Genomic DNA, 56090 nt, shown 5'->3' with positions numbered 1-56090 from the left:
CACCGCCGGCACCAGCTCCGCCACCACGATCCTCGCCTCGGCCCCTACCTCGCCCAAAGCCGCGCGCAGGGTGAAGCCCATGCCGAGCCCGCCGATCAGCAGCACCGGCGCCGGCCGCGCGCCAAGCCGGGCGCAGACCAGTGTCGCCAGCGCCTGTTCCGAGCCGCTGAGGCGGCTGTTCATCAGCTCGGTCGCCCCGGCCATGATGGAGAATTCCGCCCCCCGCCGCTTGAGGCGCAGCTCGCCGCCGTCGGGCACTTGGGCGGTATCGAGCAGGGTCCAGGGAATCATAAGGGCGTCTCGGTGCGCGGCATCCCCCGAGGTAGCGCCGAACCGGGCCACCGGGCAAGAAGATGCCGACGCGCCGACGCTTTCCTCAGATCAGCGGCGGGATGGACGGGTTGATCGGCACCTCGAACACGGTCGGCCCCGTGGCGTTGAACGCCGCCGCCACCCGCTCCTTGAGAGCGCTGAGATCGCTGATCCGCTCGGCGGCGCAGCCAAAGCCCTTGGCGAGGCTGACGAGATCGAGTCCGGGAATGTCCAGCCCCGGCACGCCGGGCGTTTCCTCCAGCACGGCGAAGGATTTGAGGATGCCATATTCCCCGTTGCGCAGCGCGATGACGACCAACGGCACCTGCTCGCGCGCCGCTGTCCACAGCCCCTGCAGCGAATATTGGAACGAACCGTCGCCGATGATCAGCATCACCGGTCGGTTGCGGCCGGTATCGCGCTCGCCGAGCGCGATACCGACGGAGGCAGGCAGGTTCCAGCCGAGCCCGCCGCTGGCGAAGGTGAAGAAGGTCGCCGGCTCGGTGATCGGCCAATGCGTGTGCAGATCGGCGAGATTGGAGGGCGATTCCTCCACCAGCACCGTGTGCGGCAGTCGCACCTCAGCCAGCGCCGCGAACACCTCGGCGGCAGTGGGTACATCGCCCCCGGACGCCGGCGCGTCGGACGCCGGGTGCGGCGCCATGCGGTGCGCCAGCTTCTCGCGGGCCGCGCCCGTGGCCGCACGGGCGCTCACCAGCCCGGCCAGCCCGCGCGTCGCCAGCACCGCATCGCCCACAATGCTGTCGCCGACAGGCGCGCGCGACGTCTCCGCCGGGTCGTCGCTGATATGCAGCAGCCGCAGCCCCTGGGGGAGATAGGCGCCGGCGACATAGGGGTAATAGCGGAACACCGGCGCGCCGATGACGAGGGCGACATCGTGCCCTTTCAGCCTCTCGCTGAGCGGGCCGATGGCGAAGGGCAGCCCACCGGCATAGAGCGGGTGGTCCTCCGGAAAGGGGCAGCGCTCGCTCGCCGGCGCCGCAAACACGGTGGCGTCCAGCGCCTCCGCCAGCGCGATCGCGTCCGGCCATCCCGCGCCCCGGTCGATCGCCGCGCCGAAGATCAGCGCCGGGTTGGTGGCGCCGGAAAGGATGCCGGCGAAGTCTTTCAGCCGCTCCGGGTCGGGCGCGATGCGGTGGCTCACCGTGCGCACCACCGCGCGGCCTTCCAGCTTCTTGTCCCAGTCATCGAGCGGCAGTGAGAGGAACACCGGCCCCGCCGGCGCCTGCGTCGCGGTGGCATAGGCGCGCATGAAGGCGGCGGGCACGTCTTCCGGCCGCGCCGGTTCATAGCTCCATTTCACCCAGGGGCGCGGCAGTTGCGTGGCGTCGACATTGGTCAACCACGGCTCCATCAGCAGCATCTCACGCGTCTGCTGACCGGCGGTGACGATGAGCGGCGTCTTGTTGAGCGCAGCGGTGATGAGGTTGCCCATCGCATTGCCGAGCCCTGCGGCGGTATGGACATTGACGATCGCCGGCTTGCCGGTCGCCTGCGCGTAGCCATCGGCGATGGCGATGGCGGAAGCCTCCTGCAAGGCGAGGTGATAGGTGAAATCGGCCGGGAAATCCTTGAGGAAGGTTTCTTCCGTCGAGCCCGGATTGCCGAAGAAGGTCGTCAGTCCAAGATCACGCAGAAGATCATACGTGACCGAACGCACGGTGGAGCCCGCCATATCGTCCTCACCCGGCCCCCGCAGGCCGCACAGCTTGCCCCGCGCGATCACCATGTCGCGGCGCCGGGCGGACAAGCTTTCCCGATTACGCAGGGGAACTCAACCCTATCATTTGCGTACGAGTGAAGACTCCCCGCTTTTGCCCGCGCCTTGCGTCTCCAGCGCGCGGCGGCGCACCTCCTCGGGCGTCACACCCTCGGCTCGCAAGGAGGCCAGACTCTGCGAGCCAATGGATTTGGAAAGCTTGCGCCCTTCCGCATCCAGCAGCAGCGCATGATGGGTATAGAGCGGCGCCGGCAGGCCCAGCAGCACCTGCAAGAGCCGATGCACCGAGGTCGCCGCCTTCAGGTCCGCTCCGCGCACCACATGGGTCACACCTTGCAGGGCATCGTCCACCACCACGGCGAGGTGATAGGCGGTCGGCATCTCCTTGCGGGCAAGGATGACATCGCCCCAGGCCAGCGGATCGGCGGCAACATTCGTCACTTCTCCCGCCGCATCCACCTCTCGCCAGGCAAGGGGGCCCGCCCTCTCCACCGCCCGCGCCATATCCAGCCGGAGCGCATAGGGCTCGCCCGCCGCCACGCGCCGTGCGCGCTCGGCGGCACTCATCGCCGCGCGGGGGAACGGGAACAGCGGCGCCCCGTCCGGGTCGCTCGGCCAACCCGACCGCCCGGCCACCGCGCGGCGGATGTCGCCACGGGTTTCGAAGCTGGGATAGATCAGGTCCAGCGCTTCCAGCCGGGCCAGGGCTGACCGATAGTCGGCAAAATGCTGGGATTGCCGACGCACTGGCTGCTCCCAGTCCAGCCCGAGCCAGGTGAGATCCTCATAAATCCCGGCCTCGAATTCCGGCCGGCAGCGCGTGGCGTCGATATCCTCGATCCGCAGCAGCAGCCGCCCCTCGCTGGCTCGCGCCAGCGCGTCATTGATCAGCGCGGAGCGCGCATGGCCGAGATGCAATGGCCCGTTCGGGCTCGGCGCGAAGCGGAAGACGGGATGGGTCACGGGTTCAGCGGACCGCCACCACCGCGACGCCCGCACCCACCATCACGCCCCCCGCGGTGCGGTTCACGCGGCGTACCACCTTGGGCGTGCGCAACAGCCGGCGCGCGCGACCCGCCAGCAGCACATGACCGCCAACCACCACCAGCTCGACGGCCAGGATAACGACGGACAGGCTGGCGAGTTGGCCAAGCGTCAGGGAAGGTCCCACCACATTCGGCAGCAGCGCGACATAGAACAACGGCATCTTCGGGTTGCCGAGATTGAGCGCGACGCCGGTGGCGAAGTCCGGCAGCAGCCCGCGCCGCGCCGCCATGGGCGCCAAATCGGGTACCACCGGCGGGGCGGTCCAGAGCCGCACGCCCATCCACACCAGCCAGGCGGCCCCGGCATAGCGCAGCACCGTCATCAGCCAGCCCATTTCCTGCGCCAGCAGAGAAAGACCGCAGGCGGCGAGACCGAGAAAGATGAGCACCCCGGCGACCGTGCCGGCGCCATAGGCCAGCCCGGAGGGCGCACCATGCGCGAGCGTGCGCGCGACAATGGTCATGTTGTCCGGGCCGGGACTCGCGGCGAAGACGAAGAAGGCCGCCGCGAAGGCAAGCAGCGTCGAGGCATCCATGGGTTCCTCCCCCGGCGCGCCAACGCGCCCCAGAGGCTCAGGATAGAGGCTTCGCCGATTGGCGTTAACCTCAGAACTGCCGCGCCACCATCATCTTCTTGATTTCGGCGATCGCCTTGGCCGGGTTCAGCCCCTTCGGGCAGGCCTTGGCACAATTCATGATGGTGTGGCAGCGGTAGAGCCGGAACGGGTCTTCCAGGTCGTCCAGCCGGTCGCCGGTGGCCTCGTCGCGCGAATCGATCAGCCAGCGATAGGCCTGCAGCAGAGCGGCGGGGCCGAGATAGCGGTCGCCGTTCCACCAATAGCTCGGGCAGGAAGTGGAGCAGCAGGCGCAGAGAATGCACTCATAGAGCCCGTCCAGCTTCTCGCGGTCGCCGCGCCCCTGTCGCCATTCCTTTTCCGGCGCCGGTGTCTCGGTGTGCAGCCAAGGCTCGACCGAGGCGTGCTGGGCGTAGAACTGGGTGAGGTCCGGCACCAGGTCCTTCACCACGGGCATGTGCGGCAGCGGGTAGATTTTCACCGCCGAGGCATCCACATCGTCCATGCTCTTCAGGCAGGCGAGCGTGTTGGTGCCGTCGATGTTCATCGAGCAGGAGCCGCAAATGCCCTCGCGGCAGGAGCGGCGGAAGGTGAGCGTCGGGTCGACCTTGTTCTTGATCCAGATCAGCCCGTCGAGCACCATCGGCCCGCAATCGTCGCGGTCGACATAATAGGTGTCGACGCTCGGATTTTTCCCGTCATCCGGGTTCCAACGGTAGATCTTGTACTCGGTCAGCCGGTTGGCGCCGGGCGGCTTCGGCCACACCTTGCCTTCGACAAGCTGCGAGTTCTTCGGAAGCGTGAGCTGGACCATGGCGAGCGATCGTTCCCCGGCTCAATACACCCGCTTGCGCGGCTCGATGTACTGGATGTCGTTCGACAGCGTGTAAGTATGCACCGGCCGGTCATCGAGCCGCACGGACTGCGTCTCGAAATCCATGAAGGCCAGCGTGTGCTTCATCCAATGGGCGTCGTCACGCTCGGGATAGTCCTCGCGCGCATGGGCGCCGCGGCTCTCGGTGCGGGCGGCGGCGCTTTCCATGGTCACGCTCGCCTGCGCGATCAGATTGTCATATTCCAGCGTCTCGATGAGATCGGAATTCCAGATCAGCGAGCGGTCGGTGACGCGGATGTCGCTGGAGCCGGCGAACACGCCGGCGATCAGCTTGCGCCCTTCCTCCAGAACCTCGCCGGTGCGGTAGACCGCGCAATTGTTCTGCATCACCTTCTGCATCGACAGACGCAGATCGGCGGTCGGCGTGCCGCCCTGGGCGTTGCGGAAATGATCGAGGCGCGCAAGCGCGAGATCGGCCGAACCGGAAGGCAGCTCGCGCTGCTTGTCGCCCGGCGTCAGCAGTTCGGCGCAGCGCAGCGCCGCCGCGCGGCCGAACACCACGAGGTCGGTCAGCGAGTTGGAGCCGAGCCGGTTGGCGCCGTGGATGGAGACGCAGGCGCATTCGCCCACCGCCATCAGCCCGGGCACCACATGGTCGGGATTGCCGTGCTTCTTGGTGACGACCTCGCCGTGGAAGTTCGTGGGAATGCCGCCCATGTTGTAATGCACGGTCGGCAGCACCGGGATCGGCTCCTTGGTCACGTCGACGCCAGCGAAGATCTTCGCGCTCTCGGAAATGCCCGGCAGGCGCTCATGCAGGATCGCCGGGTCGAGATGATCGAGGTGCAGGTAGATGTGGTCCTTGTTCTTGCCGACGCCGCGCCCCTCGCGGATTTCCATCGTCATGGAACGGGAGACCACGTCGCGCGAGGCGAGGTCCTTGGCAGAGGGGGCGTAGCGCTCCATGAAGCGCTCGCCCTCGGCATTGGTGAGGTAGCCGCCCTCGCCGCGCGCGCCCTCGGTGATCAGGCAGCCCGAGCCGTAAATGCCGGTCGGGTGGAACTGCACGAACTCCATGTCCTGCAGAGGCAGGCCGGCGCGCAGCACCATCGCGTTGCCGTCGCCGGTGCAGGTGTGGGCGGAGGTGGCGGAGAAATAGGCGCGGCCATAGCCGCCCGTGGCGAGGATCACCGTCTGCGCGCGGAAGCGGTGGATCGTGCCATCGTCCATCTTCAGCGCGATGAGGCCGCGGCAGCGCCCCTCCTCGTCCATGATCAGGTCGAGGGCGAAATACTCGATGAAGAACTCGGCCGAGTGCTTCAGCGCCGCGCCATAGAGCGTGTGCAGAATGGCGTGGCCGGTGCGGTCGGCGGCGGCGCAGGTGCGCTGCGCCGGGCTCTTGCCATAGTCCACCGTCATGCCGCCGAACGGGCGCTGGTAGATGCGGCCTTCCTCGGTGCGCGAGAACGGCACGCCCCAATGCTCCAGCTCATAGACGGCGGCAGGGGCATGGCGCACGAGATACTCAATGGCGTCCTGGTCGCCCAGCCAGTCCGACCCCTTCACCGTGTCGTACATGTGATAGCGCCAGTCGTCGGTGCCCATATTGCCGAGCGAGGCGGCGATGCCGCCCTGCGCCGCCACCGTGTGCGAGCGCGTCGGGAACACCTTGGTCACGCAGGCGGTGCGAAGCCCCGCCTCGGAACAACCGACCACGGCGCGCAGCCCCGCGCCGCCGGCGCCGACCACCACCACGTCATAGGTGTGGTCGGTGATGGGATAGGCCGCACCGAGCGGCGACGCCCCATTGGCGGCGCCATTGGCGGAAGAGTTCCCGGCCATGGTCTCAGCCTCCGAAACTGATCTTGAGGACGGCGAACGCACCGGCGCTACCGACCGCGATGGTGAAGAAGGTGTTGGCGATCAGCGCGAGCACCTTCAGCCCCTCCGTGTGGACATAGTCCTCGATCACCACCTGCATGCCGATGCGCATGTGGAAGCAGATCGAGAACAGCAGCAGCAGCAGCACGATGGCGACAAGCGGATGGCCGATGATGGCCACCACCTGCGCCTGCTCCTGACCCGCTGCCGCTATTACGATGGGCAGGGCGATCAGGATCAGCAGAAGATTGCCGATCGCGGTCACGCGCTGCAGCCAGAAATGGCCGGTGCCGGAGCGCGCCGAGCCGAGGCCGGCGACCCGCCGGCGCGGCGTGCGCATGGAGGAACCCGGGGAAACGCTCATGATCAGCCCTTCACCAGCCAGATGACGATCCACAACACCACAGTCAGTGCGACCGAGCCGATGATGGTGAGCTTGGCGAACAGTTCGCGGGGCCCGGGGCCGAAGCCCGCGCCGGTGTCCCAAACGAAATGGCGGATGCCGCCCAGCGCATGATGGATCAGCGCCCAGCTGTAGCCGATCAGAACCAGAAGCCCCAGCCAGCTGCCGTAAAGCCCGTTCACAGTGCTGAAGGCCTGGCCGGGGCTGGCGGCAGCCAGCAGCCAGATCACCAGCAGCGCCGTACCGAAATACAACGCGACGCCGGTGATGCGATGCACGATGGACATCATCATCGTCAGCATCGGGCGGTATATTTGCAGATGTGGGGAAAGGGGCCGCTCGGCCGCTCCTGCCATGTCGGTGTCCCAGATCACTCAGGAAGATGAAGTGTGCGTAGCGGAAACGATTGCAGTTCGCAATCATTCCAAAGGCAAATCCTATCGTTCAGCCACAAGCCCTCATTCAGGTTGCGCTGCAGCGTGCGCACCCTAGCGCAACCGCGCCGGCCCGCGCACCCCCCTTTTCGCCAACGCGGCGCTGGGAGGAAAGCTCCACGAAAGCTGCCGCTGACGGGCTGTTAACCATCTTTGCCTTTTAATTGACGGAAATCCGCCGTCTGTTGGGGTCCTGCGGAACCCGCCGATCCGAGGTCGCGCCGTCCATGCTTTTTGCGAAACCCAGATGCCTGCTGGGCGCAGCCCTGGCGATGTTCCTCGCCCTTGGCGGGTTCGCTTCCTCCCCGGCCAAGGCCCAGGCGGACGACGCGCCGCAGGATTCGGTGCGCAGTCTGGTCTCCGGCGGCCTCTCCCGCGAATTCATCCTGCACCGTCCGGCGAACGCCCATCCCGGCCCGCTGCCTCTGGTGATCGCGCTGCACGGCGCGCTGCAGCCGGCCGGCATGATGCAGCGCTATCTCGATCTCGACGCCATCGCCGATCGCGAGGGATTCGTTGTCGCCTATCCTAAAGGCATGAACCTCCTCTGGAATGACGGCCGCAGTTCGATCGCCGGCTTTATTCCGCTGCTGCACAAGCGCGACGATGGCCGCTTCGTGCTAGACGTGCTGGACACGCTGGTGGCGGAGGGCATCGCCGATCCCGCGCGCGCCTATCTCATGGGCTTTTCCAATGGCGGCTTTCTCACCGCCTATGTCGCCTGCAACTATGCCGACCGCTTCCAGGCCTATGCGACGATGATGATGACGGTGCCGGTCGGCTATACCGAGAGCTGCCGTCCGTCGAAGCCGGTGCCGATCCTCTTGATGAACGGCACTTATGATCCCATCGTGCCGATGTTCGGCCGTCCCACCCCCGGCGCCCGGCTGATGTCGGCGGATGCCACCGCCGCCCTGTTCGCGCGGCTCGACGGCTGCGCCGCGCCGGACATCTCCAGCGCTCCGCACGCCCGCATCACCCGCTGGACCAATTGCGCCCCCGGCGCCGCCGTCGCCTATTACGAGATCGCCGGCGGCCACCAGCCGCCCGCGCAGTCGACCGATGCGGTGGATGCGCTCGCCTCCGTGCTGCTCGGGCCGCGCCGCAGCGGGCTCGACGCGCCGGAAGAGATCTGGAGCTTCTTCAAGCGTTTCGGCGGCACCCCGGCAGCCGAAATCGCGACAGCCGCGCCCGCCGCCGCAGCGCCGGTGGCCGTCACCTCCCACACCCGTGCCGCCGCCGCCCCCGCACGGACGGCCACCGCTGCCCGGCCGATCCTGCGCGAGCCGACGACGCTCGCCAACGCCTGGCAGGGCATCGTGCCGGAAGCCGAAACGCCTGCCCCCGGCACGCCCGCCCCCACCGCTTTCGCCGCGACGGAGGCCACCCCCGCGCTCAACCGGCCGCTTGCGCCCGGCGCCCCTCTGCCTTTGCAGGCGGGTTTCGGGCAGGGTGGCTTCGTTCAGGTCGGCGCGGGTCAGGCAGCTGCGCCGGCCGTCGCGACCCGCCTCGCGCAGGTGCCGCTGCCGCCGCCCTCCCCGCTGCGCGCTCGGGCCGCCAGCGCCCAGTAGCGCTCCCGCCATCCTTTTGCCGCGAGGCCCCGCTTTAGATCGGGACTTCGCCGCTCGGCGCTCGCGTCGAATCGATGACGGGCTGGGTTGACGGGCGCGATCATGGGCGGCATCGTCCCTCCATCCGTCGCGGGGGTATCTTAAAACCTCTCGACGCATGCTTTCGTAAGCGACCGCTTGCCGGGCCGGATCACGGAGCCAGCGCCCAGCGGGTGGCGGGCTGACTGCACGAGCGCCGCCCGGCGCCGTGGGAAACATATGAGCGCTCCCCGGTCTTCGACCGCGCGGCGCGCCACGAGGGAAGGCGGGGAAGCCTGTTGGAGACGAGGCGCGGACTGGCAGGCGCGAGGCGTTCGAACCTCGCGGCGTTCGATCTCGGCGACGAGCCCCCGCTCGGCGTCGACGGCGATGCCGAAGAGCCGATCAACCGCCGCCGCATCTCCATCCGCTGGCTGATGGCGACGCTGCTCACCGGCATTTGCGGGGCGGCGCTGATGGGCGGCGCGGTCTATGCCGCGCTCGACGGCGAATACCGCTTCGCCCAGTCGCCGGAGACGGTGCGCTCGGCCTTGCGCGGCACGCTGGCGGCGGGCGAGCGCCCCTCAAACGTCGCCCGCAAGGGCGACCGCATGTCGATCCTCTCCGAGAGCTTCAGCGCCAAGCAGACGCTGCGCCTGTCGACCACCGTCAAGGACGGAGACCGCGAGGTCATCAAGGTGCGCGCCGTCACCAAGGTGGCGACCAATCTGGCCCAGTCCGTCACCTCGGCCTCGGTCGACGTGCCGCGTTTCAACCCGGCCAAGCTGATCGCCGAATCGACCAATGACGACGCCGATGCGGTGCAGGCCGAACCGACCGGCGACCTCACCATCGTTCTGCGCGACATCGCCACGCTTCCGCCCAGCACGCGCTTCGCCGCCGAGCTGCCGATGGAAGATGTGCTGATGAAGGTGCGCGAAACCGCCGAGTTCAGCCTGCCCACCGCCGACGCCCGTGCCCCGGCACTGCCGGGCCTCGGCATGATGGCCTATGCGCCGTCCGGTGCCGCCGATCCGCTGAACGCGCTGCATCAGCCCGAGAACATGTCGGCGGTCGACAAATCGGCCGAGGATGCCTCCGGCGGCAATGACTGGTCCGAGCGCACTGTCGTGGCGAAGGCGGGCGACACCGTCGCCTCCATCCTCATCGACCTCGGCGTGCCCGATGTCGCGGCCAATGGCGCGGCGCGGGCCTTCGGCACGCGTGAGCTCTCTGGCAAGCTCACCCCGGGCCTGCGGCTCAAGGTACTGCTCGACAACGCCACCGAGGGGGCGATGCCGCTGCGCGTGGCGGTGTTCGGCGAGAGTGGCCATCAGGGCACGGTGGCGCTGTCCGACAGCGGCACCTTCCTCCCCGTTCAGGAGGCGAGCGACACTCAGCTCGCCGATCTCGGCCCGGACGATGGCGACGAGGACAGCGGCGGCGGGCGCATCACCCTTTATGACAGCATCTGGGAGACGGCGCTGCGCCACGAGGTGCCGCGCCCCGTGATCGAAAGCATGATCCGCGTCTATTCCTTCGACGTGGATTTCCAGCGCCGCGTGCGCGCCGGCGATTCGCTCGAAGTGCTCTATGAGCCCGACGAGGCGGGCGGCGCCGGCGGCGTGCTCTATGCCGGCCTCACTGTCGGCGGCGAGGAACGGCGCTATTACCGCTACCAGACCCCCGATGACGGGCTGGTCGATTTCTATGACGATGCCGGCAAGAGCGCGAAGAAGTTCCTGGTGCGCAAGCCGCTCTCCGGTGGCCAGCTGCGTTCTGGCTTCGGCATGCGCCGCCACCCGATCCTCGGCTATAGCCGCCTGCATTCGGGCGTCGACTGGTCCGACCGCACCGGCACGCCGATCTACGCCGCCGGCAATGGCGTGATCAAGAAGGCCGCCTGGACCTCCGGCTATGGCCGCCGGATCGAAATTCAGCACGCCAATGGCTACGTTACCACCTATTCGCATCAGTCCGGCTTCGCCAAGGGCATCCGCGAAGGGGTGAGGGTGCGCCAGGGCCAGCTCATCGGCTATATCGGCTCCACCGGCCTCTCCACCGGCGCGCACCTGCATTACGAAGTGCTGGTGAACGGGCGCTTCGTCGATCCGATGCGCATCCGCCTGCCGCGCGGGCGGGCGCTGGACGGGCGCATTCTCGCCAGCTTCGAGAAGGAGCGTGCCAATATCGACGCTCTGCTCAACCACAGCAGCGCGCCGCGCGTAGCTTCCAGCACTGCCGGCGACGCCGAGACCAATTGATGCTTGATGGTCCCCGCCTATCGCCCCGCTCCGGCGGCCCCGCCACCTCGCTGGTCGTGCTGCTGCACGGCTATGGCGCCGACGGGCGTGACCTGATCGACCTCGGCGACTATTGGGCGCCGCTGCTCCCCAACACCGCCTTCGTCTCGCCCCATGCCCCGGAACCGCTGGCCATCGCCCCGGTCGGCCGGCAATGGTTCGGCTACACCGAACGAAACGACCGCGAGCGCTGGGTCGGCGTGCAGAGCGCGCAGAGGGCGCTCGACAGCTTTCTCGACGCCGAGTTGGCGCGGCTGAACCTGCCCGGCTCACGCCTCGCGCTGGTCGGCTTCAGCCAGGGCACGATGATGGCGCTGCATGTGGGCCTGCGCCGCAAGGTCGCGCCCGCCGGCATTGTCGGCTTCTCCGGCATCCATGTCCTGCCGCCCGAGGGCGCGACGGCGGCCTTCGCGGAGGAGATCACCGCCCGCCCGCCCGTGCTGCTCATCCATGGCGACCTCGACCAGGTGATCCCGCCCATGGCGCTGCCGCGCGCGGTGGAAAGCCTGCAGCAGCAGGGCGTCGCGGTGCGCGCGCACCTGTCCAACGGCCTCGCCCACGGCATTGACGGCACCGGCCTGTCGCTGGCCGGCACTTTCCTTACCGAGGTGCTGGCCTGAAGCCGGCCCGACGCGGCCAATTGTCGGCCGGCGCTTCACAAGACTGACACGCTCCCTATAGACTATTGCCGTGCGTCACGCGGCGCCGACTCGAGCGACCGTGCGGACGTTCCTGACAGGGAGCGAGCGTTGACGGCGACTTTGTCTCCGGGTGCCTGGCCTGCCCTCGTGCTCAATGCCGATTACCGGCCTCTGAGCTATTACCCTCTCTCGGTCTGGGCGTGGCAGGACGCCATCAAGGCGGTGTTTCTCGATCGGGTGAACATCGTCGAATATTACGAGCGGCAGGTCTCCAGCGCGACCTTCCAGATGCGCCTGCCGAGCGTCGTCTCGCTCAAGACCTTCATCCGCCCGTCGCGCCAGCCGGCCTTCACCCGTTTCAACGTCTTTCTGCGCGACCGCTTCACCTGCCAGTACTGCGATTCGCGCGAGGATCTGACCTTCGATCACGTCATCCCGCGCTCGCGCGGCGGCCAGACCACCTGGGAGAACGTGGTCGCCGCCTGCTCGCCCTGCAATCTGCGCAAGGGGAGCCTGATGCCCGAAGCTGCCCATATGGTGCCGCGGCAGAAGCCCTATCAGCCGAGCGTGTTCGACCTGCACCAGAACGGCCGCCACTTTCCGCCGAACTACCTGCACGACAGCTGGATGGACTATCTCTACTGGGACACCGAACTGGACCCGTGAGCGTCGACGGCTCAGGCCTTGGCCGTCGCGCCCCACATCGCCACCACGAGCAGCGACGCGGCGATAAAGGCATTGTAGCCGGCGAGGGAAAGGCCCAGAAGGCGCCAGGGCGCCTCGTCGCAGCGCACCACCCGCGCCGTCTGCAGCTGGCCGAGCAGGTTGCCGCCCCCCACCGCCGGGCCGGCGCCCGAACAGGTTTCCGGACCTGCCCAGAAGCCCCATTCCACCCCGGCATGGTAGACGGCGAGAAACGCCCCGAGCGCCATCAGCATGCCGGCCAGCGCCAGCGCCACCCGCGCCAACCCCTCCTTGCCGAGCCCCCCGCACAGCGCGCCGATGAGCGCCACCGGCACGCCGATATAATAGGGAATGCGCTGCTCCAGGCAGAGCGGGCACGGCGCCAGCCCGACGACGAGCTGAAAATACCAGGCCCCTCCCAGCGCTCCGGCGCCGATCGCCGCGACCAGCAGTCCGGCGGTGACCTGACGGTTGCGCACCGCGCGGCGGGCGTCGGCGGACGGCGCGGTGGCCGTAGACGGGGCGGGAGACGAGGCGGTCATGGCGCGTCACTCATGCTGGCAGCCGCTGGGCGAGCGGCCGGACATTACTAGCCGCTCCCCCTGCCGGCGCAAATGGGACGGAACATCACGTCTGACGGATGCTGCCGGCGGCCGCATCGCCGCGCGCCGAGAGCGGCGAGACGGGTCGAGCCGAGCCACCGACAACGCCACGCCTCTGTCGTTCGGACGACGTACAAGACTGGCATTCTCCCGCCCCCGAAACCGACCGCCGCCGCGACCCTCGAAATGCCTGGCGCGATTGGCTAAAGGAATGAAAGACTTCCGACGGGCGGCAGCAGCCTCCACCGTCAAACGGATTGAGAACACATATGCGCGTCGCGATGATCGGCACAGGTTATGTCGGCCTGGTCTCTGGCACCTGCTTCTCCGACTTCGGCCACGACGTCACCTGCGTCGACAACGACTCGTCCAAGATCGAGCGGCTGAAGGCCGGCATCATGCCGATCTTCGAGCCCGGCCTCGACGATCTCGTCGCCCGCAACGTGGCCGGCGGACGGCTGCACTTCACCACCGATCTGCCCGCCGCCGTGGCCCACGCCGACGTGGTGTTCATTGCCGTGGGCACGCCCTCGCGCCGTGGCGACGGCCATGCCGACCTGTCCTATGTCCACGCCGCCGCCCGCGAAATCGCCCGGGCGGCCAAGGGCTTCACCGTCGTCGTCACGAAATCGACCGTGCCGGTGGGCACCGGCGCCGATCTTGAAGCGATCATCCGCGAGGACGTGCCGGGGGCGGACATCGCTGTCGTCTCCAACCCGGAATTCCTGCGCGAAGGCGCGGCGATCGAGGACTTCAAGCGGCCGGACCGCATCGTCGTCGGTACGGACGATCCGCGTGCGCGCGAGGTGATGGCCGCGCTCTACCGCCCGCTGTCGCTGAACGCGGCACCGCTGCTCTTCACCGAACGGGCCAATGCCGAGCTGATCAAATACGCCAGCAATGCCTTCCTCGCGATGAAGATCACCTTCATCAACGAGATGGCGGATTTGTGCGAAAAGGTCGGTGGCGACGTGCAGGAAGTGGCGCGCGGGATCGGGCTCGACCGCCGTATCGGCCCGAAATTCCTGCATGCCGGCCCCGGCTATGGTGGCTCCTGCTTCCCCAAGGACACGTTGGCGCTCGCCCGTACGGCGCAGGAAGCCGGCACGCCGCTGCGCCTCATCGAAACCGTCACCACGCTGAACGAGACCCGCAAGGCGGCGATGGGCCGCCGGGTGCTGGAAGCGCTCAGCGTGCCGCCGCGCGGCGCCACCGTCGCCGTGCTCGGCCTCACCTTCAAGCCGAACACCGACGACATGCGCGACAGCCCAGCGATCAACATCGTGCAGTCGCTCATCGACCGGGGGGTGAAGATCCGCGCCTATGACCCGGTCGGCATGGAGGAGGCGCGCAAGGTCCTGCCCGAGGGAATCCATTACGCCTCCGGCGCCTATGAATGCGCCGAGGGCGCCGACGCCCTCGTCATCGTCACCGAATGGGACGCCTTCCGCGCGCTCGATCTCGACCGGCTGAAAGCGCAGCTGCGCAGCGCCATCGTGGTCGATCTGCGCAACATCTACCCGCCGGAAGACCTCCTCCGCCGCGGCTTCACCTATGTCGGCATCGGCCGGGGCGATCTCGTGACCGGCTGAGCCGGGAACGGCATCCGCCCCGTCGCGTTCTCTCCCCGATCCACACGCGGATACGGCGACCACGAGCCACCGCCGGCGGGACAGGGAGGGATGAGCGGCGTGCACAATCGGGACAAACGCGCGCTGTGGAGCGCGGCCCTTAGCGGCGCGGCGATCGGCGCCATCGTCGGAATGGCTTTTCGTCCGGGCGAACGCGCGGACTCCGACACCATTTCACCCACTTCCTGGGCGGAAGCCGGGCGCGGGCGCGCCGCCACCCGCCCCACTGAGATTCCAGCGAAAGGCTGGCGCGACATCGTGCTGCGCACGGGCAAGGCCTTCTTCGCCAACCGGGTGCTGAGCCTTGCGGCCGGCGTCACCTTTTACGCTCTCCTCGCCACCTTCCCGGCGCTTGCCGCCATCATTTCGCTCTATGGGCTGTTCCTCAATCCGGCGACGATTCAGGGCCAGCTCGAAGCCGCCGCCTGGGTGCTGCCCTCCGGCGCCATCGAGGTGATGCGCGACCAGATACTGAGGCTGACCGCGACGGAGACCGCGAGCCTCGGCTGGCGCTTCCTGTTCAGCCTCGGCGTGGCGCTGTGGAGCGCCAATGCCGCGACCAAGGCGATGATCGAAGCGCTGAACCTCGTGTATGAAGAGGAAGAGCGGCGCTCCTTTTTTCGCCTCACCCTGGTCACGCTCACCTTCACCGTCGGTGCCGTGCTGTTCGCCGTCATCGCCCTGGCGGCTGTGGTCGTGCTGCCGCTGCTGCTCAACGTGCTGCATCTTCCCCAGGGCACGGAACGGCTGATCACGCTGCTGCGCTGGCCGGCACTGGCGGTGATCGTCGCGCTACTCATCACCATCGTCTACCGCTTCGGCCCCTCGCGCGAGCGCCCGCAATGGAAATGGGTCAGCTTCGGCAGCGCGGTCGCCGCCGTGCTGTGGCTCGCCACATCGGCCGGCTTCTCCTTCTATGTCAGCCGCTACGCCTCCTATGAGCAGACCTACGGGTCGCTCGGCGCGGTGATCGGCTTCATGGTTTGGATCTGGCTGTCCATGTCAGTGCTGCTGCTGGGCGCGGAGCTGAACGCCGAGATCGAGCACCAGACCGCCCGCGACACCACCACCGGCCCGCCTCTGCCGCTGGGTCTGCGCGGCGCGCATATGGCGGACACCATCGGCGCGGCGCAGGACTGAGCCGCCTTCGCACGTAGCACTCAAAGCACGATCATGCGGTCTGGCAGTTCGTTCGCGTCGCCGGGCAGCGGCGGGACATGAAGGGCGAGGATGCGCCCGGCCACCGCAACGCCGTCGGCCAGTCCATCGGCAAGCCGCCCCTCGCGGGCGCCGGACAGCACGGCGGCGCACACGCCCTCCCAGGCGTCGTGCCCCACCTGGCCATGGATCGCCTCGTCGGCGACGACCTCGACCAGATGGTCGGCGGGCGCCACCAGGATCAGCACCCCGGTGCGCCCGCGCGTCTGATGCACGCCGAGCGTGAGGAAATGGTCGATAGCGGCCGCCCGGCCGGCTTCCTCGCGGGCGAAGCGCGGTATGGTGAAAGCGCCGAGCGGGGTGAAGATCAGCGCCGCGCCGGCGAGGATGAAGGCGCAGGCCTGCAGCGACAGCAACATCGGCGTGTCGAGCGCGGTCAGCAGCGCCAGCGGCCAGGGCAGCACGAGTGCCAGCAGCGCCGCCCACATCAACCCGTAAAAACCATGACTCACCAGCGGCCGGGTGAGCACGACGACGCGAATCTCGCCCGCCGTCTCCGCCTCTGCAGCGGCGATGGCGGCGGCAACCCGCGCATGATCCGGCTCGTTCAACCCCGCCGCCATCACCAGCTCCCCGAAGCGCCGCCGCCACCGGAGGAGCCTCCGCCGCCCGAAAATCCGCCTCCACCACTGCCGCCGGACCAGCCGCCACCGCCGCTGCGGCGGGACCAGTCCCAGCCGGCGGCGCCGCCGGTGAGCGCACCCGCGCCGCGCCGCCCGCGCGTGCGCAGATGGCCCGACTTCGCCTGGCGGTAGAACACATAGGCCCAGAAGGCGATCATCAGCACGATGAAGACGAGATGCGCCCAGTCCTCCGCGCTCATCTCCGGCTCGGCGGCGGTGCGTGCCCTTGCCTTGGCCTCTTCAGGATCGAGATTGAGCACCTCAATGACGGCGTCCGCGCCCTTTTCGATGCCACCGGCAAAATTGCCCTGGCGGAATTCGGGGAGGATCGCGGTCTGGATGATGGTGCTCGCCACGGCGTCGGGCAGCACGCCTTCCAGCCCATAGCCGGTCTCGATGCGCACCCGCCGCTCATTGGGCGCGACCAGCAGCAGCACGCCATTGTTCTTGTCGGCCTGGCCGAGCTTCCAGAAGCGGAACAGCCGGTTGGCATAGTCCTCGACCGAGGTGCCTTCAAGCGAGGGTACGGTGGCGACGACGAACTGGTCGGTGGTGTGCCCTTCCTGCGCAGCGAGCTTCGCCTCCAGCGCCGCACGGGCGTCAGGGGGCAGCACCTGCGCGGCATCGACGACACGGCCGGAGAGCGCGGGAAAAGTCAGTTCCGCGCGCGCCCTGCCCGTGCCGATAGCGAGGCCGGCAAACACCAGCCCCGCCAGCAGCCAGAGCGCGGCGGCACGGTGCTGAGGCGAAGACGGGAGGGCCCGCATGGTCAGTTGAACTTCACCTGAGGCGCCTTCATCTGCTCTTCCGAAATGGTGAAGGTCTCCATCGGCTTGCTGCTGCGGTAGAGCGTGCTCGCCCACAGAACGCCGGGGAAGGTGCGCAACTCGGTATTATAGACGCGCACCGCCTCGATATAATCGCGCCGGGCCACGGCGATACGGTTCTCCGTGCCTTCGATCTGCGCCTGCAGGGCGAGGAAATTCTGGTTTGCCTTCAGGTCGGGATAGGCCTCGGACACCGCGATCAGCCGGCCGAGCGCGCCGGAAAGCTGCGCCTGCGCCTGCTGGAACTGCTTGAACTGTTCGGGATCGGTGATGGTGGAAGCGTCCACCTTGATCGAGGTCGCCTGCGCCCGCGCCTGTGTGACCTGGGTGAGCACCTCGTTCTCGTGCTGGGCATAGCCCTTCACCGTCTCGACGAGGTTGGGGATCAGCTCGGCGCGGCGCTGGTACTGGTTCAGCACGTCGCTCCACGCCGCCTTCGCCTTCTCCTCATTGGTGGGAATGTTGTTCACACCGCAACCGGCGAGGCCGGTCGCCAGCATGACCAGCAATAGCGGCGCCAGAAGGCGGCGGGAGAGCTCGGACAGGCGGGACAGATTCAGCATGACGGGCCCTTTCACCAGCGCAGCCGCCGCAGCGGCTCACCGATTATAGAGCGGAGCGGGTGACAGTTCACCCATTCCCGCGTGGTCGGGCTGGGCCGGTAGGGCGCGAGCCCGTCACGACTTGCCGCCGCGCTCGCCCAGCACGTTGAAGGCGATCATCATGGAGACGGCGAAGCCCACGAGGAAAAGGGCCGAGGCGAAGGGAATGGGGAGAAAGCCGAGAGCGCTCATGGCGGCACGTCCGTTCAGTGAGGCGCTGTATATAGGCGCGCCGGCCCGCTTCTGGATGACGCGCATCCATGCGGGCAAGCCATTGATGAATTGCAAAAATGACCGCGTCGGGGCGGATTTTTTCGCCCGGCTGCGACCTCTTGCCGTCAGGACGGTGATGTCACCAGCTTCAGCTCCCGCAGTTCCGGCGCGGTGAAATAGAACATCTCCTGTGGCGGGGTCTCCATGGCATTGATCCAGACCCGCGGATCGACGCCCATATCGACGAGATGGCGCTGCGCCTCGGCGGAAACACGCTGCGCCTGCGCCATGCCCTCAGCGCCATCGAGCCGGGGCGTTCCCGGCGGCTGCGCCGCGAAAACCTGATGCACGCCGATCGCCGCGCCAGGCTCGGCCGTTCGCGCCACCCCCGCCGCGAAGATGAGCGGGCAGGACGAGGCGCACAGGCCCTTTCCCTCGACACGGGTATCGAGCCCGCGCGCGCGGATCATCCGCCCCATGGCCAGCGCGTCCGCCACCGCGCCGCCGGGAGAGTTCAGCACCACCGTCTTCACATAGGAGCCGCGCTTGTCGAGTTCGGCCGTCAACCGCTCGGCGGTGCCGGGGGTGATGGTGCCACGCGCTTCCAGCCGGCCATCGGCCAGCAATTCGAGGCTCATCGGCTGGCGCAGCGCGGAATCGGGCGCGCGGCCGGGGCGGTCCTTCTCCGGCGCCGCCCGGTCCGGACGGGCGGAGGGGAGATAAGGCACCGCCGGCGCCTCGGCCGGGGCTGCGGGGTTCGCGCCCGGGAGGACGGGCGGCGCCTGCTCGCGCTCATAGATGTCCCACGCCACCGCGACCACCGAGAGCACGACCAGGCCGCGGAAGATCGCCCTCAGCAGCGTCTCGTCCGGCCGGTCGCCGAGAGCACGGCGCCATCGGGCCGGCGGATGGGGAGAGGATGGCGGGGCGGCGGCGTCCACGGCTCAGTCTTTCTTGGCCCGGCCAGCAGGTAGAGGGGTCACCGTGGCGGCGGGCGACATCTCGGCCATGACCGCCTCGAAACTCTCAGCCTCCTCGGCTGATGGCCGCTCCTCGCCCACCTGACGGGCCAGCCGCAACGCGGCGATGAGCTGCGCGGCCGACATCGTCTCCGCCTCGGCCGGCTGCTCCTCGCGACGAATCGCGGCGTGGACGACGCACAGGATCAGCACCAGCACCGCCGGCAGCAGGTCGATGGAAATCGCCCCGGCCCAGCTTGGCAGAAAATCGCTGGCATAACGCACCACCGCCTCGGCGGTGGAGAGCGGTTGGAAGCGCGCCGGCTCGACCGTGCCGGTGCCGATGATCTTGTCCGCCGCCTGCGAGAGCGCGCTCGCCTGCGCCTGCACCGCCTTCTCGACGCTGCCGACGACAGTGCTCTGCCGCCCGGCGAGATCGGCGGTACGGCCATCGGCGGCCGGGGCGATGAAGCCGGTGACGAGATCGTCCGCCGCCCGTCGCACCGCCGGCGCCATCGAGGTCTGTTCCAGTGCGGCAATGGTGCCGATCAGCGCCAGCGCCTCGGCGCCAAAGGCATCCGAGCGGGCCTTGATGTCGCCCTGGCCGGAAACGAATTCGCGCATGCGGGCGATCTGCGCGCTGCCCTCGGCATAGAACGCCTTGGCCCGCTCCCCGCTCGCCGCCACTTCGCGCGCGAGATCGTCGAGCTGGCTCGACATCTGGCTCAGCAGCTGCACCACCGTGCCGGAGCCGCCCGTGCCGGTCAGCGCGCCGCCACGCTCGGCCTCCGCCAGCCGGGCGAAGCGGGTCGACGCCAATTGTATGTCGGGCAGCAGGCTCTGCGCCCCGAGCGCCCGGTTATGCGCCGTGTCGAGGTCGCGCGTGTAGTTCTGCACCGTCACCGCGAGGTGCTGCTCGATCGCCGCCGCTCCGGCGAGCGCCGCCGCGTTCAGCCAGGACGACATGGCGATGATCATCAGCGAGCCGAGCAGCATCGCCGCCGTCAGCCACAGCCGGCTCGCCACATCGCGCACATGCGGCAGGAAGCGCAGCAGGAACGACCAGAAGGCGTAGATGGCGACAGAAACCGCGCTCGAATAGATGATCGCGGCGAACACGGTCATGACGGGCGGGCCGTCAAGCAGTTCGCGCACGCCGAGATAGGTGTAGACGCCCGAGGCCAGCGCCAGCACGGCAAGCGTGAGGCGCATGGTCACGTCGAGCCCGGACACGCCTTCGCGCAGAGCCGATACCATTCAGGGGAGCCTTCGTGGAGAAACTTCCCTGATCTTGCCGGGCTTTACGCCCGCAATGTGACGCAAGAGAAAGCAGTTTGCCGCCCTGCGTCACAGCTCCGTTATCCGTGCACACGAAAAGCCTGCTGCCCGCCCGGCTGGGATGAACGGACAGCGAGTGAATCGAACCATATTTTGATACCGATGGACGTTCGACTCGTGCGCCCTCGGACGCAGTGCTGGGAGGCGTGGCGGCAAGCGAGCTGTGAAGAAGCCGGATCACCGGGAAAAGGCATGAGTTGGTATGGATTTACGTTTCTCCGACGATCAGCGGGAGCTTCCGAGCGTCTGTCCGATGTGCAAACAGCGCGGTGCGACCCCGCGCCTGTGCGTCGAGGGTACTCGCTACCTCCGCGCGCCACTGGAGATGTCCGAGTGCATTCATTGCCACACGCTCTACTACACTTCGGAAAACCCCGTGATCGGCTATGATTTTCCAGGCTTTGAAGAAAATTACTGGTTGAACTATGTCCAGTCCGGCGCCGGGATAACCGCCATGCTGGAACCTCTGCTGGCCGTTGCCACCGGGAAGACCGGCCGGCTGCTGGATATCGGCTGCGGCTTCGGTTTTGTCGGGCATTTCTGGGAACAATCCGGCCATGGCCGCGCGGTTGGCCTGGAAACGAGCCTTTATGGCAAAGTCGGCCGCGCTACGCTCGGCACCACGATCTACCATTCCTACTACGCCGACACGCCCGAGATTGCCGGCCAGACATTCGACGTCGTCTATTCCAGCGAGGTGCTGGAGCATGTGCCCGACCCGGCCGCCTTTATCGCCGAGATATCCCAAGCGCTGAGCGACGAGGGGATCCTGATCTTGACCACACCCTGCGCGGACGCCGTGCTCCCGGGAGGGTCCTATCCGGAAGTGATCGCCATCCTCTCGCCCGGGTTCCACTATTTCGTGACCCGCGAACAGGCCTTGCGCACCCTGCTGCACAATCAGGGCTTCGAGCACGTTCAGGTCGCGAACAGCGGGACGCGCCTTTTTGCCTGGGCCTCCCATGCTCCGCTGCCCGAGATTTCGTTCGGCTTCACCCAGTGGGAGGCCTATTACGACTATCTTGAGGCCCTCAGCCGCCATTCGAATCCCCATGTCGCGAACGGCGCCCTTTACCGCCTGGTCAAGGACGCCGTGAATCGCGGCGAGCTTGAGCGCGCGTCGGCCGCCCTGGACCGATGGGTACCTCTGGCCCGGTCCAGCTATGGCGTCGATTTTCTCGCGCCCGAAGCGATAGAGCAGCGTTTCCTAGCGGCGGCAGAGCCGGGCAACGACGAGTTTCCCTCCTGGCTGGGATGCGGCCTCCTGTTCTATGCGCGCACCGCCTCGATGCTGGGTGGCAATCCACGCCTGCTCGCCGGTGTGGTTCGCTCCGCCATCGCCATCATGCGGCGCGAAATCGCCATACTTGCCCAGTTCGCGCAGGAGCCGGCCCATTTTCTCTCGCTCGCCGAGGCGCTTCTGGACGAGTTGGAGCGAGCGGAAACGCCTCCTCCGGCATCAGAGGTGAGGCCCCACTTCGTGCGTGCCCCGACGGCCAGCTTGAGCGGCCGCGCCGTGGCGCTGCTCTGCGGCTACGCACCCGATGGCTTGCCCAGTCCCGCCCTGCTGGCGCTCTGCCGAGCCCTCGCGCGCAATGGCGTCGACACGCATGTCTGCCTGGCCGTGCACTCACCGATTGAGCAGCTTGTCGTCGCCGGGCTGGAGGACGCCCGGTCCATCGCCTACCGGATGAATGACAGTTATGATTTCGGCCTGTGGGCGGCGCAACTTGGCGCGCTGCCGGACATCTGGAACGCCGAACGCATCATCTTTGCCAATGACAGCGTCGTTCTCGTCAACAAGGCCGGCTTTGACGATCTCATGGGCCAGATGAGCCGGGATCGGTCTGAGTTGATCGCCCTGACCGAGAGCATGTCTCCGCTTCCCCATGCCCAGAGCTATTTTTTCCAGATGCGGGGGGACGCGCTGAACGATTGGCGAATCCGTAGCTTCTGGGCGGGCATGCCTGCGGCGATGAGCAAGCAGGAGGTGATCGACAGCTGCGAACTTCAGTTCGCGGGGCTGATCGACAGGAACGCGACCTTTCGCCGGACTATTGTGTTCGGTCTGCAGACGATATTTCCGAATTGCGCGACTGAGGACTGGCCGACCGGGAATATCTCCCACCTGCTCTGGGAGCGGCTGCTGCTGAAAGGCATGCCCTTCATCAAGGCGGAACTGCTCCACCGCAATCCGATGAAGCTGCCGATCGATCATTGGCGCCACGCCGTGCGGAGTCTGGGCGGCGACCTCGATCTGGCCGACAGGCACCTGAAGGAGATGGACCGCACGCGCGGCGTCCCGCATCCCCCGCCCCCCATTGACCTGCCGCGTCCGCGCCCTCTCAAGGACATGCGCAACTACGTCCTGGGAATCATCCTGGGGGAATCACGGCTGGCGAGGTTGCGCGCCTGGAACCGGCGCCGGCGGGCGCGTCGCCGGCAGCGGCGCTTGGCCAGACAGGCGTGAAGGCGCGGGCGGAATGAGGCGTCCGCGCCAGGAACGCTCTTTCTTCATGGCGTGGCGCACCTGTCTCGCCCCCTCCCGCTCCTTGAAGCGCGGGGCAGCCGTCCGCCGCCGTCCGAAGGCTGAAATCTCAGCGCCGGGCACTTGCTTAAGGTGGTGTCGTAAAGCGCCAGACGACGACAGGAATGCCCGGAGACTTGGTGGAGCCGAGGGGATTTGAACCCCTGACCTCTGCAGTGCGATTGCAGCGCTCTCCCAACTGAGCTACGGCCCCAAGCCTCAGGCCGCGCCTTGTACGTTCGCCGCCGGGGCTGTGTCAAGGCGGCTCGGCACGGTTGATGCGCGGGGCTGTGAATCAGGGTTGCCGCAATGCGGCGGCAGCATTAAGCATCGTGGCGGACGGCGCTTCGGGGGTCGGGTCCGGTCCGGTGGAAAACCGGGTCGCAGACCCACTCTCCCGCGTGACGAGACACGTCCGCGCCGTGCTCCCGCCCCTGCTCCGAGGCTGCCGATGTATTCGATTCTCTGGCTGTTCGACACGCTGATCACGCTTTATGTCTGGATCCTCATCGCCTCGGCCATCCTGTCCTGGCTGGTGGTGTTCAACGTGGTCAACGCGCACAACCCCATCGTCCGCAGCATCGGCGAATTCCTCTGGCGGGTGACCGAGCCGGTGCTGGCACCGCTACGGCGTGTGCTGCCCAATCTCGGCGGCATCGACGTCTCGCCGGTGATCCTGATCATCCTGCTCTATTTCATCCGCAACCTGGTGTTCGAACTCGTCGCCGGCTCGTGAGCGCGCCCCTTCCGGCGCCGCCCTGGACGCTGACGGCCGAAGGGGTGACGGTGACGGTGCGCGCCACTCCGCGCGGCGGGCGCGACGCGATTGACGGCATCGTCGAGCTCGGCGACGGGCGGCGCGCGCTGAAAGCGCGTGTCAGCGTCGCCGCCGAGGACGGCAAGGCCAATGCCGCGCTGGCGAAACTGCTGGCCAAGGCGACCGGTCTCGCGCCGTCGCGGGTGGAACTGGTGGCGGGCGTGACCGGGCGGACCAAGAGTTTCCGGCTCATCGGCGACGGGCAGGAAATCGCGGCCCGGCTGGCGCGCTTCGCCGACGCTTCCGATTGATCAACGTTGCAAGGCCGCTGGAGCCTGATCCGATCAGGTTGAAGCAACCTGATCGGATCAGGCTCCAAATTATGCATAGAGAACGTTTTACCGATCTGATTGCGCTGCAATCAGATCGGAACGTGCTCTAGGAGGCGTCAGGCGTTCCAGCCGAAGGCCAGCTTCTCCAGCGCGCGGCCGCCGAAGCTCTCGGTCGAACGCGCGACGCCCATCCCGCCCATAGCGCGGTAGAAGCCTACGGCCGGCTCATTGGCCGCCAGCGCCCACACCGCCAGACCGTCAAAGCCGGCACTGACGAGTTCCTTGCGCGCATCCTCGAACAGGCGGCGGCCGAAGCCGAGCCCCTGATATTCCGGGCGCAGATAAAGCTCGTAGATCTCGCCCTCGAAGGGCAGCCCGCGCGCGCGGTTGCGTCCGACATTGGCATAGCCGGCCACCGCATCCCCGAAGGTCAGGACAATGACGCGCGAGCCGCGCTTCAGCGCGGTGTACCACCAGGCGGGTCCCCGGCGCTGGATCATCTTCTCCAGCTCGGCGCCGGGGATGAGGCCGCGATAGGCCACCCGCCATGCCGCATCATGGATATCGGCAATGTCGCCTGCATCGGCCAGGCGCGCCCGGCGTGTCTCGACGAGAAGCGTGCTCATGGACTGATGGGAGCAAATGCGCCCCGCGGGATCAAGGGCTTTCCGCAGCGTCGGGGCGATCGTTCCACCGCACCGTGGCGCCAGGGTCACGCTTCCACGCCAATAAAAAGGGCCTGCCCGCGCAAGCGGACAGGCCCTTGATCGGTTGCCAAGGCCGGCGTCAGACGCCTTCGGCTTCCTTGCGGCGCTCCTCGCGCTTGCGCTCGTTCGGGTCGAGCAGTCGCTTGCGCAGGCGGATCGACTTCGGCGTCACCTCGACCAGCTCGTCATCCTGAATCCACGCCAGCGCGCGCTCCAGTGTCATGCGGATCGGCGGGGTCAGGCGCACGGCCTCGTCCTTGGAGGTGGTGCGGATATTGGTGAGCTTCTTGCCCTTGAGGACGTTCACCTCAAGATCATTGTCGCGGGTGTGAACGCCGATCAGCATGCCCTGATAGACCTTCCAGCCCGGCTCGATCATCATCGGGCCACGGTCTTCGAGGTTCCACAGCGCATAGGCCACAGCCTCGCCCGCCTCGTTGGCGATGAGCACGCCATTGGTGCGGCCGGCGATCTCGCCCTTATAGGGGGCGTATTCGTGGAACAGCCGGTTCATGATGGCCGTGCCGCGCGTGTCGGTCAGCAGTTCCGACTGGTAGCCGATGAGGCCGCGGGTGGGAGCATAGAAGACGAGCCGAACGCGATTGCCGCCCGAGGGCTTCATTTCCACCATTTCGGCCCGGCGCTCGGACATCTTCTGCACCACGACGCCGGAATATTCCTCATCGACGTCGATCAGCACTTCCTCGATCGGCTCCAGCGTCTCGCCGGTGGTCTCGTCCTTGGAGAACACCACGCGCGGACGCGAGACGGCGAGCTCGAAGCCTTCGCGGCGCATGGTCTCGATCAGCACCGCAAGCTGGAGTTCGCCACGGCCGGAAACGAAGAAGGAGTCCTTCTCGGTCGATTCCTCGATCTTCAGCGCGACATTGCCCTCGGCCTCGCGCAGCAGGCGGTCGCGGATGACGCGGCTAGTCACCTTGTCGCCTTCGGTGCCGGCGAGCGGCGAATCATTGACGATGAAGGTCATGGTGACGGTCGGCGGGTCGATCGGCTGCGCCTTGAGCGGCGTGTCGACCGAGAGATCGCAGAACGTGTCGGCCACCGTGCCCTTGGAGAGGCCGGCAATGGCGACGATGTCGCCGGCGACGCCCTCCTCGATCGGCTGACGTTCAATGCCGCGGAAGGCGAGAATCTTGGAGATGCGGCCCTGCTCGACCAGCGAACCGTCCTGCGCCAGCACCTTCACCGCCTGGTTCGGCTTGATCGAGCCAGAGGTGATACGTCCGGTGATCATGCGGCCGAGGAAGGGGTTGGCTTCGAGCAGCGTGCCGATCATCTTGAACGGCGCTTCCTCGACGGTCGGCTCCGGCACATGCTTCAGCACGAGGTCAAACAGCGGCGCCATGCCCTGGTCGCTCGGCCCTTCCGGCGAATGCGCCATCCAGCCATTGCGGCCGGACCCGTAGAGAATGGGGAAGTCGAGCTGGTCATCGGTGGCGTCGAGCGCGGCGAAGAGGTCGAACACCTCATTGATGACTTCCTGCGCACGCGCGTCCTGACGATCGACTTTGTTGATCGCCACGATCGGGCGCAGGCCGACCTTCAGCGCCTTGCCGACCACGAATTTGGTCTGCGGCATCGGGCCTTCGGCGGCATCGACCAGCACGATGGCGCCGTCCACCATGTTGAGGATACGCTCCACCTCGCCGCCGAAATCGGCGTGGCCGGGGGTGTCGACGATGTTGATCCGGGTGTCCTTCCAGACCACCGAGGTGGCCTTGGCGAGGATGGTGATGCCGCGCTCCTTTTCGAGATCGTTCGAATCCATCACACGCTCGGCGACGCGCTGGTTCTCACGATAGGAGCCGGACTGCTTGAGCAGTTCGTCCACCAGCGTGGTCTTGCCGTGGTCGACGTGGGCGATGATGGCGATGTTGCGCAGCTTCATATGAAAACACCAAAAAGCGGGCCCGAAGTCTTCGGACCCGCGTGAATTTTGCGGCGCACTATACTCACAAAGCCCGCAAGATCAACGACGGAAGCGGGGCGGCACACTCTCGCGGGCGAAAAAGCGATCAATGGTCGCGGCGCAATTCCCACAACCGGCGGATCTGAGCGGGCTTGAGGATTTCGCCCTCGGCCGTGCGCAGCCACGCCACCTCGCGATGGGAAGGCGACTGGGTCATGGCAAAGGCGACCGCATCTTCCACCGAGCCGAACTCATAGGAATCGGGCCATTTGTCAGGGGCATCCACGGTGTGGGAGGGCGGCCAGTATTGCAACCGGACGGGCTCGTGATCGGGGGTCATGAACCTACTCCTCGGCGCGCAGAGGGTCGGAAAGCCGCCGCGCCCGCGCGCGCTGGAACGAGGCGCGACATTGCGAACAACGCGCGCCGACCGGCAAGGTTCCGTCTCGCAGCGCGGCAGGTGGAAACCCTTGAAGCTGCGCGGCCTGGCCCCACTTTGCAGCTATCAGACACAGGAGTGGGCCATGGTTCAGGACAACGGCAAGCCCGGCGATGCGGACTATACCGAGGCCGAGATCGACGAAACCATCGAGGAGACATTCCCCGCCAGCGATCCGCCGGCACTGGGCGGCATTACCGGCGATGTACCGCCCTCCGATGGCGGCGTACCCGGCGGCACCGAGGTGATTCCCCCCGGCGGCCATGCGACGGAGGCGAAAGCCGACAAGACGGACATCGACGAGGCGCTGGACGAGAGCTTCCCCGCCAGCGACCCGCCGGCTTTCACCGGCGTGACCGGCGTGAAGGAAGCCGGCTAGGCGGACCGGCTGCCGTCAGGCAACCGGCCGCGCGGGCGGGCTGCGCTTTGCCCACGGACCGAAGCGGGCGTCCGGCTGGGCGGCGCGCAGCATCATCATCTCACCGACATTCTCCGGCGAGAGCAGGCCGACCAGCCTGCCGCCGGCATCCACCACGCCGACGACCGGAGCGCCGCGCTGGGTGATGAGCGCCAGCGCACGGTCCAGCGGGGTGCGGGTGCCGACCGTCGGCACCTCCGCCATCGCTTCCAGCACCGAAGCGCCGGGCCCCTGCGCCTGCAGCGCGCGAATCATGGCGTCGCGGGTGAGCACGCCGCGCAGATGCACTGCGCCGTCGACAATGGGAAACTCCTTCTGGGTGGTGCGGATCAACGCTTCCGCCGCATCGCCGACGCTCGCCGTCGGGCCCAGCGTCTCGAACTGGGTGATCATCGCATCTTCCACCAGCAGCCCCTGCGCCACCTGCTTCATCTGCACCTGCCCGGCCTCGCCGGACGCGGCAAGGAAGACGAAGACGGCGATGATGATCAGCATCGGGTTGCCGAAAATGCCGAGCACGCCGAGGCCGATGGCAAGGCCCTGCCCGATGGAGGCCGCCGTCTGCGTCGCCTGCGCATGGCTCATCTTCATCGCCAGCAGCGCGCGCAGCACCCGCCCGCCATCCATGGGAAAGGCGGGAATGAGATTGAACACCACGAGAAAGATGTTGGCGGCTGCGAGCTTGGCGAGCAGGCTCACCTGCGGGTTTTCGATGCTCTCGATATGCTCCACCCCGACATTGCCGCCGAGGAAGAGCAACAGCACAGCGGCGATGACCACATTCACCGCCGGCCCGGCCAGCGCCACCACCAGCTCTTCCGACGGCTTTTCCGGGATGCGCTCCAGCCGGGCGATGCCGCCGAACGGCCAGAGCGTGACCTCCGGCGTCTTCACCCCGTAGCGCCGCGCCGCGAAGATATGGCCGAACTCGTGCAACAGCACGCAGAGGAAGAGCAGCGCCACGAAGGCGACGCCGTCCCAGGCCGCGCCCGCCCCGCCCCTCTGGTAATAGGCGACCCAGATCCAGGCCAGGAACAGCAGGAAGGTCACATGAATGCGGACCGCGGTGCCATAGACATATCCGACGGTAAGCGACCAGGCCATGAGCGTCTCCTTGCGTGGGCTCGCTAGCATAGCGAGAGCGCTGCCACATGACAGCGGAACAGCACGGATGCCGCAGGCGGATCGCCGCACGACGCGAGGAACCAGCGCTGCGGCTCCGGGTTCTCCCCTCGAACCCGAGGAGGCTTTTCATGGACGACAAGACCACCGCCGAAGCCATCGACCGCGTTTGGGAGATGATGGAGGATATGCGCATCTGCATGCTCGTCACCCGCGAGGGCGAAACGTTGCGCGCCCGGCCGATGGATGCCCATCCCTCCCGCGAGGAAGGCTGCGTCTGGTTCCTTTCGGACCGCCGCGGCCACAAGGATGACGAACTGGAGCGGGACCCGCAGGCCGCGCTCACCTTCGCCAAGCCGGGCGACAACAACTACCTTTCGGTGTCCGGCCAGGCCGAAGTCTCCAGCGACCGCGCCAAGATCGACGACTTGTGGAGCGACATGAACAAGGCGTTCTGGCCGCAGGGCAAGACCGATCCGAACATCTGCGTCCTGCGCTTCATTCCCGACCAGGCGGAATATTGGGACGGCCCGTCCAATTCCGTCGGCGTGCTGTTCAAGATGATGGCGGCGCGTCTTTCCGGCTCGACCACCGATCTCGGCGAGAACCGCAAGGTGCCGCTGGACTGAGATCCCGCCTCTCGAACTTCAGGCGGCGCGCATCTGCTCCCGCGCCGCCTTCACGTCCCGCACCGGCGGCGCGCCGAAAAGGCGTCCATATTCGCGGGTGAATTGCGGCACGCTTTCATAGCCAACCGCAAAGGCAGCCATGCTGGCGGACGCCCCTTCCGCCGCCATCAGCCGCCGCGCCTCGATCAGCCGAAGCTGCTTCTGGAACTGCAGCGGCGATAGCGAGGTGACCGCGCGGAAATGCTGATGGAAGGTGGAGACGCTCATTCCCGCCACCTCCGCGAGTCGGTTCACCGGCAAGGGCTTGGCGAACTCCGCGCGCAGCAGCGCCACCGCGCGGCCGATGCGTTGGGCGTGGCTATCCGGCCAGCCGAGCCGGCGAATGGCGGCGCCGTGCCGGCCGGCCAGCAGCCAGTAATGCATCTCGCGGATCAGCGAAGCCTGCAGCACCGGCAGCGCGGCAGGACGATCGAGCAACTGCAGCAGCCGCAGCGCCGCGCCCGCCACCTCGCCATCGGTCGGGTCGACCCGCACGGGGTCGGTCACACCAGCCAGCGCCGGCCCCATTTCCCGCGCCAGCTCGGCGACGATGGCAAGGTCCAGTTCCAGCACCAGCGACACATAGGGCGCGGCAGCACTCGCCTTGGTGATCTGGCTGACGATCGGCACGTCGGCGGTGATCAGCAGCGAATCCCCCGCACCAAGGGGAAAATCGCGGCCGCCCATCGTTACCTGCTTGGCGCCCTGCACCACCAGACAGACCAGCGGCCGGGCGATGGCGTGGCTAACGCCCGACGGGGCGGTGACGCGGAAAAACATGACGCCGGGGATCGGCGTCGTGGCGATGCCGTTGGCGTCAGCGTGAAGCCGGCCGTGCCGGTCCATGATGTCGAGCAGCGTTGTCATGCGCCCATCCTACCCCCCTGACGAAGGAAGGGAAGCACCTTCGGAGAAATAGGCAAGAACCCGCGCCGATCCGGCAACCACCGCCGGGCGCCGTGCGTCATATCTGTCTCACCCCAACAGGAGACGGACCCTTGACCATCACCCTCATCACCGGCGGCAGCCGCGGGCTTGGCCGCAACACCGCTCTCAGCGTCGCCCGTCGCGGTGGCGATGTTGTCTTGACCTATCACAGCCGCGCCGAGGACGCGCAGGCGGTGGTGGCCGAGATCGAGGCGCTGGGCCGCAAGGCGGTCGCGCTTCAGCTCGACACCGGCAAGGTCGCCGATTTCCCCGCCTTCGCCGAGCGCCTGCGCGCCGTGCTTTCCGAAGTCTGGAGCCGCGAGAGCTTCGACCACCTCGTCAACAATGCCGGCCATGGCGATTATGCGTCCATCGCCGACACCACCGAGGCGCAGTTCGACCGGTTGGTGGACGTGCATGTGAAGGGCGTGTTCTTCCTCACCCAGACGCTGCTGCCGCTGATCGCGGATGGCGGGCGCATCGTCAATTTCTCTTCCGGCCTCACCCGCTTCGCCTATCCCGGCTACGCCGCCTACGCGGCGATGAAGGGCGCGGTGGAAGTGCTCACCCGCTATATGGCCAAGGAACTCGGGGCGCGCGGCATCGCCGTCAATACGGTGGCGCCGGGCGCGATCGAGACCGATTTCGGCGGCGGCGCGGTGCGCGACAATGCCGAGATCAACAAGCAGCTTGCGAACATCACCGCACTCGGCCGCGTCGGCGTGCCGGACGATATCGGCCCGATGGTGGCCAGCCTCCTGTCGCCCGACAATCGCTGGGTCACGGCCCAGCGCATCGAGGTGTCGGGCGGACAGGCGATCTGAGGACGCCTCTCACACCCCCTCATGCCCGGGCTTGACCCGGGCACCCAGGGTCAGTGCGCACTTCAAGGTCTGGATCCCCGGGTCAAGCCCGGGGATGAGGAAGGTTGCTCAGGGGGCGGGCAGAGCTTGCGGGTCAAGCGCGCGCAAACCCTCCCGCCCGTCTGTTGTCTCAGCCCCGGACCTTGCGGTCGCGATTGGCCAGCGTGCGCAGGCGCAGCGCGTTCAGCTTGATGAAGCCAGCGGCGTCGCGGTGGTCATAGGCCACCGCGCCTTCCTCGAAGGTCACGAGGTCCTGATTGTAGAGCGAATAGGGCGAGGAGCGGCCGACCACCTCGACATTGCCCTTGTAGAGCTTGAGCCGAACCTCGCCGGTGACGAATTCCTGGCTCTTGTCGATCAGCGCCTGCAGCATTTCGCGCTCCGGCGAGAACCAGAAGCCGTAATAGATCAGCTCCGCATAGCGGGGCATGATGTCGTCTTTCAGATGCGCCGCGCCACGGTCGAGCGTGATGCTCTCAATGCCACGATGCGCCTGCAGAAGGATCGTGCCGCCGGGCGTCTCGTAGACGCCGCGCGACTTCATGCCGACGAAGCGGTTCTCGACGAGGTCGAGCCGGCCGATGCCATTGGCCTTGCCGAGCTCGTTCAGCTTGGTCAGCAGCGTGGCGGGGGAGAGCTTTTCGCCATCGATGGAGACCGCGTCGCCCTTCTCGAAGCCGATGGTGATGTAGGTCGCTTTGTCCGGCGCCGCCTCGGGCGAGATGGTGCGCTGGTAGACATATTCCGGCGCTTCCTCGGCCGGGTCTTCCAGCACCTTGCCCTCGGAGGACGAGTGCAGCAGATTCGCGTCGACCGAGAACGGCGCCTCGCCGCGCTTGTCCTTGGCGATCGGGATCTGGTGGGTCTCGGCGAACTCCAGCAGGCGGGTGCGGGAGGTCAGGTCCCATTCGCGCCACGGCGCGATCACCTTGATCTCCGGCTCCAGCGCGTAATAGGAGAGCTCGAAGCGCACCTGGTCGTTGCCCTTGCCGGTGGCGCCATGGGCCACGGCGTCGGCGCCGACCTTGCGGGCGATCTCGATCTGCTTCTTGGAGATCAGCGGCCGTGCGATGGAGGTGCCGAGCAGGTACAGCCCCTCATACAGCGCATTGGCGCGGAACATCGGGAATACGTATTCGGAGACGAACTCCTCGCGCACATCCTCGATGAAGATGTTTTCCGGCTTGATGCCGAGCAGTTCGGCCTTCTTGCGCGCCGGCTCCAGTTCCTCACCCTGGCCGAGATCGGCGGTGAAGGTCACCACCTCGCAGCCATAGGTGGTCTGCAGCCATTTGAGGATCACCGAGGTGTCGAGACCGCCCGAATAGGCGAGCACCACCTTCTTCACATCGTTCGCCATATCACGTTCCGCAGGAAAGGAGCCGAGCCCGGAAGGGCGCGCGGACTATAGGCATGGCGCGCGCCGGTGCAAGCGTTGCAACAGCGCTCAGGGCGCCGTGGGGGGAGCGGGCTGGGCCGGCGGCAGCGGCGCGGCGGGCCGCGTGGGGCCCAGCGGCTTCCAGAAACCGGCGCTCCATCCCGCCACAGCCCAATAGACCAGCCCGCCAGCGAGGCCGGCGCCGAGAATGTAGAGCATGCCGTTGAACGGCACGGGCGCATCCGGATAGGGCGGGAAAATCTGTGCCGCGATCAGGGCGGAGATCGCGCCATTGGCGACATGGAAAACCCAGGAGCGCACCGCGAACGCCTCGGCGAAGAGAACGCCGATCAGCGCGAGACCGCCCATCATCACGACGATGGCCATCATCGCAAAGGCGGCGGTGGTCAGCGCATCCGCCAGCGCCACCGCCTCAATCTCGGCCGCGCCGGAGATCAGGTCGCCCAGCTGCCAGTAGCCGACCAGGATGATGGCCAGCGCGGCGATCATTCCCGCCACGCCGCCGAGCGGCACGATGAGGAGACGCAGCAGCAGCCGCAGCAGATTGTCCATTATGCGCCCCTATTCCGCCGCCGCCGCCATCGCCCGCAGGGCGAGGCGCTCGCGGGCGGAGAGCTTCTCCGTCTCGCTTTTCAGCTGGCCGCAAGCGGCGAGGATGTCGCGCCCGCGCGGCGTACGCACCGGGCTGGAATAGCCGGCGCGAAACACGATGTCGGAGAACTGCTCGATGGTTTCCCAGTCCGAGCACTCATATTTCGTGCCCGGCCAGGGGTTGAACGGGATCAAATTGATCTTGGCGGGAATGCCGGCGAGCAGCCGCACCAGCGCCTTGGCGTCGGCCGGGCTGTCGTTCACACCCTTGAGCATCACATATTCGAAGGTGATGCGCTTGGCGTTGGACGCGGCCGGATAGGTGCGGCACGCCTCCAGCAGATCCTTCAGCGGGTATTTCTTGTTGATCGGCACCAGCACGTCGCGCAGCTCGTCGCGCACCGCGTGCAGCGAGATGGCGAGCATCGGCCCGACCTCGCGGCCAAGCTTCTCGATCTCCGGCACCACGCCCGAGGTCGACACGGTGATGCGCCTCTTGCCGATGCCGAGACCTTCGCCATCGGCCAGCACCTCGATCGCCTTGGCGACGGAATCATAGGCGTAGAGCGGCTCGCCCATGCCCATGAACACGATATTGGTCACCAGCCGGTCGCCTTCGGTGGGAAGGCCGGGACCCGTCGCCCGCTCGCGGCCGGGATAGTCGCCGAGCCGGTCCCGCGCCACCATCACCTGCGCCACGATTTCGGCCGCCGTGAGGTTGCGCACCAGGCGCTGCGTGCCGGTGTGGCAGAAGGAGCAGTTGAGCGTGCAGCCGACCTGGGAGGAGACGCACAGCGTACCGCGGTCGCTCTCCGGGATATAGACCATCTCGACATCGTGCGGCTTGTCGCCGGCAATGTCGGGCGGCAGGCGCAGCAACCATTTGCGGGTGCCGTCATTCGACACCTGCTCGACCACGACCTCGGGACGGTCCAGCGAGAAGGCGGCGCTGAGCTTTTCGCGCAGACCCTTGCCGACATTGGTCATCTCGTCGAAGGACAGCGCCCCGCGCAGATAGATCCAGTGCCAGAGCTGGGCCACGCGCATGCGGCGGTCGCGCTCCGGCAGGCCGATCTCGGCCAGCGCCTCGGCCAGCCCGGCGCGGTCGAGCCCGGCCAGGGAGCGCTTCGCCTCCGCACGCGGCGTCTCGGCGGATGCGCCCTCGACGGGGAGACGCGCCCCGGCGGCGGAGGCCGCTGTGGTATCGATGAGGTTCATGTCGCTATCGAAGATGTCCGTTTGCGCGCCTCATAGCACAGCACGGCGGGCGAGGCGAATGGCCGGACGCCGGACACCCATGCGGCGGGGCGCCGATGATCACTTCAGCGGCACCCAGATATCGATGACGAGGTCGTCCTCCGGCGTGGTGCGTGGGTCGGAGCGGTATTCCTCGACATAGAGGTCCTGCGCTTCCAGATCCTTGGCGTCGAGCAGGTTGGCGATCTGCTCATAGGTCGGGTCCATGGAATCATAGGGCCCGCGATGGGTGAAGCGCAGCGCCCGCCCGGCGGGCGAAGCGGAGAACATCATGCCGTTCTGCGGCTTGTCCGCCGTGGCGCCCTCGAACGGCACCGCCGCCTCGAAATCGAAGCCGAGATCGTCGGTTGCGGTATAGATGATGAAGGAGGCGCCGTTGGGCTTGAGCTTCAGCCGCGCCATCTCGGCGTCGATCTCCTTCAGCGTTGCGACGATGGTCTTGAAGGCGTCGTCCCAGTTCGCGTGGCCGGCCTTCATCAGCACCGGCACCGGCTTCATCACTGATTCCTCGCCAAACCCGTCGGGCCGCTTCAGCGGGTCCGGCGCGGGGGCGACATTCTGCGTCTCCACCGCGCGCGGGTCGATCATCGGCGGGGCGATCATGTCGTCATCGTCGAGCGGTGCCGCGTCGGGGGTGGCAGGCGCGGGATCGGCGGGCGCGGCGTTCGCGGGCGGAGCGGCGTCCTGTGCCCGCACCGTAGCCGGCAGCGCCGGGACGGCCAGCAGCGCCAGCACGAGGAGAAGCCGGCGCGGCAGCGGGCGGGCGGAGACGTTCACCATCATGGTCGATTCACCGGAAAGGGGCGCGGCGCCGGAAACAAGACATGAACGCGACTCCTAGCATTACGCAGGCGCGCCCGCGACGGTCCGCGCGGCCCACCGCGCCGCTTCGCCGCCCCCTGTCGCCGCGCCGCGACACTCGTGCCCAGACGGACCGGCCGGCGATAAGTCTGGTCAAGCCTCGGCGCTTCGCCATATAAGGACCGCATCCTCGTCAACCCACCGGCGGCCCGTCCGCCGCTGCCGCGAAACCGGGTTCATGGCCGCGCTGGAAAACCGACCCTTCGTCAAGATGAACGGCCTCGGCAACGAGATCGTCGTGCTCGATCTGCGCGACGCCCCGCTCGCCGTGCCGCCGGAAGAAGCGCGCGCCCTCGCCCGGCCGGAGGTGCTGCCCTTCGACCAGATCATGGCGCTCTACCCGCCACAAACCGAGGGCACGCGCGCTTTCGTGCGCATCATCAATTCCGACGGTTCGGAATCCGGTGCCTGCGGCAACGGCACACGTTGCATCGCGCTTTATGAATCCGGCCGCACAGGCGCGCAGCATATGCTGTTCGAGAGCGTCGCCGGCCCGCTGGAGTGCACCCTCGCCCCCGAGGGCATCACCGTCGACATGGGTGTGCCGCGTTTCGGCTGGCACGACATCCCGCTCGCCGGCCCGGTCAGTGATACCCGCGCCATCGAATTGCAGGCAGGGCCGGCGGACGCGCCGGTGCTGCGCGCGCCGGCGGTGGTCAATGTCGGCAACCCGCACGCCATTTTCTGGGTGGAGGACATCAACGCGGTCGATCTCGCCCTTCTGGGACCGGAGCTGGAACGCCATCCGATCTTCCCGGAGCGGGCAAACATCTCCGCCGCGCAGGTGGTCTCGCCCGACCACATCGTGCTGAAGGTGTGGGAGCGTGGCGTCGGCCTCACCCGTGCCTGCGGCACCGCCGCCTGCGCCACCGCCGTGTGCGCGGCGCGCCTCGGCCTCACCGGCCGGCGCGTCACCATCAGTCTGCCCGGCGGCGATCTGGTCATCGACTGGCGCGAGAGCGACGACCACATGCTGATGACCGGCCCCGCCGAAGTCGAGTTCGACGGCCGGCTCACCGCCGTCATGCTCGGCGAAGCCGAGTGACGATGCCGCTCGCCGCCCCGGCCCCTGCGTCCGCCGTTGAGGTCGTCAGTTTCGGCTGCCGGCTGAACGCGCTCGATTCCGCCAGCGCCAAGGCGATGGCCGGCGCGGCGGGGCTGGAGAACGCGGTCATCGTCAATACCTGTGCCGTCACCGCCGCGGCGGTGAAGCAGGCGCGTCAGACCATCCGCCGGCTCAAGCGCGAGGCCCCCACCCGCCGCATCATCGTCACCGGCTGCGCCGCGCAGACCGAGCCCGCCCGCTTCGCGGCGATGGGAGAAGTCGACCGCGTGCTCGGCAATGCCGAGAAGACCGCGCCGGAGGCGTGGCAGGCGACCCGCGCCGCGCTCGATTTCGGCCTCGACCACGAGGCGAAGATCGTCGTCGGCGACATCATGGCGGTGCGCGAGACCGCGCCGCATCTGCTGGACGGGCCGGCCGACACGATCGAGGGACACACACGCGCCTTCGTGCAGGTGCAGGATGGCTGCGACCATCGCTGCACCTTCTGCGTCATCCCCTATGGGCGAGGCAATTCCCGCTCCGTGCCCATGGGCGCGGTCGTCGCGCGGGTGCGCGAGCTCGTGGAACAGGGCACGCGCGAAATCGTGCTCACCGGGGTCGACCTCACCTCCTACGGCGCCGGCCTTCCCGGCGCGCCACGGCTCGGCACGCTGGTGCGCACCCTGCTGCGCCATGTGCCGGAACTGCCCCGGCTGCGGCTCTCCTCGCTCGATTCAGTGGAGGTCGACGACGAACTGATGCGCGCACTGGCGGAAGAAGAGCGGCTGATGCCGCATCTCCACCTCTCGCTGCAGGCGGGCGACGATCTCATCCTCAAGCGGATGAAGCGCCGGCATTCGCGCGAACAGGCCATCGGCTTCTGCCGCGCCCTGCGCCGGGCCCGGCCGGAAATGGTGTTCGGCGCCGATCTCATCGCCGGCTTCCCCACGGAATCGGAAACGGCCTTCCGCGCCTCGCTCGATCTGGTGGATTCCTGCGGGCTGACGCATCTGCACGTCTTCCCCTTCTCCCCGCGCCCCGGCACCCCGGCGGCGCGCATGCCGGCGGTCGACCCCGCTCTCGTGAAGGAGCGCGCCCGCCGCCTGCGGGACAAGGGGGCGCAGGCGCTGCTGCGCCACCTCGCCGCCGAGGTCGGGGCGCGGCGCGAAGTGCTGGCCGAGCGTGGCGGCCTCGCGCGCACCAAGAGCTTCACCCCGGTGCGCCTGGCCTCGGCGCTGGCGCCCGGAACGCTGACCCATATCCGCATCGCCGGCCATGACGGCGTTCGGCTGATCGCGGCATGACCGACATGAACGACGAGACGACGAAGGCCCGCCCCGGATTCTGGAAGCGCCTGACCCAGGGGCTGACCCGGACCGCCACCGGTCTCTCCACCGGCATCACCGACCTGTTCACCAAGCGCAAGCTCGATGCCGACACGCTGGAAGACCTGGAGGACGTGCTGATCCGCGCCGATCTCGGCATGGACACGGCCGCCCGCATCGCCGCGGCCGTCGGCAAGGGGCGCTACGACAAGACCATCGAGCCCGAGGAGGTGCGCGCCCTCGTCGCCGCCGAGATCGAGGCGGTGCTGAAGCCGGTGGCGCAGCCGCTCGCCTTCGCCGGCGAGACCAAGCCGTTCATCCTGCTGATGGTCGGCGTCAACGGCTCGGGCAAGACCACGACCATCGGCAAGCTCGCCTCCACCCTGCGCGCGCAGGGCAAGAAGGTGGTGCTCGCCGCCGGCGACACGTTCCGGGCGGCGGCCATCGAGCAGTTGAAGGTGTGGGCGGAGCGCACCGGCGCCAGCCTCGTCTCCCGTCCGCCTGGCGCCGACGCCGCCGGCGTCGCCTTTGACGGGCTGCAGCAGGCCCGCGCGGAGGGCGCCGACGTGCTCATCATCGACACGGCCGGCCGGCTGCAGAACCGCGTCGAGCTGATGGACGAGCTGGAAAAGATCGTCCGCGTGATCAAGAAGCAGGACCCCACCGCGCCGCATGCGGTGGTGCTGACGCTCGATGCCACGGTGGGCCAGAACGCGCTGCAGCAGGTGGACGCGTTCAAGCGGGTGGCGGGCGTCACTGGCCTCGTCATGACCAAGCTGGACGGCACGGCGCGTGGGGGCATCCTGGTCGCCATCGCCGCCAAGCACGGCCTGCCGATCCATCTCATCGGCGTCGGCGAGGGCATTGACGACCTGCAACCCTTCGCGGCGCGCGATTTCGCCCGCGCCATCGTCGGACTGGAGGACTGACCCCATGAGCGATGCACCGTCCGGCCCCGCCACCGGCACCCGCCTGCGCACCATGCACCCGCTGCTGAAATTCGCGCTGGAAATGGGCCCGCTGGTGGTGTTCTTCATCGCCAATGGGAGGGGCGGCATTTATGTCGCCACCGGCGCCTTCATGGTCGCCACCTTCGCCGCTCTGGCGGTCATGTGGATCATTGCCCGCAAGATCGCGGTCATGCCGCTGGTCTCGGCCGGCGTGGTGCTGGTGTTCGGCACGCTCACCCTGGTGCTGCAGGACGACCATTTCATCAAGATGAAGCCGACGCTGGTGAACGCGCTGTTCGGCATCGCTCTGCTCGGCGGGCTGTGGCTGCGCAAACCGCTGCTGCCCTATGTGCTTGGCGATGTCTTCGTGCTCACCGACCAGGGCTGGCGCGAATTGACCATACGCTGGGGCGTGTTCTTCCTCGTCATGGCGGTGCTGAACGAAATCGTCTGGCGCAACGTCTCCACCGACACCTGGGTGGCGTTCAAGACCTTCGGCTATCTGCCGATCACCCTCGTCTTCGCCATGGCGCAGGTGCCGCTGATGACACGCCACGCCCCACCCGAGAGCACGGGCGAGAAATAGGCGGCGAGTGGGCCCGCCGCCTGCGCTAATCAGGGGCAGGGATTGCCGCGAAGCTGATGTACGGCGTCGATGCGCTTGAGCACCTCGGGCGAGAGCGTCACGTCGACCGCCCCGATATCGGTGACGAGCTGTTCCATCGTCGTCGCGCCGATGATGACCGAGGTCATGAACTCCCGCGTCAGGCAAAAGGCGATCGCCATCTGCGAGGGATCGAGCCCGGCGTCGCGGGCGATGGCGAGATAGTCGTCGATCGCCTCCTCTGCCCCCGGCACCTGATAGCGGAAAGCCCGCTGGAACAGCGCGGTGCGCGAGCCCTCGGGGAGCGCGCCCTTCTGGTACTTGCCGGTGAGATAGCCCTGGCCGAGCGGGGAATAGGCGAGAAGCGCCACATCCTCGCGCAGGCTCACTTCGGCGAGCGCCGTCTCATAAGTACGGTTCAGGAGATTATAGGCGTTCTGCAGCGAGGCGACGCGCGGCGCCCCAGTCCGCTCCGCCTCGGCGAGGAACTTCATCGTGCCCCAGGCGCTCTCATTGGAGAGGCCGAAATGGCGGATCTTTCCCTCCTTCACCAGTTCGGCGAAGGCGTCGAGCGTCTCGGCGATGGGGGTCTCCGGCCCGGGCGCGCTCTCCCAGCGGGTCGGGTTGGCGCCGAACAGTGCCACCGGCCGGCCCGGCCAGTGCAGCTGATAGAGGTCGATATAGTCGGTCTGCAGCCGCGCGAGGCTCTTTTCCACCGCCTCGCGAATCTGGCCACGCGTCGGGCGCGCGGGAACGCCATCGTCGCGGAACCAGTCCATCTGCGAGAGGCCGCACACTTTGGTGGCGAGGATCACCTTGTCGCGGTTGCCGCGCGCCTTGAACCAGCTGCCGATGATGCGCTCGGTGGAGCCCTGCGTCTCGGGCTTCGGCGGAATGGAATAGAGTTCGGCGGTGTCAAAGAAATTGATGCCGTGGTCGAGCGCATAGTCCATCTGCGCGTGGCCTTCGGCCTCTGTGTTCTGTTCGCCATAGGTCATGGTGCCGAGACAGATCGTGGAGACCTCGAGGCCGGTGCGGCCGAGCGGGCGATACTGCATGTGGGGAGCTTTTCGCAAAGACGGGGGGAAGGTGCGGACAAGATAGGTAGCCCCCGGCCGGCCGGCAAGCTGCCGCCCCGCTCCTTCGGCACATCTACCGGCGCCCGTTACGGCAGTGGCGGCGTGCTCCCGCTGGGCTTCAGCTCCTCCGCGATCGTGGTGAACGCCGCCGTCATCGCCGGTTCCACCAGCGCCGCGCCATAGGGGGAGAGGTGGTCGCCGTCGATATAGAAGGCCCCGTTGCGGTCGCCCCAGAGATAGCGCCCGCCATGGGCGAAGAGCTCATCGAAGGAGAGCACCCACACCTTCTCTCCGCGCAGCTTGTCCAGCTCCGCCGTGGCGAAGCCTTGCAGCTTGCCATCCGCCTCCACGGTGGTGGAACTCTCCTCCACCGCCTTCTCGAACTGTGCCGGACCGCTGCCATGATCGAGATCGAGCAGGACCGCCTGCTCGATCACCTTGCGCGGCACTACCGGGTGTTCCGGCACCTGGTCGATGAGCACCACGGCGGCGCCGAGAGCGCGATAATCCTGCACCGTCGCCGCGAGATGGCTGGAGAAGGTGGCGCGCGATGTGGCGAGCGAGGGGAAGAAGGGGTCACCCTCAGGCCCAAGCGCGAAGGAGCGGCCGCGCTCGCGGCCGGCATAGACCGACCAGCGGGCGGCCAGCACCACCACGTCGAAGTGTCCGTCGCGCGCGGCCTGCAACTGGTCGCGCGAGGCCTGCTCGCACACACCGATGTCGAAGATCGCCCGGTGCAGCGTGGTGCGGTTGATCGGCGGGCAGCTGGCCAGCGCCATCTGATAGACCGCATTGTCGCGTCCGACCCCGGCAAAGGCCGGCAGGATCGAACCGGCATGGCTGTCGCCGATGATGAGGATGCGCAGCTTCGGGTGCTCGGGCGTGAATACGGCGCAGAGCGGCGCCCGGTTCTCGCCCGGCGGCACCGGGGCGCAGTCGAGCTTGAGCGACGACCGGCGGAACGAGGCCAGAAGCGTGTCGGCATAGCTGCCGGGCGCAACGCCCGCGAGCCGGCCTGGAAAGCCGCCCGAAAAGCTCATTGCAAAGCCGACGACGGCAAACAGCCCCCCCACGACCGCGCTCGCGCGGAAGAGTTCGCGCCGGCCCGGCAGCAGCGGCACGGGGCGGCGGCGGAAGGGTTGTTCGACATAGCGCCAGCTGAGATAGGCAAGCCCTATCGAGAGCACCGCCAGCGCCATCATCAGCGCTGGCGCCGGCTCCACCAGCGAGCGGATGCGCGCAAAGGCGAAAAGCGGCTGGTGCCAGAGATAGGCGCTGTAGCTGATCAGCCCGAGGCCCACCAGCACCCGCGCCGACAGCACCCGCGCCACGAAAGTGCCCTTGTGCGCGAACAGCACCACCAGCGCCGCCCCGACCACCGGCACCAGCGCATAGAGGCTGGGAAACGGCGTCGCCTCGTCAAAGGCAAAGATGGCGAACAGGATCATCCCCAGCCCCAGCGCGCTCAGCCCGTTACTGGCGCGTGGCGCATGGCTGGTGGCGAGAAAGCCGCAGATCGAGCCGGCGAGCAGTTCCCAGATGCGGAATTGCGGCAGGTAGAAATTGGCGCGCGGCGCGTAGCGCCAGCCCCATTCGGTGGCGAGCAGGCTGAGCACCGCCACCCCGACCACCATCCAGAACAGCCGGCGCCGGCCGAAGCGCCACAGCGCCGCCAGAGTCAGTGGCGCGAACAGATAATATTGCTCCTCCACCGCCAGGCTCCAGGTGTGGAGCAGCGGCTTTAGCTCGGCGGCAGCGGCGAAATAGCTGCCTTCCTCCTTCCAGAACAGGAAATTGGAGACGAAGAACACCACGGCCGTGACGCTCTGGCCGAACTCTTTCAGCTGGTCGGGGATCATCCACAGCCAGGCGAAGGGCAGACAGGCCAGCATCACCACGCTGAGCGCCGGCAGAATGCGCCGCGCCCGCCGTTCATAGAACCGGGCGATGGAGAAGGTCCCGGCCTCGATCTCGCTGAGCAGGATGACGGTAATGAGATAGCCGCTGATGACGAAGAAGACGTCGACCCCGACATAACCGCCGGAAAAAGCCCCGAACCCGGCATGAAACAGGATGACAGGAACGACGGCGACGGCCCGAAGGCCGTCGATCTCACTTCGGTACTTCATGTGCCCCCGCACAGGCCGACTATGCACGATATGCCCCGGGCCGAGCGTTAGCTCGCCCCGCCGCCCCCGTCGAGAACTCACGGGACACACAACGTCACAATCCGGGCGTCACCGCCCCCTGCGGTGGGCGCGTGATCGCCGCGAAGGCCTTTGTCACGCTGTCGCGCAGAAACGCGCTGCCATGAACTGAGAGATGGTCGCGGTCGGAATAGAAGGCGCCGTCGCGATCCCCCCAGACATAACGCCCGTCACGCTCGAAAACCTCATCGAAGGACAGCAGCCAGACCTTCTCGCCCTTTACCTTCTGCAACTCGCCAACGCTGAAAGCCTGTCGCTCCGCATCGGTCTCGACGGTGGACGAACTCTCCCAGATCGCCTGTTCAAGCGCTTCCCCGTCGAACCCGCCGCGCAGGCCGAGTAGAGCCGCCTGTTCCAGCACCTTCTGCGGCAGCACGGCCTGTTCCGGAATCTGGTCCAGCAGCACCACCGTCACGCCCCGTTCGACATAGCGCCGCACCGTCTCGGGCAGTGCGGCGGCGAAGGCTTCCCGCGCGTCGGCCTGCGAGGGGTAGCGCCGGGCTCCCTCAAGCGAGATCAACACCTTGTTCCTGAAGCCGAAATGGTACATCGACCACCGGGCCACGAACACGACGATATCGAACGCGCCCTCCTCCGCCGCGCGCAGTTGACGCCGGGCGAGATCCTCGCACACGCCGAGCTCGAACAGGCCGCCATGCACCGACACGCCGATCAGCGGCGGACAGCTCGGCGCGCCCATCCAGTAGACGGCGTCGGTCTCGCCCACCCCGGCGAAGGCGGGCAGCGTTGCCTGGGCATGGCTGTCGCCGATGATGAGGATGCGGTGGCGCGGATTGGCCGGCTGGAAGATCGGGCAGAGCGGCCCGACCTGATTGGGGGCGCCGCCCCGATCGCAATGGGCGTCGGTTGTAGGGCGTCTGGCCGAAGCGATCAGTTGTTCCGCGTGGCTCCCCTTCTCGATGCCGGCCAATCGGGAGGGAATGCCCTTGGACACATTCGCATAGATCCCGACGACGGCAAACAGCCCCCCCACGACCGCGCTCGCGCGGAAGAGTTCGCGCCGGCCCGGCAGCAGCGGCACGGGGCGGCGGCGGAAGGGCTGCTCGACATAGCGCCAGCTGAGATAGGCAAGCCCGATCGAGAGCACCGCCAGCGCCATCATCAGCGCCGGCTCAGGCTCCACCAGCGAGCGGATGCGCGCAAAGGCAAAAAGCGGCTGATGCCAGAGATAGGCGCTGTAGCTGATCAGCCCGAGGCCCACCAGCACCCGCGCCGACAGCACCCGCGCCACAAAAGTGCCCTTGTGCGCGAACAGAACCACCAGCGCCGCCCCGACCACCGGCACCAGCGCATAGAGGCTCGGAAACGGCGTCGCCTCGTCAAAGGCAAAGATGGCGAACAGGATCATCCCCAGCCCCAGCGCGCTCAGCCCATTGCTGGCACGCGGCGCATGGCTGGTCGCGAGAAAGCCGCAGATCGAGCCGGCGAGCAGTTCCCAGATGCGGAATTGCGGCAGGTAGAAATTGGCGCGCGGCGCGTAGCGCCAGCCCCATTCGGTGGCGAGCAGGCTGAGCACCGCCACCCCGACCACCATCCAGAACAGACGGCGCCGGCCGAAGCGCCACAGCGCCGCCAGAGTCAGCGGCGCGAACAGATAATATTGCTCCTCCACCGCCAGGCTCCAGGTGTGGAGCAGCGGCTTTAGCTCGGCAGCGGCGGCGAAATAGCTGCCTTCCTCCTTCCAGAACAGGAAATTGGAGACGAAGAACACCACGGCCGTGACGCTCTGGCCGAACTCTTTCAGCTGGTCGGGGATCATCCACAGCCAGGCGAAGGGCAGGCAGGCCAGCATCACCACGCTGAGCGCCGGCAGGATGCGCCGCGCCCGCCGTTCATAGAACCGGGCGATGGAGAAGGTCCCGGCCTCGATCTCGCTGAGTAGGATGACGGTAATGAGATAGCCGCTGATGACGAAGAAAACGTCGACCCCGACATAACCGCCGGAAAAAGCCCCGAACCCGGCATGAAACAGGATGACAGGAACGACGGCGACGGCCCGAAGGCCGTCGATCTCGCTGCGATATTTCATGTGCCCCCGCACAGGCCGACCATGCACGACATGCCCCGGCCGAGCGTTAGCCCGCCCCGCCGCCCCCGTCGAGACCCCGCGGGACACACAACGTCACAATCCTGCCATTCGCGGCTTGGCGAGCGGAGGTACGTCAGTCGGGAGTGGCGGTGCCGGCAGGGGTACGGGACTTCAGCGTCGCCAGAAACGCCTCCACCACCGGCAGCGTGCGCGCGACGATGATGTCCACCCCCGCCGCCGTGGGATGCACGCCATCAGGCAGGTTGAGCCCGGGGGTCCCCGCCACGCCGTCGAGAAAGAACGGGTAGAGCGGCACATCGTATTTCCGCGCCAGCTTTTCATAGATGCCATCGAAACGCGCCTGATAGGCACTGCCGAGATTGGGCGGGGCGCGCATGCCGGCCATCAGCACCGGAATGCCGCGCGCCTTCAGTCGCGCCAGAATGGCGTCGAGCGAGCGCTCGGGGATCGCCGGGTCGAGGCCGCGCAGCGCGTCATTGGCGCCGAGCTCAAGGATGACCCCGTCCGTCCCCTCGGGGATCGACCAGTCCAGCCGGGCGAGGCCGGCACTGGTGGTGTCGCCGGACACGCCGGCATTCTCGATCACAACCTCGTGTCCCTTGGCCCGCAGCGCCGCCTGCAGCCGTACCGGAAAGGCCTGGCTGGCGGCGAGGCCATAGCCGGCGGTGAGGCTGTCGCCAAACGCCACCAGGCGCACGGGTTCGGCGGTGGCGGCGCTGGCGGCGGCCGTCGCGCCAACAAGCGCAAGGGCGCAGAGCGCAAAGAGCCGATGGAGCAATCGTGACAAAGGCCTACCCTTTCGGAAACGGTGCAGCGCAACATATGGTGCACGGGATGCCGGCCTCCAGAGGACAAGCCTCCGCCGGCCTGCAACAGACGCGAAAAGAGCCCCATGCCTTCTGACACGACACAGGCCACCGCCATTCGCCTTGAGGGCGTCGAACTCTCTCTCGGCAGCGGCGCGGCGCGCGTGCACATCCTCAAGGGCGTCTCGCTCGCCATTCGCCAGGGCGAGGCGGTGGGCCTCGTCGGGCCGTCCGGCTCGGGCAAGTCGAGCCTGCTCATGGTGCTGGCCGGGCTGGAGCGCGCGGATGCCGGCCGGGTCGAGGTGGCGGGGCAGCAACTCACCGGGCTCGACGAGGACGCGCTGGCGCGGTTTCGCGGCCGGCATGTCGGCATCGTCTTCCAGGCCTTCCACCTCATCCCGACCATGACCGCGTTGGAAAACGTGGCCGTGCCGCTGGAACTGGCCGGCCGCCCCGATGCCTTCGCCCGTGCCGCCGCTGAACTCACCGCCGTCGGCCTCGGCCATCGGCTCGACCACTACCCTTCCCAGCTCTCCGGCGGCGAGCAGCAGCGCGTGGCGGTGGCCCGTGCCCTGGCGCCGGAGCCGCGCATCCTCGTCGCCGACGAGCCGACCGGCAATCTCGACGAGGCGACCGGTAAGCAGATCATGGACCTGCTGTTCGAGGCGCAGGCGCGGCGGGGCGCCACACTGGTCATCGTCACCCATGACCCGACGCTGGCAAGCCGCTGCAACCGGACGGTGCGGCTGCGCTCCGGTGCCGTCGAGACGGCGGACGCCTTGGTCGGCGCCGGGGCCGGCGCATGAATTCGGATCAGGTTTCGGCTTCGGTGGCCGGCGAAAGCCGCACCGCCCCGCTGCGCGCGCCGAGCCGCCGCACCTTGCCGCTGCGCTTCGCCCTGCGCGAACTGCGCGGCGGCCTGCGCGGATTCGCCGTGTTCCTCGCCTGTCTCGCGCTCGGTGTCGCCGCCATCGCCGGTGTCGGCGCCTTCTCGCGCGCCCTGACCGACGGTCTGGCGCGCGAGGGCACGACGCTGCTCGGCGGCGATGCCGCCTTCACCCTGGTGCAGCGCGAGGCGAGCCCGGAGGAAGTCAGGCTCATCGAGGCGGGGGGGCGCGTTTCCACCGTCGCCACGCTGCGCGCCATGGCGCGTGCGGGCAGCGGCGAGGCGCTCGACGCCACGCTGACGGAGGTGAAGGCGGTGGACGGCGTCTACCCCATGGTCGGCACGCTCGACATCACCCCGCCGCAGCCGCTCGCCGCGGCGCTGGCCCGCGACGGCGACGCCTATGGCGCGCTGGTCGACCCCGCCCTCACTGACCGGCTGCAGCTGAAGATTGGCGATCGCTTCCAGCTCGGGGCCGCGACGCTGATCCTGCGCGGCACCTTGGAGCGCGAGCCGGACCTGCTCTCCACCGGCATCGGCTTCGGCCCACGCGTACTGGTGTCCATCGACGCGCTGCGCGCCAGCGATCTGCTGCAGCCCGGCAGCCTGGTGCGCTGGCATTACCGCGTGCGGATGGACCGGCCCACTGAGCTTTCCGCCTTTGTCGACGAGGTGCAGAAGGGCGCGCCGGAGGCCGGCTTCGAGGCCCGCACCCGCGACGCTGCCGCTCCCCGGCTGGAGAATAATGTCCGCCGCTTCACCGAATATCTCACCCTCGTCGGCCTCACCGCCCTCCTCGTCGGCGGCGTCGGCGTCGCCAATGCGGTGAAGAGCCATCTCGACGCCAAGCGCGGCGTCATCGCCACCTTCAAGAGCCTCGGCGCGCCGGGGCGGACGGTGTTCGCAATCTACCTCGCGGAAGTCGGGCTTATCGCGGCCATCGGCATCGCCATCGGCATCGCAGTGGGCTCATCCCTGCCCTTCCTCGCCAATGCCGCCTTTGGCCACTTGCTGCCGGTGGCCATCGAGCCGAGCCTGCAGCCCGGCGCGATTCTGCTGGCGCTGGCCTATGGCGCGCTCATCGCGCTGGCCTTCGCGCTGTGGCCGCTGGGCCTCGCCCATGATGTGCCGGTGTCGGCGCTGTTCCGCGAGCATGTGGAAGGTGGGCGCCGCCGGCCGCGCCTTGCCTATATCGCCCTCACCTCGCTCGCCGTGCTGGCGCTGGCGGCGCTTGCCGTCTACGCCTCGGAACAGCGCAACATCGCGATGATCTATCTCGCGGCGGCCGCGAGCGTGCTCGTGGTGCTGCGGCTGGTCGGCGCCGGCATCATGGCGATCGCCCGCCGGCTGCCGCGCCCGCGTTCCACGGCACTGCGGCTCGCGCTCGCCAATATCCACCGGCCGGCGGCGCTCACCCCCACCATCGTGCTCTCGCTCGGCCTCGGCCTCACCTTGCTGGTGACGCTGGCGCTGATCGACCGCAGCCTGACGCGCGAACTCACCTCCCGCCTGCCGACGGAAGCGCCGAGCTTCTTCTTTCTCGACATCCAGAACACAGAGACCGACGCCTTCACCCAGTTCCTCAAGCAGAAGGCGCCGGAGGGCGAGGTCGAGGTGGTGCCGATGCTGCGCGGCCGCATCCTCACTCTGGGGGGACGGGCAGCTGAAAGCCTTGACCCGCCGCCAGAATTCGCCTGGGTGCTGTCCTCCGACCGCGGCATCACCTATGCGCAGACGCTGCCGGAAGGCTCGGTGCTGGCGGGCGGCGAGTGGTGGCCGGCCGATTATGCCGGCCCGCCGCTGGTCTCCTTCGAGCGCGAGATCGCCGACGCCTTCGGCCTCAAGATCGGCGACGAGGTGACGGTGAACGTGCTCGGCCGCTCCATCACCGCCACCATCGCCAATCTGCGCGATGTGGAGTGGGAACGGCTCGCCATCAACTTCGTCATGGTGTTCTCGCCCAACACCTTCGCCGGCGCGCCGCACACCTCGCTGGCGACGCTCACCCTGCCGGAAGGCGGCGACGTCGCCACCGAACGCAGCCTGGGCCGCGCCGTGGCGGCGGATTTCCCAGCCGTCACCGCCGTGCGGGTGAAGGAGGCGCTGACCCAGATCGGCGAGATCGTCGCCAATCTGCTCATCGCCATACGCGGCGCCAGCCTCGTCACCCTGCTTTCCAGCGTGCTGGTGCTTGCCGGCGCACTCGCGGCGGGCCAGCACCACCGGGTGTATGACGCGGTGATCCTGAAGACACTCGGCGCCACGCGGGCGCGGCTCGTCGCCGCCTATGGGCTCGAATATGCCGCGCTCGGCCTCGTCACCGCCATTGTGGCGGTCGGCGCCGGCACGGCGGCGGCCTATGTCGTGGTGGTCTATGTGATGAAGCTGGGCTTCGCCTGGTCCACCGGCGCGGCGCTCGGCGCCGTCGCGGTGGCGCTGGTGCTCACCGTCGGCTTCGGCCTCATCGGCACCTGGCGGGCGCTGGGGCAGAAACCGGCACGCATCCTGCGCAATCTCTAGCGCGCCGGACACCAGGCCGGGGCCGCGCGCACCGTGCCGTAGCGTCAAACCTGTCGCAAACTTCACTTGCGGCAGGAAGGGCGCGCCCTCATATTCACGCTGATTTCCCACGCTTACCGGCATGTCGCCGGGATCGGTGGGCCACGGGATTATCGGGAGAGGATCCGACCATGTCCGACTTTAACCGCAACGTCTCCGTGCCGCGCTTCGGGGCGACGGCGGCGCGGACGCAGGCCGAGATCGACCAGGGCCTGCGCGCCTATATGCTGCGCGTCTACAACTACATGACGCTCGGCCTCGCCATCACCGGCGCGGCGGCGCTTGGCATCTACATGCTCGCCGTCTCCGACGTGGCGACGCCCTACCAGTTCGCCGGCATCTACCTCACCGAGTTCGGCGCGACGCTGTTCGGCAGCCCGCTGCGCTATGTCGTGATGTTCGCGCCGCTGGCCGCCGTGCTGTTCCTCAGCTTCCGGGTGGACCGGCTGAGCGTCGCCACCGCGCAGACCATCTTCTGGGTCTATGCCGCGCTCGTCGGCGTGTCGCTGGCCAGCATCTTCCTGGTCTACACGCATGAGAGCATCGTCCGGGTGTTCTTCATCACCGCGGCGGCGTTCGGTGGCCTCAGCCTCTACGGCTACACCACCTCGCGCAGCCTGTCGGGTCTCGGCTCGTTCCTCGTCATGGGCCTGATCGGCATTCTGGTCGCCATGGTGGTGAACATCTTCCTCGTCTCCTCGATGCTGCAGTTCATCATCTCGGTGGTGGGCGTGCTGGTGTTCGCGGGCCTCACCGCCTATGACACCCAGCGCATCAAGGAGATGTACTTCGCCGGCGACGACGATGTGGTGGCCGGCCGCAAGGCGATCATGGGCGCGCTGACGCTCTATCTCGACTTCATCAACATGTTCCTCATGCTGTTGCAGCTTTTCGGCAACCGGAACAACTGAGCGCTCTGACGACGCCAAACAGAGGAAAAGCCCCGGCCCGTGCCGGGGCTTTTTCGTTGGGCCTCCCGCCCGGCCTACCGCTCTTCCCCGGGGGAATGGACCTACTATCGCCTCCAACCCGACCAAGGGAGGAGGACGCCATGAGCTATATTGACGGTTTCGTCATCGCCGTGCCGACCGCCAAGAAGGACGCCTACCGCACCATGGCGGAGAAGACGGCGCCGATCTTCTTCGATCACGGCGCCCTGCGGCTGATGGAGACCTGGGAAGACGACGTGCCACACGGCAAGCTGACCGATTTCCATAGGGCGGTGCAGGCGACGTCCGAGGAAGCCGTGGTGTTTTCCTGGATCGAATGGCCCTCGCGCGAGGCGCGCGACGCCGGCATGAAGGCGTTCATGGACGACCCGCGCCTCAAGGAGTTCACCGACATGCCCTTCGACGGCGCCCGCATGATCTTTGGCGGCTTCACCCCGCTGGTCGACATGCGGCCGGGCTGAGGCCTTGCCCCACGCCTTCACAACGGATGTGACCGGCGAGTGATTGTCGCCCTGCCGCCCGGGCGCTACATAGCCTTGGCCGGCGCCGGCCAGAAGAGCCGCGCCCCGGGAGGCTGAGCCGGTCAGGGCGTACCGCCTGACGGGTTCTCCAGCTTCCCCCTGACGGAGAGGCGGAACCCATGAACTGGGCGGATTTCAAGCGCGACGCGAATCTCATCGACGGGCAGTGGGTCGGCGCCGATGGCGGCGGCACGATCGAGGTCACCAATCCGGCTACGGGCGAAGTGATCGGCACCGTTCCCAATGCCGGCACGGACGAGACGCGGCGCGCCATCGCCGCCGCCGAGCGGGCGTTCGAGAGCTTCTCGCGCACCACGGCGGATGAGCGCGCCAAGCTGCTGCGCCGCCTCTACACCGCCATCATGGACAATCAGCGCGCGCTCGCCGAACTGCTGACCATCGAGCAGGGCAAGCCGCTCACCGAATCCATGGGCGAGGTCGGCGCCAGCGCCGCCTATGTGCTGTGGTTCTCGGAAGAAGCCCGCCGCGTCTATGGCGACGTGATTCCCTCGCCCTGGGGCGAGCGGCGCATCCTCGCCACCAAGCAGCCTGTCGGCGTGGTCGCGGCCATCACGCCGTGGAACTTCCCCTCCTCCATGGCGGCGCGCAAGATCGGCCCGGCGCTCGCCACCGGCTGCACCTCGGTGATGAAGCCGGCGACCCAGACCCCCTATTCCGGCCTCGCCTGGGGCATACTGTGCGAACAGGCCGGCTATCCCAAGGGCGTGGTCAACATCCTCACCGGCTCGGCCTCGGCCATTGGCGGCGAGATGACCTCCAACCCCATCGTGCGCAAGATCACCTTCACCGGCTCCACCCCCATCGGCAAGCTCTTGATGAAGCAGGCCGCCGACACGGTGAAGCGCGTCTCGATGGAACTCGGTGGCAACGCCCCCTTCGTCATCTTCGACGACGCCGATCTCGACAAGGCGGTGGAAGGCGCCATCGCCTCCAAATACCGCAACTCCGGCCAGACCTGCGTCTGCGCCAATCGCTTCTATGCCCAGGCCGGCATCTATGATGCGTTCGTCGAGAAGCTCGCCACCGCCTCGGCCAAGCTGAAGGTCGGCTCCGGCCTTGAGGAAGGCGTGGTGCAGGGCCCGCTGATCGACGACAAGGCGGTGGCCAAGACCGAGAGCTTCGTCGCCGACGCGCTCGCCAAGGGCGGCAAGGTCGTCACCGGCGGCGGGCGCCACGCGCTCGGCGGCCAGTTCTTCCAGCCGACCGTCATCGCCAATGCCTCGCCGGACATGAACTTCGCTCGCGAGGAAATCTTCGGCCCAGTCGCCCCGGTGTTCCGTTTCGAGACCGAAGAAGAAGCGGTGCGCCTCGCCAACGACACCGAGTTCGGCCTTGCCTGCTATTTCTACACGCGCGATCTCGCCCGCGCCTTCCGCGTCTCGGAGCAGCTGCGCTACGGCCAGGTCGGCATCAATGCCGGCGTCATCACCACGGAAGTCGCGCCCTTCGGCGGGGTGAAGGAATCCGGCGTCGGCCGCGAAGGCTCGAAATACGGCATCGAGGAATATCTCGATGTGAAATATGTGTGCATCGGCGGCCTGTAAGCCGGCAAACGACCCTTGAGTCAAAAGGCCGGTCTCGCGACCGGCCTTTTCATTTTACGGCGGGTTGCGCCGGACGCGCTGTCAGACCTTGAAGTCCTCCAGCCGGAAGGGCAGCGAGCGCAGCCTCTGGCCGGTGGCGGCGAAGATGGCGTTGGAGAGCGCCGGCGCCACCCCCGGCACCCCCGGCTCGCCGATTCCCGTCGGCGGGTTGGCCGAGGGAAGGATATGCACCTCGACCTTGGGCATTTCCGACATGCGCAGCGGCACATAGGTGTCGAAATTGGCCTGCTCGACCACGCCGCCGTCGAGCGTGATCTCGTCATGCAGCGCCGCGCCGAGGCCGAAGCCGACGCCCCCCTCGATCTGCGCCGCGATCACGTCCGGATTGATGGCGATGCCGCAATCCACCGCGCAGACGACGCGTTCGACCTTGATCCGCCCGTCGACCACCGACACGTCGATGACGCTGCCGACCACGGTGTTGAAGCTCTCATGCAGCGCCACGCCGCGCCCCTTGCCGGCGCCGGGCTTCCCGCCCCATTGCGCCTTCTCCGCCAGCAGCTTCAGCACGGCGGCGTGGCGCGGCTTGTCCTGCAGCAGTTCCAGCCGGAACGCCACGGGATCGCGCCCCGCCGCATGGGCGAGCTCGTCGATCATCACCTCCACCACATGGGCAGTGTGGGTGTGGCCGACCGAGCGCCACCAAAGCGTGGGCACGCCCACTTTCACCGTGTGCAGGTCGACCCGGAAATCGTCGATGGCGTAATTGGTATCGGAGGCGCCCTCCACCGAGGTGCCGTCGACGCCCTCCTTGATGATGAAGGCCTCGAAGGGGGTGCCGACGATGAAGGACTGGCCGACGATGCGCTGGTCCCAGCCAGCGATCTTGCCGTCCGCCGTCAGGCCGGCGCGCACCGAGTGATAGAACATGGGCCGGTAATAGCCGCCCTTGATGTCGTCCTCGCGGGTCCAGACGAGATGCACCGGCGCGCGCCCGTCGATCGCCTTGAGGATGGTGGCGGCCTCCGCGACATAGTCCGCCGGCGGGTTGGCGCGGCGGCCGAAGGAGCCGCCGGCATAGAGCGACTCGATCTTCACCTGCTCGGGCTTCACACCGAGAATGCCGGCGGTCACCGCCTGCTCGATGGTCTGGAACTGCGAGCCGGTCCAGATGGTGACACCGTCGCCGGTCTTCTCGATCACGCAGTTCAGCGGCTCCATCGGCGCATGGGCGAGATAGGGGAAGCTGAACTCGGCCTCGAAGATCTTCGCCGCCTTCTCCAGCCCCTTGGCCGCATCGCCCCGACGGGCCGCGGGGAGGCCCGGCGTCTTCGCCAGCTTGGCGTATTCGTCGAAAAGCTCGGCCGTGCCGCGCCGCTCCGCCTTGGACTCGTCCCACTCTATGGCGGCAAGGGCATCGCGCCCCTGGATCGCCGCCCAGGTGTTGGTCGCAAGCACCGCGATGCCGGAAGGCACTGCCACCACCTCGACCACACCCGGAACTTTCTTCGCGGCGGTCGCGTCGAAGCTCTTTACCGTCGCGCCGAAGCGATCCGGCCGGCGGACCACGGCGGTGAGCATGCCCGGCCGGCGCATGTCCAACGCATAGGTCGCGGTGCCGTCGGTTTTGGTGGCGGAATCAAGCCGCGGCAGCTTCGTGCCGATCAGCGTGAAATCCTTGGGGTCCTTCAGCTTCACATCGGCCGGCACGGGCAGCTTGGCAGCGGCTTGCGCGAACGCGCCGAACGTGCCGGAATGCGTGCCGCTTCTCAGCACGCCCTTCTCGACCGTGATGCTATCGGCCGGTACGCCCCATTGCCGGGCGGCCGCCTCGACCAGCATCGCACGGGCCGCCGCGCCGGCGCGGCGCAGCTGGTCCCAGCTATTGGCGATGGAGGTGGAGCCGCCCGTGCCCTGGACCGGGCCGAAAGCGAGGTTGTTATAGAGTTTGGCATCGGCCGGGGCGAAGGCGGTGCGCATCTGGCCCCAGTCGGCGTCGAGCTCTTCCGCGACGATGGTTGGCAGGCCGGTGGTCACGCCCTGCCCCATGTCCACATGCTTGATGAGCACGGTCACCGTATTGTCGGGCGCGATGCGGATGAAGGCATTGGGCATCGGCGGGGCGGGCGGGGCGGCAGCGGCTTCCTCCGCCTGCGCGAGGCGCGGGGAGAGATGCACGCCGATGACGAGCGCGCCGCCGGCGGCGGCGAGCCCCTTGAGGAAGCCGCGACGCGTGGCCGCCGCCGGGGCGCCCATGCCCGCAAGCATCTGCCGGTACTGGTCGGGTGTGAGGAGGTGCATGGCGATCACCCGAGGTTGGAGGCGGCTTCGTGGATGGCGGCACGGATGCGCTGATACGTGGCGCAGCGGCAGACATTGCCGTCCATGGCCGCGTCGATGTCGGCGTCGCTCGGGGCACGGTTCTCGCTTAGCAGGCCGACGGCCGACATGATCTGGCCGGACTGGCAATAGCCGCACTGCACCACGTCGAGCTTGCGCCAGGCGTCGATCACCGCCGCGCCCACCTTGCCGGTGGCGGCGACGCCCTCGATGGTGGTGACGCTCTTACCCTCGACATCGGACAGGAAGGTCTGGCAGGAGCGCACCGGCGCCCCATCCACATGTACCGTGCAGGCCCCGCACAGGGCGGCGCCGCAGCCGAACTTGGTGCCGGTCAGCCCGGCCAGGTCGCGGATCGCCCAGAGCAGCGGCATAGCGCCGTCAGCGTCCAGCGTCTGCTCGCGACCATTGAGTATGAATTTCATCAGAACGCCCTCTCCTTCCCGGGGATGAGGACGCGCAACGGCACCCTGTCCACCGCAACAGCAATGGCTGGACGGGGTGTCTGCGCTCCCGGCGTGAGGCTACCGCTTCATGATGAGCGTCATCTAATCACCCTTGCGTGAAGGGGAGAGCCGCTCAGGCCACCGGTACGCCGCGCACCGCGAGCAATTCGCGCACGAAATCGGCGAGATCGGCGATGTCGGCGACGATACGGTCGTCGCCACGGCTGGCGGAGGCGTAAAAGATGCCGTCGAGCATCAGTCCGATACGCCGGGCGGTGCGGGCGATGTCGACAGGGGCAAAGGCGCCACTCGCAACTCCGCGCGCCAGCGCACTTTCCAGCAGTTGCTTTTCACGGCCGTAGAAGCCCGCGATCAGGGCATCCAGTTCCTCATCGCGCAGGCCGGAGGAGGCATAGTCGCTCATCAGCTTGACCATAAGGGCGAGGGTCGGCGCCAGCTCCATATGGATGTCAAGCCAGGCGAGGATTTCCGCCAGCGGCTCCGCCCCGGCGGCGCGCCGCTCCTCATAGCCGGCCACGAGTTGTTCGATCGCGTGCCCAAGCGCGCGGCGCACAAGATCGTCCTTGTTCTCGAAATAATGGTAGAGCAAACCGACATTGATGTCGCAGACCAGCGCGATGTCGCGCACCGTGACGACGGAGAAATGGCGCGACGCGAACAGCCGCAACGCTTCTTCCAGAATCAGCACCCGCCGCTCGGCGGGCTGAAGGCGCTTGCGGGCGCTGCGTGCGGTCATGCGTTTCCTCCGTATTTGTACGGAATTTTCTGCCTTGCTCATATGCTAAGCGTGCCCATTTGTTGGGCTTGCACGTCATATTAAGTCACCGTTTAATAACCCGGTCCAGCCATTTCAGCGACCGGAGCCTCCCCTCATGAAGCGCATAATCAGGGCTGCAGCCGTCTTCGCCAGCCTCGCCGCCGCAGCTCTTGCGGGGGCGCCCGCGGCGCATGCCGCCCCGAAGAAGAGTTTCAAGGTCGCCTACACCGTCTATATCGGCTTCATGCCGTTCGCTTACATGAAGTCTTCCGGCATCATGAAGAAATGGGCCGACAAATACGGCATCGATGTCGAGATCATCCAGGCCAACGACTATGTCGGCTCGATCAACCAGTTCATCGCCGGCGAGATCGACGCGGTGGGCGTGGCCTCGATGGACGGCCTCACCATGCCAGCGGCCGGCGGCGTCGACACCTCCATCCTGCTGATCACCGACTATTCCAACGGCAACGACATCGTTCTTTCCAAGACTGCGAAGAACGTGAAGGAGCTTGCGGGGCAGGACGTGTACCTGCTGCAGTACAGCGTCTCGCACTATCTGCTCAATCGCGGCCTTCAGCTCGCCGGCATCGACGATCCCACCGCCACCAAGACGGTGAACATCTCGGATTCGGAAATCTCCGCCGCCTTCATCTCGCAGGCCGACATGAAGCACGCGGTGTCGTGGAAGCCGCTCACCGAG

General features: G+C 67.6%; 52 protein-coding genes and 1 tRNA gene (2 of these 53 only partly in view). 22 read left to right on the top strand and 31 right to left on the bottom strand.

The annotated features are described in order from the left end of the window. The 8 genes from K9D25_RS07975 to sdhC all read right to left on the bottom strand — a co-directional run. A protein-coding gene (locus K9D25_RS07975) for a spermidine synthase (protein ID WP_244450323.1) crosses the window boundary here: on the bottom strand, positions 1-291 show its 5' end (the start). Its footprint begins 420 nt before the window's first position; only the first 291 of its 711 coding nucleotides appear in the window; the start codon lies at positions 289-291; its stop codon lies beyond the left edge, outside the window. 85 nt (positions 292-376) lie between these two features. Next, positions 377-2062 (bottom strand): benzoylformate decarboxylase, encoded by a 1686-nt coding sequence (gene mdlC / locus K9D25_RS07970; protein ID WP_244450322.1) that lies wholly within the window; start codon positions 2060-2062, stop codon positions 377-379. 54 nt (positions 2063-2116) lie between these two features. After that, complete coding sequence (gluQRS, locus tag K9D25_RS07965) at positions 2117-3016, bottom strand: tRNA glutamyl-Q(34) synthetase GluQRS (protein ID WP_244450321.1); 900 nt, start codon at positions 3014-3016, stop codon at positions 2117-2119. A 4-nt stretch (positions 3017-3020) separates the two neighbouring features. Next, on the bottom strand, positions 3021-3635 hold the full coding sequence (locus tag K9D25_RS07960; RefSeq protein ID WP_244450320.1) for a LysE family translocator: 615 nt from the start codon (positions 3633-3635) through the stop codon (positions 3021-3023). A gap of 70 nt (positions 3636-3705) precedes the next feature. Beyond that, positions 3706-4488, bottom strand: a complete 783-nt coding sequence (locus K9D25_RS07955; RefSeq protein WP_244450319.1) for a succinate dehydrogenase iron-sulfur subunit — start codon at positions 4486-4488, stop codon at positions 3706-3708. A 21-nt stretch (positions 4489-4509) separates the two neighbouring features. After that, positions 4510-6351: a succinate dehydrogenase flavoprotein subunit gene (gene sdhA, locus K9D25_RS07950; protein ID WP_244450318.1), complete on the bottom strand. Its 1842-nt coding sequence runs from the start codon at positions 6349-6351 to the stop codon at positions 4510-4512. Between the two features lie 4 nt (positions 6352-6355). Next, the gene (gene sdhD, locus K9D25_RS07945) at positions 6356-6754 is read right to left on the bottom strand and encodes a succinate dehydrogenase, hydrophobic membrane anchor protein (protein WP_244450317.1); all 399 of its coding nucleotides are present in this window, start codon (positions 6752-6754) and stop codon (positions 6356-6358) included. Between the two features lie 2 nt (positions 6755-6756). Beyond that, positions 6757-7149 carry a succinate dehydrogenase, cytochrome b556 subunit gene (gene sdhC / locus K9D25_RS07940; RefSeq protein WP_244450316.1) on the bottom strand — a complete coding sequence of 131 codons (393 nt, stop codon included), beginning with the start codon at positions 7147-7149 and terminating at the stop codon, positions 6757-6759. A 350-nt stretch (positions 7150-7499) separates the two neighbouring features. Between sdhC and K9D25_RS07935 the strand changes: the two genes are divergently transcribed. From K9D25_RS07935 to K9D25_RS07920, 4 genes are all read left to right on the top strand, one after another. Continuing rightward, a complete protein-coding gene (locus K9D25_RS07935; protein ID WP_244450315.1) occupies positions 7500-8798 on the top strand; it encodes an alpha/beta hydrolase family esterase in 1299 nt (432 codons plus the stop codon). 317 nt (positions 8799-9115) lie between these two features. Further along, positions 9116-11080: a M23 family metallopeptidase gene (locus tag K9D25_RS07930; protein WP_244450314.1), complete on the top strand. Its 1965-nt coding sequence runs from the start codon at positions 9116-9118 to the stop codon at positions 11078-11080. Further along, positions 11080-11739, top strand: coding sequence for an alpha/beta hydrolase (locus K9D25_RS07925; protein ID WP_244450313.1), 660 nt, complete (start codon positions 11080-11082; stop codon positions 11737-11739). Before K9D25_RS07930 ends, K9D25_RS07925 begins: the two co-directional genes overlap by 1 nt. A 129-nt stretch (positions 11740-11868) precedes the next feature. Continuing rightward, positions 11869-12426: an HNH endonuclease gene (locus K9D25_RS07920; RefSeq protein WP_244450312.1), complete on the top strand. Its 558-nt coding sequence runs from the start codon at positions 11869-11871 to the stop codon at positions 12424-12426. A gap of 11 nt (positions 12427-12437) precedes the next feature. Here K9D25_RS07920 and K9D25_RS07915 read toward each other — a convergent pair whose 3' ends face one another. After that, positions 12438-12986: a disulfide bond formation protein B gene (locus K9D25_RS07915; RefSeq protein WP_432207920.1), complete on the bottom strand. Its 549-nt coding sequence runs from the start codon at positions 12984-12986 to the stop codon at positions 12438-12440. Between the two features lie 329 nt (positions 12987-13315). Here K9D25_RS07915 and K9D25_RS07910 point away from each other — a divergent pair, with 329 nt between their 5' ends. After that, positions 13316-14638, top strand: a complete 1323-nt coding sequence (locus K9D25_RS07910; protein WP_244450311.1) for a UDP-glucose dehydrogenase family protein — start codon at positions 13316-13318, stop codon at positions 14636-14638. Between the two features lie 90 nt (positions 14639-14728). Then, on the top strand, positions 14729-15817 hold the full coding sequence (locus K9D25_RS07905) for a YihY/virulence factor BrkB family protein (protein ID WP_244450310.1): 1089 nt from the start codon (positions 14729-14731) through the stop codon (positions 15815-15817). 20 nt (positions 15818-15837) lie between these two features. Here K9D25_RS07905 and K9D25_RS07900 read toward each other — a convergent pair whose 3' ends face one another. The 5 genes from K9D25_RS07900 to K9D25_RS07880 all read right to left on the bottom strand — a co-directional run bounded on the left by K9D25_RS07900 (position 15838) and on the right by K9D25_RS07880 (position 20376). Further along, positions 15838-16458, bottom strand: a complete 621-nt coding sequence (locus K9D25_RS07900; RefSeq protein ID WP_244450309.1) for a TPM domain-containing protein — start codon at positions 16456-16458, stop codon at positions 15838-15840. After that, a complete protein-coding gene (locus tag K9D25_RS07895; RefSeq protein ID WP_244450308.1) occupies positions 16458-17285 on the bottom strand; it encodes a TPM domain-containing protein in 828 nt (275 codons plus the stop codon). The genes K9D25_RS07900 and K9D25_RS07895 overlap by 1 nt, the downstream gene beginning before the upstream one ends. A 2-nt stretch (positions 17286-17287) precedes the next feature. After that, positions 17288-17908 carry a LemA family protein gene (locus tag K9D25_RS07890; protein ID WP_244450307.1) on the bottom strand — a complete coding sequence of 207 codons (621 nt, stop codon included), beginning with the start codon at positions 17906-17908 and terminating at the stop codon, positions 17288-17290. Between the two features lie 377 nt (positions 17909-18285). Beyond that, a complete protein-coding gene (locus K9D25_RS07885) occupies positions 18286-19101 on the bottom strand; it encodes an ATP-dependent Clp protease proteolytic subunit (protein WP_244450306.1) in 816 nt (271 codons plus the stop codon). 3 nt (positions 19102-19104) lie between these two features. Continuing rightward, on the bottom strand, positions 19105-20376 hold the full coding sequence (locus K9D25_RS07880) for a hypothetical protein (RefSeq protein ID WP_244450305.1): 1272 nt from the start codon (positions 20374-20376) through the stop codon (positions 19105-19107). Positions 20377-20659: 283 nt separating this feature from the next. Here K9D25_RS07880 and K9D25_RS07875 point away from each other — a divergent pair, with 283 nt between their 5' ends. Continuing rightward, complete coding sequence (locus K9D25_RS07875; RefSeq protein ID WP_244450304.1) at positions 20660-22927, top strand: class I SAM-dependent methyltransferase; 2268 nt, start codon at positions 20660-20662, stop codon at positions 22925-22927. Between the two features lie 195 nt (positions 22928-23122). Here the strand turns inward: K9D25_RS07875 and K9D25_RS07870 are convergent. Then, positions 23123-23198, bottom strand: a tRNA-Ala gene (locus K9D25_RS07870). Positions 23199-23435: 237 nt separating this feature from the next. Between K9D25_RS07870 and K9D25_RS07865 the strand changes: the two genes are divergently transcribed. Together K9D25_RS07865 and K9D25_RS07860 are read left to right on the top strand one after the other, a co-directional pair. Then, positions 23436-23720: a YggT family protein gene (locus K9D25_RS07865; protein ID WP_244450303.1), complete on the top strand. Its 285-nt coding sequence runs from the start codon at positions 23436-23438 to the stop codon at positions 23718-23720. Next, positions 23717-24052, top strand: a complete 336-nt coding sequence (locus K9D25_RS07860) for a DUF167 family protein (RefSeq protein ID WP_244450302.1) — start codon at positions 23717-23719, stop codon at positions 24050-24052. Before K9D25_RS07865 ends, K9D25_RS07860 begins: the two co-directional genes overlap by 4 nt. 137 nt (positions 24053-24189) lie before the next feature. On the opposite strand, the gene K9D25_RS07855 is transcribed toward K9D25_RS07860, so the two are convergent. From K9D25_RS07855 to K9D25_RS07845, 3 genes are all read right to left on the bottom strand, one after another. Continuing rightward, positions 24190-24699, bottom strand: coding sequence for a GNAT family N-acetyltransferase (locus tag K9D25_RS07855; protein WP_244450301.1), 510 nt, complete (start codon positions 24697-24699; stop codon positions 24190-24192). A 160-nt stretch (positions 24700-24859) separates the two neighbouring features. Beyond that, positions 24860-26689, bottom strand: a complete 1830-nt coding sequence (gene typA, locus K9D25_RS07850) for a translational GTPase TypA (RefSeq protein WP_244450300.1) — start codon at positions 26687-26689, stop codon at positions 24860-24862. 127 nt (positions 26690-26816) lie between these two features. Then, entirely contained in the window at positions 26817-27050 is a 234-nt protein-coding gene (locus K9D25_RS07845; RefSeq protein ID WP_244450299.1) for a hypothetical protein, read from the bottom strand. A gap of 184 nt (positions 27051-27234) precedes the next feature. On the opposite strand from K9D25_RS07845, the gene K9D25_RS07840 reads away from it, so the two are divergent. Next, positions 27235-27528: a hypothetical protein gene (locus K9D25_RS07840; protein ID WP_244450298.1), complete on the top strand. Its 294-nt coding sequence runs from the start codon at positions 27235-27237 to the stop codon at positions 27526-27528. A gap of 15 nt (positions 27529-27543) precedes the next feature. Here K9D25_RS07840 and K9D25_RS07835 read toward each other — a convergent pair whose 3' ends face one another. Next, positions 27544-28671 carry a site-2 protease family protein gene (locus tag K9D25_RS07835; RefSeq protein ID WP_244450297.1) on the bottom strand — a complete coding sequence of 376 codons (1128 nt, stop codon included), beginning with the start codon at positions 28669-28671 and terminating at the stop codon, positions 27544-27546. Between the two features lie 149 nt (positions 28672-28820). Between K9D25_RS07835 and K9D25_RS07830 the strand changes: the two genes are divergently transcribed. Next, on the top strand, positions 28821-29318 hold the full coding sequence (locus K9D25_RS07830) for a pyridoxamine 5'-phosphate oxidase family protein (RefSeq protein WP_244450296.1): 498 nt from the start codon (positions 28821-28823) through the stop codon (positions 29316-29318). An 18-nt stretch (positions 29319-29336) separates the two neighbouring features. Here K9D25_RS07830 and K9D25_RS07825 read toward each other — a convergent pair whose 3' ends face one another. Next, a complete protein-coding gene (locus tag K9D25_RS07825) occupies positions 29337-30224 on the bottom strand; it encodes an AraC family transcriptional regulator (protein WP_244450295.1) in 888 nt (295 codons plus the stop codon). 131 nt (positions 30225-30355) lie between these two features. On the opposite strand from K9D25_RS07825, the gene K9D25_RS07820 reads away from it, so the two are divergent. Beyond that, positions 30356-31108 carry an SDR family NAD(P)-dependent oxidoreductase gene (locus tag K9D25_RS07820; RefSeq protein ID WP_244450294.1) on the top strand — a complete coding sequence of 251 codons (753 nt, stop codon included), beginning with the start codon at positions 30356-30358 and terminating at the stop codon, positions 31106-31108. Between the two features lie 169 nt (positions 31109-31277). Here the strand turns inward: K9D25_RS07820 and K9D25_RS07815 are convergent, their stop codons facing one another. The 4 genes from K9D25_RS07815 to K9D25_RS07800 form a co-directional block, all read right to left on the bottom strand. Next, positions 31278-32507 carry an argininosuccinate synthase gene (locus tag K9D25_RS07815; protein WP_244450293.1) on the bottom strand — a complete coding sequence of 410 codons (1230 nt, stop codon included), beginning with the start codon at positions 32505-32507 and terminating at the stop codon, positions 31278-31280. 87 nt (positions 32508-32594) lie between these two features. Beyond that, complete coding sequence (locus K9D25_RS07810; protein ID WP_244450292.1) at positions 32595-33098, bottom strand: hypothetical protein; 504 nt, start codon at positions 33096-33098, stop codon at positions 32595-32597. Positions 33099-33107: 9 nt separating this feature from the next. Further along, the gene (gene rlmN / locus K9D25_RS07805) at positions 33108-34355 is read right to left on the bottom strand and encodes a 23S rRNA (adenine(2503)-C(2))-methyltransferase RlmN (RefSeq protein WP_244450291.1); all 1248 of its coding nucleotides are present in this window, start codon (positions 34353-34355) and stop codon (positions 33108-33110) included. Positions 34356-34454: 99 nt separating this feature from the next. After that, positions 34455-35177, bottom strand: coding sequence for a GyrI-like domain-containing protein (locus K9D25_RS07800; protein WP_244450290.1), 723 nt, complete (start codon positions 35175-35177; stop codon positions 34455-34457). A gap of 256 nt (positions 35178-35433) precedes the next feature. On the opposite strand from K9D25_RS07800, the gene dapF reads away from it, so the two are divergent. Genes dapF through K9D25_RS07780 form a run of 4 tightly spaced genes read left to right on the top strand, consistent with a single transcriptional unit; the run spans position 35434 to position 39161 of the window. Beyond that, complete coding sequence (dapF, locus tag K9D25_RS07795) at positions 35434-36300, top strand: diaminopimelate epimerase (protein WP_244450289.1); 867 nt, start codon at positions 35434-35436, stop codon at positions 36298-36300. A gap of 2 nt (positions 36301-36302) precedes the next feature. Beyond that, the gene (gene mtaB, locus K9D25_RS07790; protein WP_244450823.1) at positions 36303-37604 is read left to right on the top strand and encodes a tRNA (N(6)-L-threonylcarbamoyladenosine(37)-C(2))-methylthiotransferase MtaB; all 1302 of its coding nucleotides are present in this window, start codon (positions 36303-36305) and stop codon (positions 37602-37604) included. Beyond that, a complete protein-coding gene (gene ftsY / locus K9D25_RS07785; RefSeq protein WP_244450288.1) occupies positions 37601-38554 on the top strand; it encodes a signal recognition particle-docking protein FtsY in 954 nt (317 codons plus the stop codon). The genes mtaB and ftsY overlap by 4 nt, the downstream gene beginning before the upstream one ends. 4 nt (positions 38555-38558) lie before the next feature. Beyond that, entirely contained in the window at positions 38559-39161 is a 603-nt protein-coding gene (locus tag K9D25_RS07780; RefSeq protein WP_244450287.1) for a septation protein A, read from the top strand. A gap of 29 nt (positions 39162-39190) precedes the next feature. Here the strand turns inward: K9D25_RS07780 and K9D25_RS07775 are convergent, their stop codons facing one another. The 4 genes from K9D25_RS07775 to K9D25_RS07760 form a co-directional block, all read right to left on the bottom strand. Further along, positions 39191-40237, bottom strand: a complete 1047-nt coding sequence (locus K9D25_RS07775) for an aldo/keto reductase (RefSeq protein ID WP_244450286.1) — start codon at positions 40235-40237, stop codon at positions 39191-39193. A 107-nt stretch (positions 40238-40344) separates the two neighbouring features. After that, the gene (locus K9D25_RS07770; protein WP_244450285.1) at positions 40345-42387 is read right to left on the bottom strand and encodes an acyltransferase family protein; all 2043 of its coding nucleotides are present in this window, start codon (positions 42385-42387) and stop codon (positions 40345-40347) included. 94 nt (positions 42388-42481) lie between these two features. Next, complete coding sequence (locus K9D25_RS07765) at positions 42482-44515, bottom strand: acyltransferase family protein (RefSeq protein ID WP_244450284.1); 2034 nt, start codon at positions 44513-44515, stop codon at positions 42482-42484. Between the two features lie 133 nt (positions 44516-44648). After that, complete coding sequence (locus tag K9D25_RS07760) at positions 44649-45314, bottom strand: arylesterase (RefSeq protein ID WP_244450822.1); 666 nt, start codon at positions 45312-45314, stop codon at positions 44649-44651. Between the two features lie 114 nt (positions 45315-45428). Between K9D25_RS07760 and K9D25_RS07755 the strand changes: the two genes are divergently transcribed. The 5 genes from K9D25_RS07755 to K9D25_RS07735 all read left to right on the top strand — a co-directional run bounded on the left by K9D25_RS07755 (position 45429) and on the right by K9D25_RS07735 (position 51823). After that, positions 45429-46148 (top strand): ABC transporter ATP-binding protein, encoded by a 720-nt coding sequence (locus tag K9D25_RS07755; protein ID WP_244450283.1) that lies wholly within the window; start codon positions 45429-45431, stop codon positions 46146-46148. Beyond that, complete coding sequence (locus K9D25_RS07750; RefSeq protein ID WP_244450282.1) at positions 46145-48748, top strand: ABC transporter permease; 2604 nt, start codon at positions 46145-46147, stop codon at positions 48746-48748. The genes K9D25_RS07755 and K9D25_RS07750 overlap by 4 nt, the downstream gene beginning before the upstream one ends. 170 nt (positions 48749-48918) lie before the next feature. Then, complete coding sequence (locus K9D25_RS07745) at positions 48919-49698, top strand: Bax inhibitor-1/YccA family protein (protein WP_244450281.1); 780 nt, start codon at positions 48919-48921, stop codon at positions 49696-49698. A 140-nt stretch (positions 49699-49838) separates the two neighbouring features. Continuing rightward, positions 49839-50198 carry a DUF1428 domain-containing protein gene (locus K9D25_RS07740; protein ID WP_244450280.1) on the top strand — a complete coding sequence of 120 codons (360 nt, stop codon included), beginning with the start codon at positions 49839-49841 and terminating at the stop codon, positions 50196-50198. A gap of 179 nt (positions 50199-50377) precedes the next feature. Then, positions 50378-51823, top strand: coding sequence for an NAD-dependent succinate-semialdehyde dehydrogenase (locus K9D25_RS07735; protein WP_244450279.1), 1446 nt, complete (start codon positions 50378-50380; stop codon positions 51821-51823). Positions 51824-51904: 81 nt separating this feature from the next. Here the strand turns inward: K9D25_RS07735 and K9D25_RS07730 are convergent, their stop codons facing one another. The 3 genes from K9D25_RS07730 to K9D25_RS07720 all read right to left on the bottom strand — a co-directional run bounded on the left by K9D25_RS07730 (position 51905) and on the right by K9D25_RS07720 (position 55366). Beyond that, positions 51905-54124: a xanthine dehydrogenase family protein molybdopterin-binding subunit gene (locus K9D25_RS07730; protein ID WP_244450278.1), complete on the bottom strand. Its 2220-nt coding sequence runs from the start codon at positions 54122-54124 to the stop codon at positions 51905-51907. A gap of 5 nt (positions 54125-54129) precedes the next feature. Next, on the bottom strand, positions 54130-54588 hold the full coding sequence (locus tag K9D25_RS07725; protein ID WP_244450277.1) for a (2Fe-2S)-binding protein: 459 nt from the start codon (positions 54586-54588) through the stop codon (positions 54130-54132). Between the two features lie 154 nt (positions 54589-54742). After that, a complete protein-coding gene (locus K9D25_RS07720; RefSeq protein ID WP_244450276.1) occupies positions 54743-55366 on the bottom strand; it encodes a TetR/AcrR family transcriptional regulator in 624 nt (207 codons plus the stop codon). 136 nt (positions 55367-55502) lie between these two features. Here K9D25_RS07720 and K9D25_RS07715 point away from each other — a divergent pair, with 136 nt between their 5' ends. Continuing rightward, a protein-coding gene (locus K9D25_RS07715) for a putative urea ABC transporter substrate-binding protein (protein WP_244450275.1) crosses the window boundary here: on the top strand, positions 55503-56090 show its 5' portion. 492 nt of this gene lie beyond the right edge of the window; the window shows 588 of its 1080 coding nt (coding positions 1-588); it begins with the start codon at positions 55503-55505; its stop codon lies beyond the right edge, outside the window.

This window comes from Ancylobacter polymorphus (genome assembly GCF_022836935.1).
GTDB lineage: Bacteria > Pseudomonadota > Alphaproteobacteria > Rhizobiales > Xanthobacteraceae > Ancylobacter > Ancylobacter polymorphus_A.
The sequence above is the reverse complement of the archived record's forward strand: the minus strand, read 5'-3'. Positions and strand labels throughout refer to the sequence as shown.

Excerpts from the sequence above, each read along its gene's own strand:
- mdlC (WP_244450322.1), bottom strand. The coding sequence starts at position 2,062 with ATGGTGATCGCGCGGGGCAAGCTGTGCGGCCTGCGGGGGCCGGGTGAG.
- K9D25_RS07960 (WP_244450320.1), bottom strand. The coding sequence starts at position 3,635 with ATGGATGCCTCGACGCTGCTTGCCTTCGCGGCGGCCTTCTTCGTCTTC.
- K9D25_RS07955 (WP_244450319.1), bottom strand. The coding sequence starts at position 4,488 with ATGGTCCAGCTCACGCTTCCGAAGAACTCGCAGCTTGTCGAAGGCAAG.
- sdhA (WP_244450318.1), bottom strand. The coding sequence starts at position 6,351 with ATGGCCGGGAACTCTTCCGCCAATGGCGCCGCCAATGGGGCGTCGCCG.
- sdhD (WP_244450317.1), bottom strand. The coding sequence starts at position 6,754 with ATGAGCGTTTCCCCGGGTTCCTCCATGCGCACGCCGCGCCGGCGGGTC.
- sdhC (WP_244450316.1), bottom strand. The coding sequence starts at position 7,149 with ATGGCAGGAGCGGCCGAGCGGCCCCTTTCCCCACATCTGCAAATATAC.
- K9D25_RS07935 (WP_244450315.1), top strand. The coding sequence starts at position 7,500 with ATGTTCCTCGCCCTTGGCGGGTTCGCTTCCTCCCCGGCCAAGGCCCAG.
- K9D25_RS07925 (WP_244450313.1), top strand. The coding sequence starts at position 11,080 with ATGCTTGATGGTCCCCGCCTATCGCCCCGCTCCGGCGGCCCCGCCACC.
- K9D25_RS07915 (WP_432207920.1), bottom strand. The coding sequence starts at position 12,986 with ATGACCGCCTCGTCTCCCGCCCCGTCTACGGCCACCGCGCCGTCCGCC.
- K9D25_RS07910 (WP_244450311.1), top strand. The coding sequence starts at position 13,316 with ATGCGCGTCGCGATGATCGGCACAGGTTATGTCGGCCTGGTCTCTGGC.
- K9D25_RS07905 (WP_244450310.1), top strand. The coding sequence starts at position 14,729 with ATGAGCGGCGTGCACAATCGGGACAAACGCGCGCTGTGGAGCGCGGCC.
- K9D25_RS07900 (WP_244450309.1), bottom strand. The coding sequence starts at position 16,458 with ATGGCGGCGGGGTTGAACGAGCCGGATCATGCGCGGGTTGCCGCCGCC.
- K9D25_RS07895 (WP_244450308.1), bottom strand. The coding sequence starts at position 17,285 with ATGCGGGCCCTCCCGTCTTCGCCTCAGCACCGTGCCGCCGCGCTCTGG.
- K9D25_RS07890 (WP_244450307.1), bottom strand. The coding sequence starts at position 17,908 with ATGCTGAATCTGTCCCGCCTGTCCGAGCTCTCCCGCCGCCTTCTGGCG.
- K9D25_RS07880 (WP_244450305.1), bottom strand. The coding sequence starts at position 20,376 with ATGGTATCGGCTCTGCGCGAAGGCGTGTCCGGGCTCGACGTGACCATG.
- K9D25_RS07875 (WP_244450304.1), top strand. The coding sequence starts at position 20,660 with ATGGATTTACGTTTCTCCGACGATCAGCGGGAGCTTCCGAGCGTCTGT.
- K9D25_RS07865 (WP_244450303.1), top strand. The coding sequence starts at position 23,436 with ATGTATTCGATTCTCTGGCTGTTCGACACGCTGATCACGCTTTATGTC.
- K9D25_RS07855 (WP_244450301.1), bottom strand. The coding sequence starts at position 24,699 with ATGAGCACGCTTCTCGTCGAGACACGCCGGGCGCGCCTGGCCGATGCA.
- typA (WP_244450300.1), bottom strand. The coding sequence starts at position 26,689 with ATGAAGCTGCGCAACATCGCCATCATCGCCCACGTCGACCACGGCAAG.
- K9D25_RS07845 (WP_244450299.1), bottom strand. The coding sequence starts at position 27,050 with ATGACCCCCGATCACGAGCCCGTCCGGTTGCAATACTGGCCGCCCTCC.
- K9D25_RS07840 (WP_244450298.1), top strand. The coding sequence starts at position 27,235 with ATGGTTCAGGACAACGGCAAGCCCGGCGATGCGGACTATACCGAGGCC.
- K9D25_RS07835 (WP_244450297.1), bottom strand. The coding sequence starts at position 28,671 with ATGGCCTGGTCGCTTACCGTCGGATATGTCTATGGCACCGCGGTCCGC.
- K9D25_RS07830 (WP_244450296.1), top strand. The coding sequence starts at position 28,821 with ATGGACGACAAGACCACCGCCGAAGCCATCGACCGCGTTTGGGAGATG.
- K9D25_RS07825 (WP_244450295.1), bottom strand. The coding sequence starts at position 30,224 with ATGACAACGCTGCTCGACATCATGGACCGGCACGGCCGGCTTCACGCT.
- K9D25_RS07815 (WP_244450293.1), bottom strand. The coding sequence starts at position 32,507 with ATGGCGAACGATGTGAAGAAGGTGGTGCTCGCCTATTCGGGCGGTCTC.
- K9D25_RS07810 (WP_244450292.1), bottom strand. The coding sequence starts at position 33,098 with ATGGACAATCTGCTGCGGCTGCTGCTGCGTCTCCTCATCGTGCCGCTC.
- rlmN (WP_244450291.1), bottom strand. The coding sequence starts at position 34,355 with ATGAACCTCATCGATACCACAGCGGCCTCCGCCGCCGGGGCGCGTCTC.
- K9D25_RS07800 (WP_244450290.1), bottom strand. The coding sequence starts at position 35,177 with ATGATGGTGAACGTCTCCGCCCGCCCGCTGCCGCGCCGGCTTCTCCTC.
- dapF (WP_244450289.1), top strand. The coding sequence starts at position 35,434 with ATGGCCGCGCTGGAAAACCGACCCTTCGTCAAGATGAACGGCCTCGGC.
- mtaB (WP_244450823.1), top strand. The coding sequence starts at position 36,303 with ATGCCGCTCGCCGCCCCGGCCCCTGCGTCCGCCGTTGAGGTCGTCAGT.
- ftsY (WP_244450288.1), top strand. The coding sequence starts at position 37,601 with ATGACCGACATGAACGACGAGACGACGAAGGCCCGCCCCGGATTCTGG.
- K9D25_RS07780 (WP_244450287.1), top strand. The coding sequence starts at position 38,559 with ATGAGCGATGCACCGTCCGGCCCCGCCACCGGCACCCGCCTGCGCACC.
- K9D25_RS07775 (WP_244450286.1), bottom strand. The coding sequence starts at position 40,237 with ATGCAGTATCGCCCGCTCGGCCGCACCGGCCTCGAGGTCTCCACGATC.
- K9D25_RS07770 (WP_244450285.1), bottom strand. The coding sequence starts at position 42,387 with ATGAAGTACCGAAGTGAGATCGACGGCCTTCGGGCCGTCGCCGTCGTT.
- K9D25_RS07765 (WP_244450284.1), bottom strand. The coding sequence starts at position 44,515 with ATGAAATATCGCAGCGAGATCGACGGCCTTCGGGCCGTCGCCGTCGTT.
- K9D25_RS07755 (WP_244450283.1), top strand. The coding sequence starts at position 45,429 with ATGCCTTCTGACACGACACAGGCCACCGCCATTCGCCTTGAGGGCGTC.
- K9D25_RS07750 (WP_244450282.1), top strand. The coding sequence starts at position 46,145 with ATGAATTCGGATCAGGTTTCGGCTTCGGTGGCCGGCGAAAGCCGCACC.
- K9D25_RS07745 (WP_244450281.1), top strand. The coding sequence starts at position 48,919 with ATGTCCGACTTTAACCGCAACGTCTCCGTGCCGCGCTTCGGGGCGACG.
- K9D25_RS07740 (WP_244450280.1), top strand. The coding sequence starts at position 49,839 with ATGAGCTATATTGACGGTTTCGTCATCGCCGTGCCGACCGCCAAGAAG.
- K9D25_RS07735 (WP_244450279.1), top strand. The coding sequence starts at position 50,378 with ATGAACTGGGCGGATTTCAAGCGCGACGCGAATCTCATCGACGGGCAG.
- K9D25_RS07730 (WP_244450278.1), bottom strand. The coding sequence starts at position 54,124 with ATGCACCTCCTCACACCCGACCAGTACCGGCAGATGCTTGCGGGCATG.
- K9D25_RS07725 (WP_244450277.1), bottom strand. The coding sequence starts at position 54,588 with ATGAAATTCATACTCAATGGTCGCGAGCAGACGCTGGACGCTGACGGC.
- K9D25_RS07720 (WP_244450276.1), bottom strand. The coding sequence starts at position 55,366 with ATGACCGCACGCAGCGCCCGCAAGCGCCTTCAGCCCGCCGAGCGGCGG.